The sequence below is a fragment of the Pseudomonas sp. PICF141 genome (genome assembly GCF_002286815.1).
In the GTDB taxonomy this organism is placed as follows: domain Bacteria; phylum Pseudomonadota; class Gammaproteobacteria; order Pseudomonadales; family Pseudomonadaceae; genus Aquipseudomonas.
The window spans coordinates 1-57,671 of sequence record NZ_MUNM01000084.1 but is presented as its reverse complement, the minus strand read 5'-3'; the positions used below and the strand labels follow the sequence as shown (position 1 = coordinate 57,671).

Genomic DNA, 57,671 nt, shown 5'->3' with positions numbered 1-57,671 from the left:
GCCGCAGGGCATGAACCGCGTTCATGCCGGTTTGCTACCGGCCCCGGCACCCACCGCCGAAGACTTGGCGAAGTGGCGTAAACAATGTGCCGAGTTGCTGCTGGAGCCGAGCCGATTTACCAATGCCATGCATTTGACCACATCGGCTCGAGACGCCCTGGTGGCGTGTGGCATGCGGCGGGTAATGATCCTGATGGCTGACCGCACGCACGCCAATCTGCGTGTGCACCAGATTGCCGGGCTGCCCAAGGAAGTGGCCGGACTGAACCTGGCGGTCAGCCAGAGTCCGGTGCTGCAGCGTCTGCTCGCACAACAGGCTCAGGTGCGCCTGACGCCGGCCAACAACGCCCAATTCTCCGCCCTGTTGCCGGCCAGCCTGCGTTCGCTGTTCAGCGGTGAACACCTGCTGCTGCGTTCTCTGGTCAACAATGGTCGGGTGATCATGATCGTGGTGGCGGATCAGGGCGGCGGGCCGTTCTCGGAAATCACCGTGCAAGCGTTCGGCAAAACCGCGCAATGCATTGAAAAAGCCCTGCACAGTTTTAGCCACCGCTAGGGGCTGATGCTAGTCAGTTAAGAAAAGGACGTGCCAAATGCAGTGTTTGTGGCGAGGGGGCTTGCCCCCGTTCGGCTGCGAAGCAGTCGCAAATCCAGTGGATGCAGTATGCCTGGCAGAATGAGGTTGTAGGTTTTAGGACTGCTTCGCAGTCCAACGGGGGCAAGCCCCCTCGCCACAAGCCCGTGCAGAAATAACTGATAACAGGCCTTCGTGACGCTGCGCTACAATCCTCCCCCTTTGTGCTCTGGAGACCTCACATGTCTGACTTCTCTGGCTTGGCGCTAGTGATCGAGCCGAGCGAGCTGCTCCCGCGTCTCGACTCCCGCGAACTGATTCTGGTGGACCTGACCAGCAGCGCCCGCTATGCCGCCGGGCATATCCCCGGGGCACGCTTTGTCGACCCAAAACGTACTCAACTGGGTCAGGCGCCTGCGCCGGGCCTGCTGCCGACCCAAGCCGCGCTTGAAGCATTGTTCGGTGAACTGGGCCATAACCCCGATGCGGTCTATGTCGTCTATGACGACGAAGGCGGCGGCTGGGCCGGGCGCTTTATCTGGCTACTGGACGTCATCGGCCACCGCCATTACCACTATCTCAACGGTGGCCTGACGGCCTGGCTCGCAGAAGGCATGCCCATGTCGATCCAGATCCCGCCAGCGGTCGGCGGCCCGGTTGCCCTGACCCTGCACGACGAACCCATCGCCACCCGCGAATACCTGCAAAGCCGTCTCGGTGCCGCTGACCTGGCAATCTGGGACGCACGCGGACCGCTGGAATACTCTGGCGATAAAGTGCTGGCGGCCAAGGGCGGGCACATTCCGGGCGCGGTCAATTTCGAATGGACAGCTGGCATGGATCAGACGCGCAACCTGCGCATCCGCACCGACATGCCAAAAATCCTGGAACAACTTGGTATCAGCAAAGACAAAGAAGTCATTACCCACTGCCAGACTCACCACCGCTCTGGCTTCACGTATCTAGTAGCCAAGTCGCTCGGTTATCCGCGAGTCAAAGGTTACGCCGGCTCTTGGGGCGAATGGGGCAACCATCCCGACACGCCCGTAGAGATTTAAGTTTTTCAAGGACAGTCAATGAATAAGCGTTTGTTTATCCTCAGCCAATACCTGCTGCCCCATCACTTGCTCTCGCGACTGGCCGGCTGCATTGCCGAATGCCGCGTGCGCTGGTTCAAGAATGCCTTAACTGCCTGGTTCGCCAAGCGTTATCAAGTGGACATGTCCCAGGCACTGGTCGAAGACCTGACGGCTTACGAGCACTTCAATGCGTTCTTCACCCGCGCCTTGAAAGACGATGCCCGTCCGCTGGACCCAACCCCAGGGGCGATCCTCAGCCCGGCCGACGGTGCCGTCAGCCAGCTCGGCCCGATCGAACACGGTCGCGTTTTCCAGGCCAAGGGCCACAGCTTCAGCGTGCTGGAACTGCTCGGTGGTGACGCGGCCAACGCAGCGCCATTCATGGGCGGCGATTTCGCCACCATTTACCTGTCGCCCAAGGATTACCACCGCGTGCATATGCCGCTGGCTGGCACTCTGCGTGAGATGGTCTATATCCCCGGCCGCATCTTCTCGGTCAACCAGACCACTGCTGAAAACGTACCGGAGCTGTTCGCTCGCAACGAGCGTGTGGCGTGCATTTTCGACACCGAACGTGGCCCTATGGCCGTGGTACTGGTAGGCGCAATGATTGTGGCGTCGATCGAAACTGTCTGGGCCGGGCTGATCACGCCGCCCAAGCGCGAGCTGAAAACCTTCCGCTACGACGAAGCGGCTCGTGCGCCGATCCATCTGGAGAAAGGCGCGGAACTGGGTCGCTTCAAACTCGGTTCTACGGCGGTCGTGCTGTTCGGGCCGGATCAAGTGAAATGGGCTGAAGGGCTGGGCGCTCTTTCGCCAGTGCAGATGGGCCAGGGCATCGGCTTGCCAAGCGCCTGATCCCGGACCCGCCGCCCCGAATTTCTTCCGGGCGGCGGGTCCCCTGTAGGAGCTGCCGAAGGCTGCGAACTTTTGATCTTGATCTTCGGCGCGCTCTGAAAAAAAATCGCAGCCTTCGACAGCGCCCACGAAGGCAAGCGTGACGTAAATATCGCGATACTCCCTCCCCGTTCATAGCTGCTACAGTCAAGTCATTCACTGCCCATTTCCCGGTCGGAGTTTGTTTACGGCATGAATGAGACCAATCCCGTCTTGCTGCTGCGCGCACCAATCCCGACACAGTCGCGTTTGTCTTTCTGCGAAGCCACGCCTCGCGACCTCAAGCGCTGGATCGCCAACCTGCCCAAAGCCAACATCGGCGAGACTGCTCGCCAGTTGTATCAAGGCTTGAGCGAACTGAATCAACTGCTCACCCCCAGCGACAATCGCCTGCAATTGCTCGAACTGTTGCGGCCCGAGGTGTATTACGTCTGCAAACACCTGGAGCGGCATTTCCTGCATCAGGCGATTGTGCTCGATGAGCGCTCGCGCAAGGTCGCCAACCTGTGCCAGGCACTGCAGAGCCATTTGGCGATCGGCTACAAGCAAATCGTCATTCGCGTCACGCCGCGCTTGAGCAAAGACCGCGCGCCGCTGCTGACCCAGGCTTTGCAGCGGGCAATCCATTGCCTGAACGGCGCATTGATCCGCGCCACCGAACTCTATTGCCCGGTGCCCGAAAATCTGTGGCTGGAACTGCATCAGCTGTATCGGATTGGCTGTCAGTTCCAACTGCAAAATCTGAATGTGCGCGATGAACTAGCCAGCCAGACGCAAAAGCTGAGCATCGAGCAAACCTACGTCGTCGCCCTTCTGCTAGGGGCTTCACGCTGCAATCAACTGCGCCAGAACCAGATCGCCCGGCTCGCCGAGGTGCTCGAACCCTGGAGCCAGTGGATCAAGCTGCAACCGGCCAAACCCGACAACGGGCTGTTTGCCATCGCCCCGAATCTCGATACCGGGCCGCGCTACCGCTCCAAATTCTCCACCGAACAACAGGAGAATTTGCTGGGGATCGACCCGCACCCCTTGGTCGTGGCTATCGAAAACCATCTGCAGCAGACGGCCGACAAAGTATCGTCGCTGCTCGTGCCTGCGGGGCTGAATCTGGATACGCTGCAACACCTGCATGCCGCCTGGGGCCAGGCTGCCGAGCGCAGTTTCCATCGCACTGTCGGGCATGGCACGTTGACCCTGTGCGTGGGCATGAGCGCTTTGCACTTTTATGTGGGCGGGCGACGCCCCTTCAACGACATCCTGAAAAAACCCGGCGCCCGCCCCGCGCGGTTTTCGGCGAGCAACCCCACAGCTCGCGCCAAAGACCAATGGAGCCAGGCCTTCGACGCCGCGCCTCATGGCACCGCAGATACGTTGCTGCCCTATGAAGAGATTGAATACCCACATTTCCAAAACGATGACAGTCATGAGGCGACTGACCGCCAGCAGCATTTCCCGACCTATGTGCTGCCGGTGATCAATCACAGCCCTGGTGGTTATTGCCTGGCCTGGCCTGGCGCAGTGCCCGCCGAGCTGCAGACCGGTGAGATAGTGGGTCTGGAGGATATTGCCGGCCAAGGCTGGAGCATTGCAACGGTGCGCTGGATCCGCCAGGTACGGGGCGGCGGCACGCAGATGGGTATCGAGCAAGTCGCGCCTTACGCCGAACCCTGCGGCCTGCAACTGATCCGATCCCACGGCGAGCATAGTCAGTACTTGCGCGGGCTATTGCTGCCCGCCATCAGCGCCATTGACCTGCCGGCCACTCTGCTCACGCCGCGCCTGCCGTTCCAGGAAGGCAATAAGGTGTTGATCAATACCAACGGCGAGGAACGCCTGGCCGGGCTGGAGCATCGGTTGGCGAGCACCAACAGTTTCAATCAGTTTGCCTACCGTTCGCTTGAGAAAACCAGAAACGAAAACGCCGCGGGGAGCGGCGTGGTGGGGGTAGCGGAGGAGTTTGATTCGTTGTGGAAGTCGCTGTAACGGGGAGCCCAAAAGCAAAAGATCGCAGCCTTCGGCAGCTCCTACTGGCGTTCACATACCCATGTAGGAGCTGCCGAAGGCTGCGATCTTTTGATCTTCTTAGAGCTGTCCGTCGCGATCCCGGAAGCCCAGCAGATACAGCACGCCATCCAGCCCGAGGGTGGAAATCGCCTGTTTCGCCGATTGCTTGACCAGCGGTTTGGCACGGAATGCCACACCCAGCCCGGCAATCGCCAGCATCGGCAGGTCGTTGGCACCGTCACCGACGGCAATCGTCTGTTCCAGACGCAAGCCTTCCTTATGCGCCAGCTCACGCAGCAGATCCGCCTTGCGCTGCGCATCGACAATCGGCTCGACCGCCACGCCGGTAACTTTGCCATCGACCACCGCCAGTTCGTTGGCGAACACGTAATCGATGCCCAGCTTGGCCTGCAGTTGCTTGGCGAAGTAGCTGAAGCCGCCCGACAGAATTGCCGTCTTGTAACCAAGGCGCTTAAGTTCGGCAAACAGGGTTTCGGCGCCTTCGGTCAAACGCAGTGAGGCGCCGATGGATTCCAGCACACTGATATCCAGACCTTGCAACAAGGCCAGACGCTCCTTGAAACTGGCGCGAAAATCCAGCTCACCGGCCATCGCTCGCTCGGTGATTGCGGACACCTGGTCACCCACACCGGCGATCTTGGCCAGTTCATCGATGACTTCGGCTTCGATCAGCGTCGAATCCATGTCGAACACCGCCAGACGGCGGTTACGGCGGAACAGCGAATCTTCCTGGAAGGCGATGTCGACGTTCAACTCTTGAGAGACGCTGAGGAATTCGGCGCGCAGCGCTTGCGGGTCGGCCGCTTCGCCACGTACGGAAAACTCGATGCAGCCCTTGCCCTTGTCCGCCGGGGTGTCTAGCGGCATGCGCCCGGACAGGCGATCGATATGGTCGATGTTCAGGCCATATTTGGCGGTGATCGAGCTCACACGCTGCAGTTGCTCGGCGGTGACCTTGCGGGTCAGCAAAGTGACAATGTGGCGTTTCTTGCCCTGATTGCCGACCCACAACTGGTAATCCTCTTCGGACACCGGCGTGAAACGCACCTGTTGCTCAAGCTCATAGCCTTTGAACAGGATGTCCTTGAGTACCGAATTGCCTTGTTCGGTATCAGGAATCTCAACCAGGATGCCGAACGACAGGGTGTCATGGATCACCGCCTGACCAATGTCGAGAATGTTCACACCACCCTGTGCCAGAACGCCGGTAATGGCCGCAGTCAGACCCGGACGGTCGACTCCCGTGATGTTTATCAGGACGATTTCGCGCAAGGCGCACCCCCGCAGGTGGAAAAAAACCGCATTCTACCCATTTTCAGTGACCATCGGACACCGCGAGCGCTTTGACGGTCTATGGCCTGTCGCTATACTGCGCGTCAACTTCACGGACTAAAGAGCCGAGCTCAAGTGAACCGGCCCACGCCAGTAAAAACCGATAACTTCTTTCTGTTGATCTTTCGTGCACTGCGTCATCGCCGTGTACCGATCGCATTGCGCATTGCCAGCCATAACGTGATCCTGGTCGCCCTGGCCCTGGTCATTTATGCCGGCGTGATGGGTTTGCAGTTCAAGCAAGCCATGCACGAGCAGGCGGATGCCCTGGGTGAAAGCCTGACCACCCAGACCGCGACCTCGGCCACGGAGCTGTTGGTGTCCAATGACATCCTCAGCCTGAACGTGCTGCTCAACAACCTGACCAAGAACAAACTGGTGGCCCACGCGGCCATTTACAGCGTGGATAACCGTATCCTCGCTGAAGCCGGTCAGCGTCCCAAGCACGGCCTGTTGGGCGAAGCAGAAGGCATGTACCAGAGCAAAATCACTTTCCAGGACGTGACTGCCGGGCAACTGCGCATCAGCCTGGACATGGATCAGTTCCAGCAACCGATGACCATCAGCCTGCAAAGCATGGGCATTTTGAGTGCGATTCTGCTGGCGCTGTCTCTGGCCTTGAGCCTGCGCCTGGGGCGCAATATCTCTACGCCGCTGCTGCAATTGCGGGTATGGCTGCGCAATATCGACGAATACACCCCGGCCACCGAGCGTCAGGATGAGGTCGGCGACCTCGCTCGCCAGCTGCACGCCAATTTCGCGCCGGAGCCTGCCGAGCCGGAACCTGCGCCGGAACCTGAATACGACGACGGCGACTACGAAGATGCCGACGATAACGAGCCGGCCTTCGAGGTGCGTAACCTGCGCGATCCAGGCTTCGACGAAACCAGGCCTGTCGCTGGCCTCAAACCTGCGCCGCGACGCACTGTCAGCACCGTCGAAGACGATGAGGATGACGAAGATCCGTTTGCCGATCTGCGTGATGACGCGACAGGCAGTGCACCGAAACCCGTCATCAAGCCGCACGTCTCGAACCTGCCGCAGCACAGCGCGGTACTGGCTGTGCAACTGGGTGCGCAAGATCAACTGCGCCGCCTGCCCCGCGCACGCCTGGAAGAGCTGCTGAAGCGCTATCGCGATTGCCTCGATCAGGCCGCATCGCTTTACCAGAGTGAACTGCACACATTGAATGATGGCAGCACGCTGATGCTGTTCCACAGCGAAGACAGCGGCGACGATTACCTGACCAACGCCATCTGCTGCGGTGAGTTGCTGCGCGCCTTGGGTCATCAGTTGCAGATCGAAGTCGCTGACAGCGGCATCACCCTGCAATTGCAGCTGGGTCTGACGCTGGGTGACGAGTTGTTCGGCTTGAGCCAGATCGACTTGCTGCTGACTGAAACCGCTCAGGATGCATTAGCCTTGTCGCAACACAGCCGCAACCTGCTGCTGGTGGAGCGCAAGATCAATGACGACGCGCTGATTCGCCAGCGTGCGCGAATCCGCCCGATCGCAAGCCCAGAAGGCGCATGCTGCGTAGAGCGCTTGATGGAGCCTTATCCGTCGATGCTGGAGCGGCAACTGGCGCGGATGCACGAACGCCGGGCGTAACGCCAGCCTCGGCTGTAAAGAAGCCCGCAGATGAGTGATCGTCTGCGGGCTTTTTGGTACCCCTAAACTCCTGTAGCAGCTGCCGAGCCTGCGAGGCTGCGTTCGGCTGCGCAGCAGTCGTAAAATCAGACGATGGGTGCGGTCAGGCAAAACGCGTCAACAGGTTCTGCGAGGACTTCGTCCTCGAACGCAGCCTCGCAGGCTCGGCAGCTGCTACGACCAATCTGCAGAAACAACAAAGCCCGCATCAATGGCGGGCTTTGCTTTGGATCAATCCAGGCTTAGAACCTGAACACTTCCATATCCGTGCGAATCGGCGAAGCCATCGGAATTTTCTGCTGCTTCTCTGGCCCTGCTGCCGGTGTCACAGGCTTGGCAGCTGGTTTGCGAGGTGCTTCGGCGATCGGCGGCTGGTTCGCCAGTGGCTTGAGCGCCGTCGACAGCTGCTCGGCCAGACGCTGCAGCAACACACCTTGAGCCTGAACCTGAGCCGCAGTCCCGCCGGTGTGCTGTTCCTGCAGATGAATGATACGGTTATCACGCACCTGACCACGACGATCGATCAGCCGCCATTGCGCATCCAGGATCGCCGGTTGCGATGCACCCGAGTCCAGTCGCGTGATTGTCAGCAGCACCTGAACATCCGGCGTGAAACCTAATGTCGCCGGTGCCAGGACAACGCGCTGACTGTCCAGATGGCCGGCAACCTGACGCAGCAACAGCTGATCGATGTCGGACGACAGGCTGCCGGCCCAACGACCATCAACCGAAGCTTGCAAGCTGCCATCGGGCTGACGCTGCAACAAGGTTTCGCGTTGCAGGTAGTCGGCAACCGTCACCGGGCCAAGCAATACCGCCATGCCGGCGCTTTGCGCAGGCTGAGCCGGACTTCCGCTGTCCAGTTGATACAGCGACACCGGTTGGTGAACGCTGCAACCCGCCAGGCCAAGTACGCCGGCGAGCATCAAAATAAAAGGAAGGCGCAGAGCAGTCATCGTCCCATCCAGGTGGCTGCCACAAGGCTAGCCATAGTGAAAATACTCAAAAAATATGAAGAACGCTCGGCCACGCCGGCGCTTGAAAGGCCATATCATCCGTGAATATGCGTTCCGACTCCAGCGGCAAAGCGTCGATCTACGCGTTAAATCGCAGATCGAGCGCTCTAGGACGCTTAATTGAGGTTTTCGACGAACAGCGCATCCACCCTCTGAAAGCCACGTGGCAGTTTGTTACCACGGCGCCCACGCTCACCTTTGTAGTGTTCGAGGTCGTCCGCCTTTAGCGACAAGGTGCGTTTTCCGGCCTGGAGCACCAACGTGGCACCTTCAGGCAAAACGGCAATGTCGGTGACATATTCTTCGCGACTGGCAACACGCTCACCGGAAATCCCGATGATCTTATTCCCTTTACCTTTACCTAATTGTGGCAGATCGCTGATTTTGAAGATCAGCAGGCGACCTTCGGTGGTCACCGAGGCCAGCCAATTGTGCTCACGATCGGCTACCGGACGCGGCAGAATCACTTTGGCGTTGTTCGGCAAACTCAACAGGGCCTTGCCCGCCTTATTCTTGGCTTGCAGGTCTTCACCCTTGACCACGAATCCGTAACCGGCGTCGGACGCGATCACGTACAGCGAATCATCTTCCGGCATCAGCACGCATTCGAAACTCGCCCCTGGCGGCGGCGTCAGGCGACCGGTCAGCGGTTCGCCCTGGCCACGGGCCGAGGGCAAGGTGTGGGCGGCGACCGAATAACTGCGACCGGTGGAGTCGATAAACACCGCAAACTGGTTGGAACGCCCGGCCGCCGAGGTCTTGAAGCCATCCCCAGCCTTGTAGGAAAGCCCGGTGGCATCGATCTCGTGGCCTTTGGCGGAGCGAACCCAGCCTTTTTCCGACAGCACGACGGTCACTTTCTCGTTCGGCAACAGATCGTGTTCGGTCATTGCCTTGGCTTCGGCACGCTCGATGATGGGCGAACGACGGTCGTCGCCATATGTTTCGGCGTCCTTGATCAGTTCACTGCGTACCAGTTTTTTCAATTTGGCTTCGCTGCCCAGCAGGGCTTGCAGCTTGGCCTGCTCCTTGAGCAATTCATCCTGCTCGGCACGCAGCTTCATTTCTTCCAGTCGCGCCAATTGACGCAAACGGGTATCGAGAATGTAGTCGGCCTGGATTTCGCTCAGGGCGAAGCGCTCGATCAGGCTGGCCTTGGGGTGCTCCTCGGTGCGGATGATGTGGATCACTTCATCCAGGTTGAGGTAGGCAATCAGCAAACCGTCCAACAGGTGCAAGCGACGCTCGACCTTGTCCAGGCGGAATTGCAGACGTCGACGCACGGTCTGTACGCGGAATTCCAGCCATTCCACCAGCAACGCTCGCAGGTTCTTGAGCTGCGGCTTGCCGTCGAGGCCGATGATGTTGATGTTGACCCGGTAGCTGGATTCCAGCTCGGTGGTCGCGAACAGGTGCTGCATCAGCGCGTCATGATCGACCCGGCTGTTGACCGGGATGATCACGATGCGGCATGGGTTCTCGTGGTCCGACTCGTCGCGCAAATCCGCGACTTGCGGCGCTTTCGACGGTTTGGCTTGCATCATCGCGGCGATCTGCTCGAGCACTTTCGCGCCAGAGACCTGATGCGGCAGCGCCGTCACGACAATATCGCCGTCTTCGATGTGGTACACGGCGCGCATGCGCACCGACCCGCGACCGGTTTCGTAGATTTTCAGCAGGTCGGCGCGGGGCGTGATGATTTCCGCTTCGGTCGGGTAATCCGGGCCCTGGATGTGTTCGCAGAGTTGCTCGACGGTGGCTTTGGGCTCATCGAGCAAGCGCACGCAAGCGGTCGCGACTTCGCGCAGGTTATGCGGCGGTACGTCGGTGGCCATGCCCACGGCGATACCCGTGGTGCCGTTGAGCAGGATATTCGGCAAACGGGCCGGTAACACCAACGGCTCTTCCAGCGTGCCATCGAAGTTAGGGCCCCAGTTGGCGGTGCCTTGGCCCAACTCGCTGAGCAGCACTTCGGAATAACGCGACAGCCGTGCTTCGGTGTAACGCATGGCGGCGAAGGACTTCGGATCGTCCGGCGCACCCCAGTTGCCCTGGCCGTCGACCAGCGTGTAGCGATAGCTGAATGGCTGGGCCATCAGGACCATGGCTTCGTAGCAGGCCGAATCGCCGTGCGGGTGGAACTTGCCGAGCACGTCACCAACGGTACGCGCCGATTTCTTGTGCTTGGAATCGGCGTCCAGCCCCAGCTCGCTCATGGCATAGACAATACGCCGCTGTACCGGTTTCAGACCGTCGCCGATATGCGGCAGGGCACGGTCCATGATCACGTACATGGAGTAGTTGAGGTAGGCATTTTCGGTGAAGTCAGCCAGCGAGCGGCGTTCTACACCGTCCAGGCTGAGATCAAGGGAGTCGCTCATGCGGGCCTCATCGGTTCGTTGTCTGGCGCAGCAGCATGGTGCCACCGCGCTGGGTAAATTCAAGTTTGTTCAGGGCGCTCATGCCGAGCAGCACCTGATTGCCGTGCAAACCGGGCGCCACCAGCGCGCGAACGTCACGCAGCACGATGTCGCCCAGTTGCAGGCGGTCGAGCCGGGTTCGATAACCCTCGCTCAAGCCATTGGCCGTGCTCAGGGTTACCGCGAAGCCTTTTTCCAGTTTCAGTCGCTCGGCCAATTCGGCCGGGATCGCCACGTCGGTCGCGCCGGTGTCGAGCATGAAATCCACCGGCTGGCCGTTGATCTGGCCAGTGGCGACAAAATGCCCCTGACTGTTGCTGATCAGCTTCACTTCGATAAAGCCTTCGCCCTGCTCGGAGCTGACCACCCCATTCGGGTTTTGCTGGCGCTCCTCCCATTGACCGAAAAACCGTGTTGCCAGAAACAACGCCGCGCACCAGGCCAGTACCATCAATACTCGACCGGCGCGTTTGCCTGGCGGTTGCTGGCTCATGGCTTGGCACTCCAGCCACCTTCAGGCGCAGCAAAGCGCCAGACAATCGGGCGTTTCTCGCCGTCGACGCGCGCGCCATTATTGTTGTCGATACCAATCCAGGCACCATCGGCGTCCACGATCAACGCTTCCGTCAGCCCAAAGGGCTGTGAATAACGACGATTTTCCTGCAAGGCTTCGGCGGCAAACGACCAGCAGCGCTCGACCTCGCCCGTGGCAGCATCGCGACGGCAAACCTCAAAGGCATTGCGTTCCAGGGTAAACAATTTGCCGTCAAACAACGACAGATCGGCAAAATCCCGGGAGCGCGCTCTGGCCTTGGGAAATTGCGCGGGTTGCATTTCCACCCCAGCCTCACTCAGCAGCACACATCTACCGTTGCAGTCCCAGACCGTTTGCTGGCGCTTGATCATCAACAAACCGCGACGCTCACGTTCGGCGGCCAGCCACAGCGTGTCACCGGCCGGATTGATCGCCAACCCTTCAAACACCCCATTGAAGTGCAGCAACATACCGCTGGCCCGTGCTTCGCGTACCAGCATCGGCGAGATTTTCAGCCAGGACGCAGGCCCGAATGGCGGTACTTGAAGCACCGCGGCACGGGCTTCGCTGACGATGTAACGATTACCGGCGCTGTCGCAGGCAATACCTTCGAAATCCAGGTACCCGCCCCGCACGAACGATGCCGCCCAGGTCCGCGAACGCAAGCCCCAGGGCAAACCGCTGTCAGGTGCCACGGGTATGTCAATGCGCACGCTTTCGGCTTGCCAGGTAGGGCTGCGAGTATCCAGGCGATAGATTTGATCATCGTCCCGATCCGAAACAGTCCACAGATCCTTACCACATTGGGCCAGACCCGACAGATTGCCGCCGCGCATGCCGTCGACGGCATGCTCGGACAACAGGCGCAATTGGGGTGCAGGCTCCGCCGAAACCGTTACCGAGGTCAGCAGCAACACACACGTCAGGGCCCAGCCCAATCGCATCAGCCCAGAACCTCGGCCAGGTTGCCCTTGGACTCCAGCCAGGATTTGCGATCACCCGCGCGTTTTTTCGCCAGCAGCATGTCCATCATTTCCGAGGTGGCATCGAAATCTTCCAGCGTCAACTGCACCAGGCGCCGCGTGTTCGGGTCCATGGTGGTTTCGCGCAATTGCGGCGGGTTCATTTCACCCAGACCTTTGAATCGGGTGACCTGTGGCTTGCCGCGCTTCTTCTCGGCGACCAGACGATCGAGGATGCCATCGCGCTCGGCTTCGTCCAGGGCATAGTAAATTTCTTTGCCCAGGTCGATACGGTACAGCGGCGGCATGGCGACGTAGACGTGGCCGGCATCCACCAGTGGACGGAAATGCTGGACGAACAAGGCGCACAACAACGTGGCAATGTGCAGACCGTCGGAGTCGGCGTCGGCGAGGATGCAGATTTTGCCGTAACGCAGCTGGGCGATGTCCACCGAGCCCGGATCGACCCCGATGGCCACGGCGATGTTGTGCACTTCCTGGCTGGCCAGCACTTCGCCGCCGTCGACTTCCCAGGTGTTCAGAATCTTGCCGCGCAACGGCAGGATCGCTTGAAATTCCTTGTCCCGCGCCTGCTTGGCCGAACCGCCAGCGGAATCACCTTCCACCAGGAACAGCTCGGAACGCATCGGATCCTGCCCGGCGCAGTCGGCGAGCTTGCCCGGCAGCGCCGGCCCTTGGGTAATGCGCTTGCGCTCGACCTTCTTGCTGGCCTTCAGACGACGGCCGGCGTTGTTGATCGCCAATTCCGCCAGCAGCAGGCCCATTTCCGGGTGAGCGTTGAGCCACAGACTGAAAGCGTCCTTGACCACACCGGAAACAAATGCCGCTGCTTCACGGGATGACAGGCGTTCCTTGGTCTGGCCGGAGAATTGCGGCTCCTGCATCTTCATCGACAGGACAAACGCAATGCGCTCCCAGACATCTTCCGGCGCCAGCTTCACACCGCGCGGCAACAGGCTGCGAAATTCGCAGAATTCGCGCATCGCATCGAGCAAACCCTGCCGCAGACCATTGACGTGCGTACCGCCCTGGGCCGTCGGGATCAGGTTGACGTAGCTTTCCTGGACGCTGTCGCCGCCTTCAGGCAGCCACAGCAACGCCCAATCGACTGCTTCCTTATTACCGGCCAGGCTGCCGCAGAACGGCTCGTTCGGCAGCCGTTCGAATTCGCTGACCGCGTCTACCAGGTAGGAGCGCAGCCCGTCTTCGTAATGCCATTCGACTTTCTCGCCGGTGGCCTTGTCTTCAAAACTGACCAGCAGCCCCGGGCACAGAACGGCCTTGGCCTTGAGCACGTGCTTGAGGCGGCTGATGGAGAATTTCGGCGAATCGAAGTACTTCGGGTCCGGCGCGAAAAATACGCTGGTGCCTGTGTTGCGCTTGCCGACAGTGCCGATCACTTCCAGGTCGGTTTTCTTGTACCCATCGGCGAACGTCATCTGGTATTCGTTGCCGTCACGTTTTACACGCACCCGGACTTCGGTCGACAAGGCATTGACCACGGAAATACCCACCCCGTGCAGACCGCCGGAGAACTGGTAGTTCTTGTTGGAAAACTTGCCGCCCGCATGAAGCTTGGTGAGGATCAGCTCGACACCCGAGACACCTTCTTCGGGGTGAATATCCACCGGCATGCCACGGCCGTCATCGCTGACTTCCAGAGAGTGATCGGCATGCAGGATGACCTGCACCGATGTCGCATGCCCGGCCAAGGCTTCGTCGACGCTGTTGTCGATGACTTCCTGGGCGAGGTGGTTCGGCCGACTGGTGTCGGTGTACATGCCGGGGCGTTTGCGCACCGGGTCGAGGCCCGAGAGGACTTCGATGGCGTCTGCGTTATAAGAGCTAGCGCTGGGAGTGGCCATGGGGTCTCGTCGTCCGCCTGTAAAAAGTATTCTGTGAAAAAGAGTGTTCTGTGAACAAGAGGCGAAATCACAGTGCAGTGAAATCAATCGCCTGATACAAATCTGCGCCGATGCCGGCGAAACCCAGCATTGCCGGCAATCGCTCGGCAAAACCCTGGAAACTATGGTCGCCGCCCGCCTGGATGCGCAAGGCACAGGCTCGGTAATACTGCTGGGCGAGGCGATAATCCAGCGTTTCGTCGCCGGTCTGCAACCATACTTGAAACCGCTGCGGATCCTTGGGCGCCGGCACTTCCAGCTCGGCCAGGGCCGTTACGTGGTCGTGGGTCAATTCCCAAGTCTCATCGGTATACAGATTTTTCTGCGTCCCCAGGAACCCGTCGAACATCCGGTGCGGGCTGACGGCAGGGTTGATCAACAGGGCTTTCAAGCCATGGCGCTCGGCCAGGTGAGTCGCATAGTAGCCGCCGAGTGAGCTGCCGACCAGCAGTGGCCGCCCCAGCTCGGCAATCGCCTGCTCCAGCTGACCGATGGCCTGGCGGGGATGATGATGCAAGGCAGGCACAAGCAATTGGTCACTCAAGCCCAGCCGATCCATCACATTGATCAACTGACAGGCCTTTTTTGAGGCAGGTGCGCTGTTGAAACCGTGGATATAAAGGATCGAACCAGACATTTGAGCGCCCTGTGCGTCGGGTAAAGAGGCGCAGTTTACAGGGTGTCGGGAAAATCGGGGATATGCGTGAAAATCAGGTTGCCTTGGCGGACGCCATCGCGAGCAGGCTCGCTCCCACAGGGGTATGCATTCCAATGTGGGAGCGAGCCTGCTCGCGATGGCCACGCCGCGGTCTTTCTGTATGTTCAGTAGCCGTTGGAGCCGTAATCAACCTGGAAATCGAAACCGGTGATGCGCTCAACACCTGTTTCGAGCTGGCCATCCGGCAAAAGTCGCAACCACCGATACCCCGGTGCCTGCTGGCTCACCTTGAAATCATCACTGCCCGGCTCGAACTGAATGCAGGTCGAGGGCGATGCGAGCAGGCGTACACCGTTGCGCACCTGGTCGATTTCCTGATGCACATGCCCCCACAGCACTGCACGCACTTGTGGAAAGCGATCCAGCACCGCAAACAACGCCTCTGGATTGCGCAAGCCAATAGGCTCCATCCATGCACACCCGATCGATACCGGATGATGATGGAAACACACCAGATGATACCGCTCCGGCGCCTCACTCAATGAGCGAGCGAGTAACTGCAACTGCTCATCCTGTAAATACCCCGGCACCGACCCCGGAACCGCCGAATCGAGCAGCGTGACCCGCCATTTGCCGATGTCCACCACCGGCTCCAGCAGCGCACTCTGCATCGCCGCCTCGGCCATGATCATCGGCTCGTCATGATTCCCGGGAATCCAGCGCGCGGGGGCGTCGATCTGCCGGGTCAGGTCACGAAACAACTGATATGACTCCAGCGTCCCATCCTGTGAAAGATCGCCGCTGGCAATCATCAGATCGATCTGCGGCTGCTGCTTCAACACCAGTTCAATGACCTGTTGCAGGCTGTCGCGGGTATTCATGCCCAGCAACGTCCCGTCCGCCTCGGCAAACAAATGGCTGTCGGTGAGTTGCACCAGCAACGCCGGATCGGCGGTGGTTAATATGGATACGCTCGGCAAGGCGTTCTCCCAGGGCGTGATCACGGAATGGGTCAGTGCCGCGATTATGCTGGGGGACGAGCAAAAGAGGAAACCCGTGAACCGGACGCAGTTCACACTCAACGCCCTGTTTCCCGAAAGACAGGGCGCTAACGAACGACTGCGTACTCGTGCCCACAGGCCAGACAATGGCTCAGCCATTCCCCCAGGAACAGATTGAGCTGAGCTTTTTCATCCGGCTGATGCATCGCGGCGTTCGGGTAAGGATAGATGCCCCGGAAGCGTCGCGCATGTTCGGCGCTGACCACTTCGGCCATGCACGCGTCGTGATACACCTGAACTTCCAGTTGCGGCACCGGCAGCCATGGCAGGCTGTGTTCCTGGCGGACTTGCAGGGTGGTGGTATACGGACAAACCTGCAGCACCTCGAGGGCCAGCACGCCCAGCATCTGGTCGCCGTGGGTCACGGCAATGCGCCGTGCCTCCGGTTCGCTACGCATATCCGGTAGCAGTCGCATCAGGCGCGCGTAGTTGGCCTCGCAGGAGGCTTGCAGCCCCACGAGGTCGATCCGGTAGCGATCGCGCAGCTTGTTTACGACCATAACCCCCTCACTTCAACGCGGTTCAAAGCCAGCCATTGCAAGGCAATGATGCTTGGCGCGTTGGCAATACGTCCGTCGCGTACGGCTTGCAGGGCATCCTCGAACGCCCAGACCGTGACACGAATATCTTCTGCCTCTTCCTCCAGCCCATGCAGGCCGCCAACCCCGGTTGTCTGGCAACGCCCCAGGTACAAGTGCACGAATTCGTTACTGCCACCCGGCGATGGAAAATATTGGGTGATCGGCCAGAGTGCCCCGAATACAAGCCCAGCTTCCTCCTGCGCTTCGCGGTGAGCAACTTCTTCCGGTACTTCATCCTTGTCGATCAGACCGGCGACCAGTTCGATCAGCCACGGATTGTCAGTCTTGCCCATGGCGCCAACGCGAAACTGCTCGATCAGCACCACTTCATCGCGCTGCGGATCGTAAGGCAGCACGCACACCGCATCGTGGCGCACGAACAGTTCACGATTGATTTCCCGACTCATGCCGCCGGCGAACAATTCGTGGCGCAAGTGCACGCGGTCGAGCGTGTAGAAACCCTCGTAGCACTTTTCGCGCCGAACGATATCGACGGCGGTCGGAATGGCGTTGGCAAAATCAGTCATGACAATCCTCGTTTACTGCAAATCCGATCCGAGGCTCCTTTTTGTTACTTGCAACCTCGACTTCGCGCCATCCTAACGCGCCCGCGATGTTTGATGCAGCCCCTTTCCAGTCAGCGAGATAGACGGTGAGGATGAAACCAACTCTAATTAGCTTAGTGGCGAACTGACTGCTTCGTTAAGAGTCGAAGCGGGTAACTTTTCGCCTTCCCCCTGTTTCGTAAAGGACGCCCATGTCGCTTTTCAAGATCGCCTCCGTGGCCGCCATTGCCCTGACCCTGGGTGCGTGCCAGAGTCTGTTCCAGCCCAATTACCGGGCGCCGCTGGAAACCACCCGCGACGCATCGGAACAATTGAAACCAGGCTGCGCCAACCCTGAATGCCCGCTGGTGAATATCGATACGCTGCATTTTCCCGATGAGCCCGCACTTGACGGCATCATCGAAAAACGTCTGCTGCAAATGACCCGCACCTCACCCCAAGCCCCCGTGGCACCAACGCTGGCGGCGTATCGCGAGCAGTTTTTGAGCAGTGCTGGTCCGCGCTACAGCAGTTACCTGCAAGCCAAGGTACGTGAGCAGCATGACGGCTTGGTGATCATTGAATTGTCCAGTTACCTGGACACCGGCGGCGCCCATGGCACGCCGGGCCGCGGTTTCATCAACTATTCGCGGCAGCAGCATAAAGTGCTGACGCTCTCGGACATGTTGATCCCGGGACAGGAAGAGGCGTTCTGGAAAGCGGCCCAAGTGGCGCACAACAGCTGGCTGATCAGCACCAAGCTCGATCAGGAACCGGAGTTCGTGAAGAGCTGGCCCTTCGTGAAAACCCAGAACGTGGCGTTGACCTATGGCGGGGTGATCCTCAAGTACGAAGTGAGCACCCTTGCGCCTTACGCACTGGGCCACGTCGAACTGAAGATCCCCTACCCGCGGTTGAACGGTATTCTCAAGCCCGAACTGTTTCCCGGCCGTAGCTGAAGAGACAAGCGTTGTGATCGTTCCCACGCTCCGCGTGGGAATGCCTCCAGGGACGCTCCGCGTCCAATGACGCGGAGCGTCACGGGCTGCGTTCCCACGCAGAGCGTGGGAACGATCGGTACGCTTGTGGCTAGACTTTCTTGTACAACTGACTGCCTTCCTGCTTGAACCGCTCGGCCTGTTCAGCCAGACCTTGCGCAACTTCCGCATCGACGGTTTCGATCCGCTGGTTGGCCGCGTATTCACGGACTTCCTGGGTGATCTTCATCGAGCAGAATTTCGGCCCGCACATGGAGCAGAAGTGTGCGACCTTGGCCGAATCCTTCGGCAATGTTTCGTCGTGGTACGAACGTGCGGTGTCCGGATCCAGGCCCAGGTTGAACTGGTCCTCCCAACGGAATTCGAAACGCGCCTTGCTCAAGGCATTGTCGCGAATTTGCGCCCCCGGATGCCCCTTCGCAAGGTCGGCGGCGTGGGCCGCGATCTTGTAGGTGATGATCCCGGTCTTCACGTCATCCTTGTTCGGCAAGCCCAAGTGTTCCTTCGGCGTCACGTAGCAAAGCATCGCACAACCGAACCAGCCGATCATCGCCGCACCGATACCGGAGGTGATGTGGTCGTAACCTGGGGCAATATCGGTAGTCAGAGGGCCGAGGGTGTAGAACGGCGCCTCGTCGCAGCACTCCAGCTGCTTGTCCATGTTCTCTTTGATCAACTGCATCGGCACGTGGCCCGGGCCTTCGATCATGCACTGCACGTCGTGCTTCCAGGCGATTTTGGTCAGCTCGCCGAGGGTTTCCAGCTCACCGAATTGAGCGGCATCGTTGGCGTCGGCAATCGAGCCCGGACGCAGGCCATCGCCCAGCGAGAAGCTGACGTCGTAGGCCTTCATGATTTCGCAGATGTCTTCGAAATGAGTGTAGAGGAAGTTTTCCTTGTGGTGCGCCAGACACCACTTGGCCATGATCGAACCGCCACGGGAAACAATACCGGTCACGCGTTTGGCGGTCAGCGGCACGTAGCGCAGCAACACACCCGCGTGGATGGTGAAGTAGTCGACGCCCTGCTCGGCCTGCTCGATCAGCGTGTCGCGGAACAGCTCCCAGGTCAGGTCTTCGGCGACGCCATTGACCTTCTCCAGGGCTTGATAGATCGGCACGGTACCGATCGGCACCGGCGAGTTACGGATGATCCATTCGCGGGTTTCGTGAATGTGCTTGCCGGTGGACAAGTCCATGACCGTGTCCGAACCCCAGCGAATGCCCCACGTCAGTTTCGCCACTTCTTCTTCGATGGACGAACCCAAGGCGCTGTTGCCGATGTTGCCGTTGATCTTCACCAGGAAGTTACGGCCGATGATCATCGGTTCCAGTTCGGTATGGTTGATGTTGGCCGGAATGATCGCGCGACCGCGGGCGATCTCTTCACGGACAAATTCCGGCGTGATGATTTTCGGCACGCTGGCGCCAAAGCTGTAGCCGGCGTGTTGCTGATCCAGCAAGCCCGCCGCACGAGCCACTTCAAGCTTCATGTTTTCGCGGATGGCGACGTATTCCATCTCGGCGGTGATGATGCCCTTGCGGGCGTAGTGCATCTGGCTGACGTTGGCCCCGGCCTTGGCGCGGCGCGGGTTGTTCACATGGGCGAAACGCAGCTTGGTCAGCTCGGCATCGGCCAGGCGTTCCTGGCCGAAGTTGGAGCTCAGACCCGGCAGACGCTCGGTGTCGCCACGGGACTCGATCCAGGGTGAACGCACATCGGCCAGACCTTTGCGCACGTCGATGATGACATTGGGATCGGTGTACGGACCCGAGGTGTCATAAACCACCACCGGGGCGTTGATTTCGCCGCCGAAGTCGGTCGGGGTCACGTCCAGGCTGATTTCGCGCATCGGCACGAGGATGTCGGGGCGAGTGCCCTGGACATAGATTTTTTGCGAGCGGGTAAACGGCTGAACCGATTGCTGATCGACCTTGGCCGAGTCACTCAGGTTGGTTTCGATTTTTGATTTTGTAGTCATCACGGGCTCTCCAGACACACATCCAGGCAGTGGATTTTTGTCGGAGCGAACCTGTAAACGAATGGACGCACGGGTGCTGGAAAACCAGCTGTGCTGTGCTCGGTGCTCAAGGGTGTTCGATTGTCGAACAACATCCCGGACGAAGCACAAGAGGACTCGCCGGGTGACGAGAAATCTTGTTCCCTACGCAGGCGCTAACCTGATCAGGTTCAACGGGATCCGAAATTATTCGATCTCAGCCTCATAGCAAGGCACCCCGACAAGAACCCGGCCAGTCTAGACACAACTGGCAAAGAACGCCAACTCCGCAGCAAACACCATGATGAATGGCGCAAATGCAGGATTGTTGCCGTGCCTGCGTGCAACTACACTCGCTACGCCATGCCGCGCCTTGACGCTGCAGGGCACCGCGCCGTAGCCTTGGCGCTCAAATTATCAGCGTAATTTTTAGGGATGGCCTCATGCTGCGCAAACTCTCACTGGCCCTCGCCGTGTCTTGTGCGTCCAATGGAATGGCTTGGGGAGCTGAGGCGCCCTTATCAACCAAAACAGATCTGGTCAGCGTCTATCAGGAAGCGGTGGACAACAACGCCGACCTCGCTGCCGCCCGTGCCCAATATGGCGCCCAGAAGGAAGTCGTGCCCCAGGCCCGCGCCGGACTGTTGCCCAACCTGTCCGCCGGTGCCGACCTGAACAACACCCGCACTTCGCTCGATCAGCCATCGCTGACCACGACCCGCAGCGGCACGGTATATCAGGCGACCCTCGCGCAACCGATTTTCCGCGCCGATCGTTGGTTCCAGTTGCAAGCTGCCAAAGACGTCAACGAACAGGCAGCGCTGCAACTCTCGGCCACTGAACAGAACCTGATTCTGCAAAGCGCGGAAAGCTACTTCAACGTGTTGCGCAGCCAGGACACCCTGGCCTCGACCAAAGCTGAAGAAGCGGCATTCAAGCGTCAGCTCGACCAGTCCAACGAGCGCTTCGACGTCGGTCTGTCGGACAAGACTGACGTGCTGCAATCCCAGGCCAGTTACGACACCGCGCGGGCCAACCGGATTCTCGCTCAGCGTCAGGTGGACGACGCGTTCGAAGCGCTGATTACCCTGACCAACCGTCAGTACAACTCGATCCAGGGCATCGTTCATACCTTGCCGATCCTGCCTCCGGCACCGAACGACGCCAAGGCCTGGGTCGACACCGCCGCAAAACAGAACCTGAATTTGCTGGCCAGCAACTACGCGGTGAGCGCCGCCGAGGAAACCCTCAAGCAGCGCAAGGCCGGACATGCGCCCACCCTGGATGCGGTCGCGCAATACCAGAAAGGCGACAACGACGCCCTCGGCTTTACCAACCCCAACCCGAACGGCGTGCGTTACGGCGGCGATGTCGAGCAGCGCACGGTTGGCCTGCAATTGAGCATCCCGCTCTACAGCGGTGGGTTGACCAGTTCGCAGGTGCGTGAGTCCTACTCTCGGCTGACTCAGTCCGAGCAGCAACGCGAAGCGCTGCGTCGTCAGGTCGTGGAAAACACCCGCAACCTGCACCGTGCCGTCAACACCGACGTCGAGCAAGTGCAGGCACGTCGACAGTCAATCATTTCCAACCAGAGCGCGGTGGAAGCGACGGAGATCGGTTATCAGGTGGGAACACGCAACATCGTCGACGTACTTGATGCCCAGCGTCAGCTGTACACTTCGGTGCGTAATTACAACAACACCCGCTACGACTACATCCTCGACAACCTACGCTTGAAACAGGCCGCCGGCACCTTGAACCCGGGGGACTTGCAGGACCTGACGCGTTACCTCAAACCCGACTACAACCCGGATAAAGACTTCCTGCCACCGGATCTGGCCAAGGCGGCGGCGGAGCAGTTGAAAGCGAGGCCATAAAAAGCAAAAGATCGCAGCCTTCGGCAGCTCCTTACATTGGGATTGATGTACACCCTGTAGGAGCTGCCGAAGGCTGCGATCTTTTTTTTCAGGCGACTCGGTCTAACGCTCGATCAACCGCCCCAACCCATCCAGCAACCGCTGCAACGCGCCCTGATTGGTGCGCATCACTTTCAGCCCCGCCTCTGCCATCCGCCGTGCATCGCTCGGCAATTCGAACAGCCGCTGCACCGCCAGCGCCAGACCTTGGGCATCATCGACCTCGGCCAGCGCCCCCGCGCTGCGCAACTGCGCGGCGATCTCGAGGAAGTTGAACAGGTGCGGCCCGCTGAGCACCGGTTTGGCCAGGGCCGCCGGCTCCAACAGGTTATGACCGCCGTTGGGCACCAGGCTGCCGCCGACGAAGGCGCTGTCGGCCAACGCATAGAGAAACAGCAACTCGCCCATGGTGTCGCCCAGCAGCACCGAAGTACTGGCAGTCACCGGCTCGCCCGTCGAACGCCGCACCGTGGCGAATCCCTGTTGCTGGCACAACTCGAACACCGGGTTGAAACGCTCCGGATGGCGCGGCACCAGAATCAGCAAGGCATCGGGATGATTGGCCAGCAGCCGACGATGGGCAGCCAGCACCACCTCGTCTTCGCCTTCATGGGTACTCGCGGCGATCCATATCGGGCGTTCCTGCGCCTGCCATTGCGCCCGCAACTCGGCGGCACGCTGCAGCAGTTGCGGGTCGATGGTCAGGTCGAACTTGATCGAACCGGTCACCTCGACGGTTTCCGGGCGCGCGCCCAAATCCCGGAAGCGCTGGGCCTCGGCTTCGGTCTGCACGGCGAACAGGCTCATCTCGGCGAGCATCGGCCCGGTCAGTTTATGGAAGCGGCCATAGCCTTTTGCCGAGCGCTCGGACAGTCGCGCATTGGCCAGCGCCACGGGAATCCCGCGTTTGGCGCATTGGTGGATATGGTTGGGCCAGAGTTCGGTTTCCATGATAACCGCCAGTTTCGGTCGGGCCCGATCAAGGAATCGCCTGGCTGCGCAAGGCAAGTCATAAGGCAAATAACAGTGCTGAATGCGTGGCTCGTTGGCGAACAGCGCCTGGATCCTCTCTGAACCGGTCGGCGTCATGCAGGTAACAGTGATCGGCAGCGACGGATAACGCTGCAGCAAGGCGCGAATCATCGGCGCGGCGGCAATGCTTTCGCCCACCGACACGGCGTGTACCCAGATACCGCCCGGCTTCATCGCCGGTAGCGCAAGGGAGAACCGTTCGCCAATGCGCTTGGCGTACGCCGGTGCTTTGCGCGCCCGTAGCCAAAGCCGAATCGCTACCAATGGCAGCCCCAGGTAAAACAGCGCGGTGTAGAGAGTTCTATTCATGGCGGCGGAGTTTATCGGTTTTTTAGCCGATCGCCTGCAAGTGCACGGCAAAACGTTCAGCCAGCCAACGGGCCGCCGGGCCCAGGGGGTCGTCGCGACGCCAGACCAGTTCGACAATCAAGGCTGGCGGCGTCCATTCGCTGGCCAATTCGACCATCTGATTCTGATACGCCGGGTACTGCACCACATGGCGCGGCAACCACGCCCAGCCAAGCCCGCGCATCACCCATTCGGCCATCACATAGAAACTGTCGGCGCGCCAGACCTGCGGACTGGCCGGCTCACTGCCGGGGTAGACGCTGGATTGCGTGGACATCAGCAGCTGTCGATGCTGCGCCATTTGCTGGCAATCGACCTGCGCCTGCTTCGCCATGGGATGCCCCACGCCGCACACCGTAACCATTTCGACGCTACCCAGCACCCGCCGCTCGAGGGCTTCGGGAATTTGCTCATGATAAAACAGCAAGCCCAGATCGGCCCGGCGCTCCACCAATTTGCGCGCGACATCACCTTGGGCGGCGCTGGTCAGTTGCACTTCCAGGCTGGGAAATTTTTCTGCCAGCGCCTCGAAGCTTTCAACCACTGCCTGATAGGGCATCGCCTCGTCCTGAGCCACCCGCAGACTCGCTTCCTGGCCACGCATCATCGCCAGCGCCCGGCCATTGAGACGCTCGCATTGACGCAGCACTTCCCGCGCCTCTTCAAGCAGGGCGGTGCCGGCTTCGGTGAGTTTCGGCTGACGACCACTGCTGCGATCGAACAGGCTGACGCCCAGATCCTCTTCCAGCAGCGCAATCGAACTGCTGACCGCCGATTGTGCCTTGCGCTGGTCGCGCGCCACTGCGGAGAACGAACGCTGTTCCGCGACGCTGACAAACAAGCGCAGCTGTTCCAGATTCCATTGCATGTTCATGGCTCAACCCATCTTCAAAACAGATAGGTAATGACTTTACCGCATCTGGCGACACTCTAGAATACCGAGCTCAGAGAGCAACGCTTCACACGAGGATCGACCCATGACCGCTTACTACTACCTGGCCATCGCCATCTGCGCCGAAGTGATCGCTACCGTTTCGATGAAAGCGGTCAAGGGTTTCAGTACGCCACTGCCGCTGCTGTTGGTAATCGTTGGTTACGGCATTGCTTTCTGGATGCTGACCCTGGTGGTGCGCAGCGTTCCGGTGGGCGTGGCCTACGCGGTATGGGCCGGCATGGGGATCGTGATGGTCAGCGTCGCGGCGCTGTTTATCTACGGGCAGAAGCTGGATGTGCCAGCGATGTTGGGGATGGCGCTGATAGTGCTGGGGGTTGTGGTTATTCAGCTGTTCTCCAAAACCGCGGGGCATTAACTGACGCAACCAATCCCTTATGGTGAAGGAGACCCTGTGGCGAGGGGGCTTGCCCCCGTTGGGGCGCGAAGCGGCCCTAATCCCTTCACCGCACTTTCACTGAATTATCGCGGCGGCAGACTGACGACTGCTTCGCAGCCGAACGGGGGCAAACCCCCTCGCCACAGTGGGTTCTGTTGATCGCCAGCAAAACCTCCCATCTAGGAGTCTGTATACTGCGCCCTCGTCTTGAACACTGAGGTCGCTGCATGCCATCCGTTATTTCCACCGACGTTCTGATTGTCGGCGCTGGTGTCGCCGGCCTTTGGCTGAATGCGCGCCTGCGCCGCCAGGGTTTTTCGACCGTGCTGGTGGAAAGCGCCAGCCTCGGTGGCGGGCAGAGCCTGAAGTCTCAAGGGATCATCCACGGCGGCGCCAAATACGCATTGCACGGCGCCCTGACCGGCGCTTCGGAAGCCATTGCCGACATGCCGCGTCGCTGGCGTGAAGCGCTGGCCGGCGACGGCGAGCTGGACTTGTCCGGCGTACGTCTGCTGTCCGACGCCCATTACCTCTGGTCTCCCGGCACCCTCGCCGGCAACCTCACCAGTTTCTTTGCCAGTAAAGCCGTGCGCGGGCGGGTCGATCAGGTCAAGGGCGACCAACTGCCGCCAGCCCTGCAAGACAAGCGTTTCAAGGGCAAGGTCTATCGCTTGGCGGAGCTGGTGGTTGACGTGCCAAGCCTGATCCAGCGCCTGGCCGATTTGGCCGGTGACGGTCTACTGGCCGGCCAGCACATTGAACCGCTGCTGGAAAACGGCGAACTGGTTGGCTTGAAAGTCGACGAACGCGAGATCCGCGCCCAGCGTATCGTTCTCAGCGCCGGTGCCGGCACCGCCGACCTGCTCACAGCACTGGGCCTGAACCAACCGGCGATGCAGCGCCGCTCCCTGCACATGATCATTGTCAAAGGCCCGGGTCTCAAACCGCTGTATGCCCATTGCCTGGGCGGCGGACCGAAGCCGCGCATCACTGTGACCACTCATCCGGCGGCCGATGGCCAATGGATCTGGTACCTGGGAGGCGACATCGCCGAAGCTGAAGGCGTGGCCCGCGATCCTGCGGCGCAAATCGCCACCGCGCAAAAAGAACTCGGCAACCTGCTGCCGTGGATCGACTTGAGTACCGCGCAGTGGGCAACCTTGCGAGTGGAACGCGCCGAGCCACTGCAATCAGGCCTGACTCGTCCGGATAATGCCTTCCTCGCCGAGCAGGACCGTCTGCTGGTGGGCTGGCCGACCAAACTGGCCCTGGCGCCGGACTTCGCGGACCGCGTCCTCGCGGCACTGCAACGCGACGGCATCCAGCCGAGCCATCCGGCGCCGCTGCCGGAACTGCCGAAACCGCCAATGGGCGTCTCTGCCTGGGAGCAACTGCTGCCATGAGCCAACCGACCTTGCACGATCTGCATCGCCCTCTGGGCAGCACCGGCCTGTGGGTATCGCCCCTGGGCCTGGGCACGGTGAAACTGGGCCGCGATCAAGGGGTGAAGTACCCCAACGGCTTTCAGATCCCCGGCGATGACGAAGCGCGCATGCTGCTCAAACTCGCCCGTGACTTGGGCATCAACCTGATCGACACTGCGCCGGCCTATGGCCGCAGCGAAGAGCGCCTAGGCCCGCTGTTGCGAGGCCAACGTCAGGACTGGGTGATCGTCAGCAAGGTGGGCGAAGAGTTTGTCGACGGCCAGTCGCGTCACGACTTCAGCGCCGCCCATACGCGCCTCTCGGTAGAACGCAGCCTGCAACGACTGGAAACGGACGTTATAGATCTTGTATTGGTGCATTCCGACGGCAACGACCTGGCAATCCTCAATGACAGCGAGGTCTACCCGACCCTCGCCGAGCTCAAGCGCGAAGGCAAGATTCGCGGTTTCGGTTTTTCCGGCAAAACCGTCGAAGGCGGCTTGAAGGCTCTGGAACAAGGTGATTGCGCGATGGTCACCTACAATCTGAACGAACAGAACGAGAAACCCGTCATTGACTATGCTGCTGCTCACGGCAAAGCGATCCTGGTCAAAAAAGCCCTGGCCAGCGGCCACGTTTGCCTGAGCCCGGGCGTGGACCCGGTGCGTGCCAGTTTCGAGTTGTTGTTTCAACACCCCGGGGTGGCCAGCGCTATTGTCGGGACCATTAATCCGCTGCACCTCGCCCACAACGTCGCGACCGTTGCCCAGGTCCTTCGCAGGGCCTGTTGACGTTTGGTGGCGATTGCGACGCCGGCCCTTCGGGTTGCGCGCCTAACGTCAACAGACCCTAGCCATTGATGCCGCCCACGCGGCCTTAAGCAGGAGCCGACATGCCGCGTACGCTGATAAGAAAGAACCCGAGCAACTTCAAAACCCTGCCGTTATTCGTCGAAGCGAGCCCCGAAGGCCTGAGCTACCAAAGCGTCGGGATGCCGTTGAATTTCTCCCAGACATTGCAGCGTCGCCGCCCGGTGTCGGTAGCCGACAGCGAGCGGTTCGCCCTGGAGCTGGCAAATCTGGGGGTTTCGGTGCGCCTGACGCTGCATTGGCAGAATCGCGATTATTGGGTATTGGTGCGTCAGCGTCGGCAGGACCGAGGCGATGTGGTGCTCAAGCTGATCTCCGGTTATGTGCCGGCCCATGAACTGAGCCTGCCGCTGCACACGGCCACTCAGGAAATTGCCGAGGAGTGCCTGCTGGAAACCCCGGAAGGCTGGCTCAGCGGGCGATTCAACGATACCTGGCTACCAGCACCTTACTCAGCCGCCCTGCATTATCGCGAAGCCCTGCCGTTTCGCCTGACACCACTGTCCGGCTCGGCGCGGCCGGTGCGCTGCGCCAACATGCCGCTGATCGAGCGTCCGCGGGCTTACGTGCATTTACCGACCGCATCGCTGCAATTGATCTATGACTTGCGCCTGGATGTGCCCAAGGAAGCCAAATCCCTGAGCCTGTTTCACGTCGACGAGCGACTGGAAGGTGATCAACTGGTGGCCCGGCTCGATCGCAAACGTCCCGATTTGTACCTGATGCCATTGCAGGACGGCCAGCCGATGGCCGAGTTGTACACCTTGAAAAAAGATCGGTTGTATCCGGCGAGTACCCGCGGGCTATATCTGGCCGAGAGTTTTGCCCGGCAGGAAGGCTGGCTGGTGAAGGATGAGCGGATTCGCTGGAAAGACTGGATGAGACAACAGGGTTTGACCCCGCCGGGGAAGGATTCCGGTTTGGCCCGCTTGCATGGAAAAGCAAAGCAACTGCTGAAAAAAATCGTGCCGCGCAAGGCAGCGCGCCCTTGATCGTTCCCACGCAGAGCGTCACTAGTGTCCGGTAAAAACTGAAGGGGGAGCTTGCTCCCCCTTGCTGTGCCTGCTTCGTAAGCAATAATCAGGTTTTTCAGACTCGATTTTCGCCTATGTTCAGCAGCACTCGATTTGCACATATGCTCCAGGCCCTTCCTCATCAGCTCTTCAAAGCAGCCGTCAAACGCTGTGGCGCTGATCGTTATGCCAAGCAGTTCACTTCATGGGATCTACTTATCACGCTGATTTACGGTCAGCTTGTCCAAGCTAAAAGCTTGCGCACGTTGGCGACAGCTTCACAGTCGCTGGAACCCCATCGTCACCACCTCAACGCCAAGAACATGGTGCGCTCGACCCTTTGTGACGCGCTGAACAAGCGCAGCTCAGAGCCGTTCCGACTGGCCTGCGAGCACTTGCTTCAAGGCATCGGCCGCAAACAGCGCAAGTCGCTCGAGGCGATGATCACCTTGATCGATTCGACCTCGATTAGCCTGCGTGGACCCGGTTTTGACGAATGGACCACCGCGACGAAAACCCGCATAACCCAAGGCATGAAGGTGCATGTGGCAATCGATCCACGGCAAACAGCCCCGACTTATGTAAACATCACCGCCGCCAACGTCAACGATCTGAGCGATGCCCTGACCATGCCGCTTGAAGCGGGTATGACGTACGTTTTCGACAAGGGTTACTGCGACTACAACTGGTGGCATCAGATTGATCAGCTGGGCTCTTTCTTCGTCACCCGGCTTAAGAAAAACGCCAATCTGAAGCACGTAGAAAATTTGAGGAAAGAGGATGCACCGGAATTCATTGAGGCGGACGAATCGGTGTTGTTCGGTAAGAAATACCTGAACACTCGAAGTCCGAATCACTACCAGGATCAGGCTGTACGCCGGATTCAGGTTCGCCGAGACGGCCACGAAACGCCGCTGGTGCTGGTTACCAACGACTTCTCTCGCTCAGGCGAGGAGGTCGCCGATCTGTACAAACAACGTTGGCAGATCGAGTTGTTTTTCAAGTGGATCAAGCAAAACCTCAAGCTCAAACGGTATTTCGGCTTCTCCGAAAATGCCGTCCGTCTGCAGATCTACAGCGCCTTGATTACCTACCTTTTGCTGCACCTTTATCAGCACCGCTCAGGTTGTTCAGGGTCTATTTCAGACTTTTCCATTCGGCTGACCCACAGCTTGTTCGAACGCCCATTAAGCATCGAACACCTTGAATACCGAAGGCAAAAGCGAACAGAGCTGAAGGCTGCCCAAGGCAGCCTTCAGCTTTGAAAAAGTTTTACCGGACACTAGTGACGCAGAGCGTGGGAACGATCAAGCACGCTCACTGCTATCAGTGATTGCGGATCTTATCGACTATCGCCGTGGTCGAGCTGTTTTCTACCAACCCCAGTACTTTCACAGTCCCGCCGTAAGCGGTGACGATGTCTGCGCCAACCACTTGCTCGATCCCGTAGTCGCCGCCCTTGACCAACACATCCGGCTTGACCTCGCGCAGCAGGTTTTCCGGAGTGCCTTCGGCGAAGCTGATGACCCAGTCCACGGCGCCGAGACCGGCCAATACAGCCATGCGACGGTCGACGCTGTTGATCGGCCGACCCGGCCCTTTCAAGCGGCTCACCGACGCATCGTCGTTGACCGCCACGATCAGGCGATCGCCTTGGGCACGCGCTTGCTCGAGGTAGGTCACGTGGCCGGCATGCAGGATGTCGAAGCAGCCATTGGTGAACACAATCTTCTCGTTGTGCGCACGTGCATCGTCGACCGCCAGCAACAGTTGCTCCAGCCCCAACACACCGCGCTCGGAACCTTCTTCACGCTGGATCGCACGACGCAATTCCGGGGCGCTGATGGCGGCCGTACCGAGCTTGCCGACCACGATGCCCGCCGCCAGGTTGGCCAGGGCCACCGCGTGGGGCAGTTCTTCGCCAGCGGCGATCGCCGCCGCCAGGGTAGAAATCACGGTGTCACCGGCACCGGTCACGTCGAACACCTCGCGGGCACGGGCCGGCAGGTGCAGCGCCGGATGATCCGGGCGCAGCAAGGTCATGCCGTGCTCGCCACGGGTCACCAGCAAGGCACCGAGGTCGAGGTCGTGCATCAGCTGCGCGCCCTTGCTCACCAGCTCGTGTTCATCGGCGCAACCACCCACGATGGTTTCAAACTCGCTGAGATTCGGAGTGATCAGGCTCGCGCCGCGGTAGATCGAGAAGTCCTTGCCCTTGGGATCGGCCAGCACCGGAATGCCGCGGGCACGAGCAGCCTGGATCAGTATCTGATGGTTTTTCAGCGCGCCTTTGCCATAGTCGGACAGCACCAGCACTTTGATGCCTTCGAGCATTTCGTCGACTTGTTCGCCCAACGCCAAGGCGTCGGTGGTGAAAGGCTCTTCGAAGTCGATACGCAGCAATTGCTGGTGCCGGCTCATGACCCGCAACTTGACGATGGTCGGCTGATGCGCAATACGCTGGAACAACGCCCGCACACCGGCACCCTTGAGGCTATTGACGAGGCTGTCGGCCGCTTCGTCATCACCGGTCACACCAACCAGCGAGGCCGGCGCACCGAGTGCGGCAATGTTCAGGGCAACGTTGGCGGCACCGCCCGGGCGGTCCTCAATGTGTTCGACCTTGACTACCGGTACCGGCGCCTCAGGGGAAATCCGTGAGGTACCACCATGCCAGTAACGGTCGAGCATGACATCGCCGACCACCAGGACAGGGGCCTGATCGAATCGTGGCATGGATAACTTCATGGAAACTCCAGGGGCAATAAAAGCGTCGCGGATAATAACATAGCGAAAGGTTGCGGCCGCACGCGAGCACACAGGCTCAGCGGCGGTCACTCTGTGGAGGGGCATCCAGTGGACGCACCCAGAAAATTTCATGTCGGCGCACCGCTTTGCGGAAGAACTCGTCTTCACCGGTGCGGGGCCAGCAACGCCCGGCCAACAACCGCTGAATCACCCGGCGCAGACGTTTTTTGAACGGCGGACGACCCTGCAAGTCATGCTGCATGCCCAAGGCCATGGCTTTGTCCATGCGGGTTGGCGCGTCCAGCAACGGGCTCCATAGCCCATCAGCCGGCAACGGTTCTATGGTCGGCGGCAGGGCAATGCCATAACCCGCCGGCCCCATCGGCCAGCGGTCGTTGTCGTGCAGGTGATTGGCATAAAGCAGCAAGGTACGCGGGCGCCAGGTACTGAGTTCAATCGCGTCCATCAAGGCGCGTGTGCTGGCCAGATGATCGCTGTGGGGATCCAGCTCGGGATGGGGCGTCAGCACCGCCTCGGGCCGGAAATGCTCAAGCAGACGCGCCAGATCAGCCACCAGGTTGCGCCAATGGGGCTGACCATCGACATCCCCCGGCAGGCTCAGGGCATTGTGCCGACGCACGTCACGTATATCGCTCTCTCCCGACTCCCGAGAACCGAAGCTTTGCTCCGGTTGCTGCGCCATCGCACTCAGTTGTAAGCAGTAATAACCCAATTGCACACATTGTTGTTGCGCAACCCCGCCCCACAGCGGCACTGCCAGGCTATCCCAACTGCGCAGGCGCCCCTTCAGACGGGCGGCCTGAGCGGCGTCGAGGCCCATATCGCGATAGTTTTCGGCCTCGATCTCGCCTTGGGTCAGTGTGACGATAGCCACCTCGGACGCCCGGCTGTAGAGGCCAAAAGCCGCCAGTTCAGCATCATCGGCATGGGGGGCGATGATGAGCAGGCGCTGCTGGCCAAAATCCGGATGACTCAGGGCGTGCAAAGTCGCCTGGGGTGCCAGGCTGCAAAAGCGTCCACGCAACGTCAGGGTCCCGGCAGCCAGCGCCGAACCTTGCCCGGACAGATTGAGAAAACGCTCTCCCGCAACACCGCGCTCCAGGTCCTGACGGTCGTCACCGATCCATACCTGCGGGTCAAGAAAGCGACCCAGCCAATGGCTCTTGACCCGCACCTGCAAAACCAGGGTTTGCGCCACGCCAAAGTCGCCCGTCACCTGCAAGACTCCATTGGCCAGGGTGGCGGGAAATTGCGGCGTACCCGCGGGGAAGTCATAGCGATAATCATCGCCCGGGGCATAGAAAAGATGGTCGGCGAACCAGGCTTCATGGGCGATCCAGCCCAGCAGCAGGAACAGCGGCAACGGCCACCACGCGATAAAGACGCCAAATAGCAATGCAGCCAACAACGCACCGATCAGCACCACACGTTTGCGTTGGCGATGGCGTTTAAGCAATTGTTGCTTGCGTGCGCTCATGACTGCCTGTCCTCGCTCAAACCTGATAGACCGGAACCCGGTGACACCAGCGATCCTTGTATTCGCGATCGGCGCGGCCGAACGAGTAACGCAGCGGCTTACCCACGGCGCGGGCTTGTTCCCAAGCAGCTTGGGTGTTGACGAAACTGAGTACGCTGCCAGGGCTGAACTCGCGGTTTTGCGGGTCGACACCGCCGTTAATGTATTCCAGGCTGACCCACTTGGGCGCCTCGACCCGGTACAGAATCTGGATCGCCACCGGTTCGTCGTTCAGGTAGATCAAGGACCCCGTCATGAACTCACGTAACAGGCTAAACACTTCAGTAAGACGCGCCTTGCCCGGTGCTTCAAAGTTCCAGCGGCGCTGGAACAGGTCGGCGTAGATGCTCGCCTGTTCGCTGGCGCTCAGCTCCAGCATCGGTCGGATAATGCCACCCGCCTCTTCAAGCAAACGCTGGTCACGACGCTGGTTGTAGCGAAACTTCTTGCTGTAGTCCTCTGGTTCACGAGCCAGCGCCAGGCCTTCCGGTTGCTCAGCGAGACCGGTGATGTTTGGGGCATTGAGTTCAGACACATAACGAGCGCGGTGCCGCACACGTATCTGGGCATCTTCAGCCACCGGCAGGATGATCTCGGCATTGCCCAGATCAAGCAGCCCGCGCTTGCCTTCACGCTTGAGCACTTCCTTGGACAAGGCCACATGACGACCCCAGGTCGGCATCGCGGCGCACAATTGACCATCGACGAACCAGCCCAGATAACGCACCGGGATGCCTACCAGCCCCGCCAGACGCTCAACCACATCGGGATGAGTCGCCACGCTGCCGCCAAACTGTTGCCAGGCCTGGGTATAAGCCATTGCATCGATGGGCGCCCAGCCGCTTTCTCTCCAGGCTCGCCAGTAACTCAAAATCAAACGTGGGACTCCGTCATTGCCTCGTCAGTGCTTTCGACGAAATCCTTCTCGTGCAGGCGTGCATAAAGACCGTTCAACGCCAACAACTCGGCGTGAGTGCCGCGTTCGACGATGCGGCCCTGGTCCATCAGCAGGATCAGGTCAGCTTTCTCGATGGTCGACAAGCGGTGAGCGATCACCAGCGTAGTACGACCTTTCATTACTTGTTCCAGAGCCGCCTGAATATGGCGCTCGGATTCGGTGTCGAGGGCCGAGGTGGCCTCATCGAGTATCAGCAAGGGCGCATTCTTGAGCAGTGCCCGGGCGATCGCCAGACGCTGGCGTTGACCGCCGGAAAGCAGCACGCCATTTTCGCCTACCAAGGTGTCGTAGCCCTGTGGCATTTGCTCGATGAACTCGGCGGCATAGGCATCTTCGGCGGCCTTGCGCACGTCTTCGAACGGTGCGCCGGCGAGGTCGCCATAAGCGATGTTGTTGGTGACGCTGTCGTTGAACAGGGTGACTTGCTGGGTCACCAGGGCAATGTGCCGACGCAGATTGGTCAGCTTGTATTCCTCGACATCCACACCGTCGAGCAGGATCTGACCCTTGTCATGGTGATAGAAACGCGGAATCAGGTTGGCCAGGGTCGACTTGCCGCTGCCCGAACGCCCCACCAGAGCGACCATCTGGCCCTCTTCAGCGGTAAAGGAAATATCGTTGAGCACGATTTTGTCGGTGCCCGGGTACTGGAAGCTCAGGTTACGTACTTCCAGGCGACCACTGACGCGCGCCATCTCCTTGGTGCCCGTATCGACTTCCGGAACTTCGTCGAGCTGCTCGAAAATGCTCTCCGCACCGGCCAGCCCTTTCTGGATCGTGGCGCTGACTTCCGACAACTGACGAATCGGCTTGGGCAATAAACCGGCAGCGGTTATGTAGGCAACCAGTTCGCCGGCAGAGGCATCGCCGCGAAGGTAAAGCACCAGATACATCAACACAGCCATGCCGATGTAAATCACCAGTTGCAGCATTGGGGTATAGATCGATTGGGTGCGGGTCATGCCCAGGCTGCGGTTCATATTGTCGGCGCTGGCCTTGTGGAAACGCTCGATTTCGTAAGTCTCACCGCCAAAGCTGCGAACCACGCGATAGCCCTGGATCGTCTCCGAAGCCACATGGGTCACATCGCCCATCGCCACCTGGATTTTCTTGCTTTGCTTGCGGAATTTTTTGCTGGCGCTGCTCACCAGAATCGCGATGACCGGCAGGATTGCCAGCAATACCAAGGTCATTTTCCAGTTGCTGTACAGCAGGTAACCGAACAGGAACACCACCGTCAGGCCTTCACGGATCACCACTTTGATCGCATCGGTGGCGGCACCGGTAACCATGGTCACGTTATAGGTAATACGGGAAATCAGGTGGCCGGAGTTGTTGCTGTCGAAGTAACGGTTAGGCAGGGTCAACAGGTTGTCGAACAAGGCGCAACGCAGGTCGTGGACCACGCCACGGGCAACCTTGGCCAGGTAATAGTTACCCAGAAATGAGCCAATACCCTGGTAAACGGCGATCAGCACAATCAATAACGGTACGCCGAGCACCAGCGAGACACCCATAAACTTGGTGTCATCGGGCTTTTGCAAGGCGTCGAGAAAATGTTTGAGCATGTCCGCCAGCATCGGCTGGCTGGATGCAAATAGCACGAAGCCGACAATACTGAGAGCGAAAGCCCCCCAGTACGGGAGCACGTATTTCAGCAACCGCAGGTAGATCTTCATGCTTGATTGCTGGTCGGAATTGGCCATTCGGCACGCCTCGTACGTTTGAAAAAGACAGACAACCTGTGGATTGTAACAGCGAACGAATTACAACATCGGCTCAGCCCGGATGAGGGGCCGAAACGCTTTAGCCCTTCGCTACCGGACCACGCGCATCAGGAGATGCAACACTCCAGACGAAATCCTTGTTTGCATTGCTCCCACGAGTGGCCAGCACGATACTCAAGGCAATCGGCAACCAGGTGATCAACCAGTCGGCATTGGGCTTGAGCCAGAGGCCAATGCCATCCGTCATCAGTGACGCCCCGGAAAACACCCAGAGAGCCAGCAATGCCTGCCCCAGTGGCTGCGCGCGCGAAATCCAGCCACGCCAGCCAGCTGTCAGCCACAACCAGCCGAACAGCAGCAGGCCAGGGGCGCCGAGACGCACACCGATATCCAGGAACAGATTGTGCGGATGTTTGAATGCCTGTCCGATTTCGGGGACAGGAATCAGGTACTGATGGAATCCCAACCCCATCGCCCAATGATCCAGCATCAATTGAACGCCGCCGCTCCATAGCTCGGGACGGAAAGAAACGCCGCGCTGCAAGAGAATTTCCGGCTTGAATACAGCAACGGACGCCAACCCCAGAACCACCAGAATAATCAGCCCGGCTCCCAGGCGCGACGGTCGCGCCACTCCCATCACGAAGAGACAGGCCAGCAAGCCGATCCACACTCCACGGGTTTGGCTGAAACCCAGGAATAGCGCATACCCCAGCGCCGGAATCAGCACCAACATCATTACCCGGGGATTGAAGCGCTTGGTTTGCAGCGTGAATACGCCAAGGATCAGCAAGGCACCCACTGCATGCGCAGCCATGATTGCAGTGTCCCACAAGCCGATGGCGATCAGCCTGCCGCTGAAAGGTTGAGCGGACACTTCATAAAAGTAGACCCAGGAAGCCGCCGCAAAGAAACCGCCCATAATCGATGCGTACAACAACATCGACTCCAACCGCCATTTGCGGTTCTGTGCAGCCAGTAGCACGCCCAACAGGGTCAGGGCCACATAGAGCGTCACCTTGCTTTTGCCCAGGATATTATTGCCACCCTCAACCATCAGCACCAGTAACGTCCAGGCCACGAAGAACACAAAAAGGACGCACTCCGGTTGCTTGAGCATCATGCGAAAGTCCCGATGGAACAGCGCCAACAGGGCAGGCAGCCACAGCAGGAAAATCAGCATCTGGTGATACAGCTTGTTGTCCGGCAGTACCCACGCCCCACACAGCAGCACAAGAAAACCGATAGACGCCCACACTTCCAGGACTTCCTTAGCGAACAACTTCTTCATTCCTGTCAGCACTCGGCTTTTCCCAGCATTCGATTGGCGACCCGCTGCAACTGGGCCTTGTCGGCGTTCTTCCAGCCACCCTTGATGCAATAGTGCTCGGAGAGGTAGTGGAGAAAGTTACGCCTCAACCGCTCATCGAGTGGCCATTGCGGGAATGCACGCGCCAGTTCCATCACCTGCTCGGCGTTGTCGGCATGCATTACCAAACCCTCGATATTGAAAAACGCCTGGCCCAGGGTCAGCACGGGCTTACCCAAAAGCAGGCTTTCCAGGCCCACCGTCGAGTTCAGTGTGATCACAAACTGACTGGACTCGATCAACTGCTGAGTGGCGTTACCGTTGGCGAACAAAAGGCGATCGTGAGTACGCTCATGCAACTCAGGATACGTTTCGCGACTGGATGGATGCTCCTTGAACACCACTGTCAATCCAGTCTCTTTGGCCAAGCGCTCGCCCAAGGCGAACATCTCGCGCATGTTCTTGATCCAGGGAGAAAACAGCCGAACCTGGCTATCGCGATCATCCTGGAACGGAATAAAGACGAATTGCTCCGGAAGCACGATCGGGGCCGGGCCGCTGGTGCGAGGCTGACGCGGGATCAGCACCGGCACGGCCTGACTTTCAGGCACGGGATAAGGATAGTTGAGGTAAAAACCGGCCTCGCGCGGAACGGCATTCAGGTAGTTCACGCCCTGCGGATCAACGGTTGTGGTGTTGGGCAGCAAGCCGTTCTCGAAAAAGAAAGTCTTACAACCCGGCGGCGCCAAGGCCGTCAGCAATCGGCAGTAGCGGTGGGAACCATTCCAGAACACCAGCGCATCGGGGTGCTCGCGATCAAGCAATGCCTGAGCGCGGAGTGCCATCCAGATCAGCTCCAGACGTAACAGCAGGCGATACAAGCGACCGTCGTTTTTATTCTTGACGCGTCGCTCTTCGCATTTTTCTTCGATCAGGCTCGGCCAGTCGATTCGCGAAAGCACTCTGGATGCATGCGACAACTTCGGCCAGGGCATCTGTGGCGGGGTAACGACTTTACCTTCTAGCTCGGTCTCATTGATTAACCGATTGAAATAGAGGCCTTGATGTTTGGCCAGGGAAATGAACAGCATTGTCGTCATAGGGTGTCCAAAAAATAGGCCGCATCCACCCGCCAAAGCGCAATATAACCACGTGCGACACGTCCGCAGACATCAACACCCTGTTATTCGCCCGTCCGCGTATAGAAGTATAAAACCAGAAATCAGAAGCAAGCACTCTGTGGTATTGCGCCAGGCAACCCCGTGAACGGGCAACTGCCTCTTAAAAAGTGAGGCGATTGTACCACAGCGGTTTTTTGCAGCATGCGCACTGCGGTAACATAGCCGGCTGTCCACCCCCATCAGGCCAAGCCTTGGAGCCTTGATGCAAACGCTCGACCATACTGCTTATCTCAACATGCGCGAGGGCGCCGACGTTCTCGAGGCCGATGGTAAAGGGGATAAGGTCTTGTGCCTGGCCGATGGCTCGATGCTCAAGCTGTTTCGCCGTAAACGCTTGCTGACCTCTGCGCTTTGGGCGCCTTACGCCCGGCGCTTTGCCGACAACTGCCAAGCACTGCACGAACGCAATATCGAATGCCCGACGGTTCGCCAGGTCTATCGCATCCCCAGCATCGAGCGCGATGCCGTGCATTACGACCCACTGCCCGGTCACACCCTGCGTCAGTTGCTGGGCACCGACAATAACGAATCCCTTCGGGCCCAACTGGGTGAGTTCATTGCACGCCTGCATGAGCACGGCATTTACTTTCGCTCCGCGCACTTGGGCAATGTCGTATTGACGCCTGAAAACACGCTGGGGCTGATTGATATTGCTGACCTGCGCACCTATCGAAAGCCGCTGCGCAAAGGCCTGCGTCTACGTAATTTCAAGCATATGTTGCGCTATCGCCAGGATCGCGAATGGCTACTCAAGGACAACCAGTTTCTTGAGCATTACCTGAATCACCAACGTGTGTGCAGTGGACAGGAACTGAGCCTGGCGCTCACCCCTTAAGCCTTTGAGCCGACCATGTCAGCCAGCGGCAGACAGCCTGAAAGTCTCGAAGTCACGCGCAGGGTCTGTACCTTGCAGCAAGCTATCGACCAGTTGAATGGTCTTTGCCAACCCCTGAGAACCGTATACCAGGTGGTAATCGGCAAAACGCCGGGCCTGGGCCACATGGCCCGGATAATCCTGCTCAAGCGCTTGCAACTGGCGGGAAAACTCGTGCTCATCGCGTACCTGGGGCCCAAAAAACACCGAGTGAGAGAAGATATCCACATCACTGCCCGCATTCACGTGGATGACCGGCCGGCCCGCCAGCCCTGCCTCGATACCGGCATTGGACATGATATTGACCACAACGCTGGCCTGCTCCAGAGCCTGCGCCAGTGAACACTTGCTATCCAGCAAGTCGACGTTGGCTAACTGTGCAGCGGCATCGCTCCAGAATTGCGCCTTGCTGCGCGGATGACGCTTGAACAGCACGCGATAATGCGGATGTTGCTCGGCCCAGGCGCGCAGTAACTGATAGGTGCGCTGATAGCCCGGTTCTTTTTCCCGATCAGGGCCAACACCCAGAATCAACAACGTGTGCAGAGCAGGATCGGCAACCGGTAAATCATAGGTTTCATCGGCGAGGTAAGAGCCAATCAACACCACCGTTGACTCACCGAATCGCAATGTTCTTTCTTGCAAGGCAACCAGCGAACTATGGCCAAAGACGCCGTAATAGTCGTAATCGTTCATCCCCAGTCGCCGTGAAGATTCCAGCGTCGTGGCATGGGCCAGCTGCAGCAATCGGCCACCCCGCGCAGCCAATGCCAAGCGCAGGAACGGCGCATGAAGACTACCGTTGCGTTCGTTGATCAGCACCTTGGGCGAATACGTCATCACCAACCATTGGGCATGGGCGGCGTATACAAGATAACGCAGCGGTACAGGCTGCGGCGGCGCCAGGAGCATGCGCCGGGCGCAGGCGTCCGATGGAGAACGCAGCGCGGCCTCCGTCAAGCGGTGGCCACGCTTGCGCAAACCCTCGATCAGAATATTCTTGCGTTGCAACGCCATGGACTTTGGCGCCGAATGCAATAACAGGACTTCACAAGGTTCAGCCACCACTGAACCACTCAAGCAGGCCTTGGCGCGCATCCCGACCGCCACATCCACCAGCACATCACGAATCAGGCGCAAAAGACTGCCACAGCGACCATGACGCTCGCGTAGCAGCTTCCAGCGATAACGATCCAGTTCACGCGCTTTTTGTGCCCAGCATCCCTCAGCCTGGAGCACACTTGCCTCAGACGGTGGCGTGCTCACTTGAATAACAACCGGATGGCCTTGCGGGTATAGGACCAGCGCGTCAGCGAGCGCAGATTGGCGCGCACGGCGCGGGCGTAAAAAGCCTTGGCGTTGACATAATCGCCGGCACTGTAGCAATCGCGGAACAACGACAGGCAGCGCTGAGCCAGGAAAGCCTGGCGCAGGTCCTGCAATTCTTGAGGCATGCGGGCCGAGGAAAATACTTCATCAACCATCCCCACGCCTGCGGCCAGGCTTTGCTTGAGGTCATGGCGCATGCTGTCGCCATGCTTGTAGATCAGCGCCAGCGGCTGATCGAGCACCGTGCACGGAAACCGCGCCAGCACCTGAGCGAACACCGGAATATCTTCAACGTTGCGCAAGTGCTCAGGATAGTTGCCCGGTGCAAACACTTCACGATGCATCGCGCAGGCGCCATTGGACAGCGATACCGTCTTGTCCAGCAAGTAACCCCGCACACGCTGGCGCGGGGTAGCTGGCAAGGGTTTGACGGCATGCTGGACACGACGACCGTCGTCGAACACCGACCAGTGACCGCCAATGATCAAACGGCTGTCAGGATGGCTGGAGATATGCCGGGTCAACGCAGCCAGCGCACCAGGCGCCATCTCATCATCGGCATCGAGGAAGATCAGGTATTGCCCCCGGGCTTCCTCGATCCCGCGATTACGCACCGAAGACAAACCGCCATTGGGTTTGCGCAGGGCTCTAAAGCTTCCCGCATGCTCAGTCAGCAGCTGCTCCAGAACTTGTGGCGTCGCATCAGTGGAACCGTCATCGATCACCAGCAACTCGGCCTGGGCATCCCCCAACTGCGCCAACACCGAATTCACCGCACGCGGCAGGGTTTTGGCGTAGTTATAAGCAGGAATAACGATACTGATCAGCACGTCAGTCAACCGCATACTCGTTCGCACCTTCTTTGACCACCAGAATGTCTTCCATGATCAGGTACTGCAGGTCGGAACCAAAGAACATGTTCAAGGCATCGGTCGGCGAGCAGATCATCGGCTCGCCACGACGGTTGAGCGACGTATTCAGCGACACGCCGTTACCGGTCAGCACTTCCAGCGCCTTCATCATGTCGTAATAGCGCGGATTGTATTCGCGCTTGAGCACCTGAGCCCGGGATGTGCCATCTTCGTGGACGACTTCCGGCACGCGGGTTTTCCATTCTTCAGCCACTTCGAAAGTGAAGGTCATGAACGGCGCCGGGTGATCGATCTTGATCATCTGTGGCGCAACGGTGTCGAGCATCGACGGGCAGAAAGGCCTCCAGCGCTCGCGGAACTTGATCTGGTGGTTGATGCGGTCAGCCACGCCGGTCGCGCTCGGGCAACCGATGATCGAACGACCGCCCAAGGCGCGCGGACCGAACTCCATGCGACCCTGGAACCAGGCCACCGGGTTGCCGTCGACCATGATCTTGGCGATCTGCTCCGGCATGTTCTCAAGCTTGCGCCATGCAGGCTTGTTCGGGTGACGGGCACAGGCCGCGAGCACGTCTTCGTTGCTGTAGGACGGGCCGAGGTAGACGTGTTCCATCTTCTCGACCGGCACCCCACGGGCATGGGACACGTAAGCCGCCGCGCCGACCGCAGTACCGGCATCGCCGGACGCAGGCTGAACGAACAACTCCTTGATGTCGTCTCGGGCAATGATTTTCTGGTTCAACTTGACGTTCAACGCACAGCCACCGGCGAAAGCCAGTTTGCCGGTTTCCTTGAGCACATCGCCCAGGTAGTGGTCGATCATCTGCAGCGCCAGTTTCTCGAACAGCGCTTGCATGCTCGCGGCGTAGTGGATGTAAGGTTCATCGGCGATGTCGCCTTCGCGCTTGGGACCCAGCCACTCGATCAGCTTCGGCGAAAAATAGAAACCCTTGCCCTTCTCTTTATGGCGACGCAGGCCGATGACGTTGGCGTAATCCGTGTTGATCACCAGTTCGCCATTTTCGAACGAGGCCAGACGGGAGAAATCGTATTTGCTCGCGTCGCCGTACGGCGCCATGCCCATGACCTTGAACTCACCGTCGAGCATCTCGAAACCGAGGAACTCGGTGATCGCGCCGTACAGGCCGCCGAGGGAGTCAGGATCGAAGAATTCCTTGATCTTGTGGATCTTGCCGTTTTCGCCGTAACCGAAGAAGGTCGTGGCGTACTCACCCTTGCCGTCGATCCCCAGGATCGCGGTTTTCTCTTTGAAACCGGAGCAGTGGTAAGCGCTGGAGGCGTGGGCCAGGTGATGTTCGACCGGTTCGATCTTGATTTTCTTCGGATCGAAGCCCAGTTGCTCGAGGCACCAGACGATCTTGTTGCGATAGCGCTTGTAGCGACGATTGCCCATCAGGATTGCGTCGAGGGCGCGGTCCGGGGCGTACCAGTAACGCTTGGCATAGTGCCAGCGAGCCTTGCCGAACAGGCTGATCGGCGCGAATGGAATCGCTACCACATCAACGTCGGACGGCTTGATGCCTGCTTGTTCGAGACAGAACTTCGCCGATTCGTAAGGCATGCGGTTCTTTGCATGTTTATCGCGCACGAAGCGCTCTTCTTCTGCCGCCGCGACCAGCTTGCCGTCGATATACAGGGCTGCGGAAGGATCATGGCTAAGGGCGCCGGACAGGCCAAGAATCGTCAATGCCACAGGGGTCTAGCCTCTTAAGTCTGCGTGCAGGCGCAATGCGCCTCAAAAATTAATGTGCCCTCGCAAGGGGCGAGAGTCAGCTAAAGGGCGGGATTATAGCTTAAAAGCGGTGGCAAGCCTCTAGCGAGAAGTGGCGAGCCGGCGCGTTGACAGATTAAGGACCTCGACATAGACTCCTGCGCAAATGGACTGGGGGATCCCGGTCGGCGTTGTGGCCTCGGTGAGTTTCACCGGGGCTTTTCGCTTTCTCAGAGAGGGAAAATCTTTAAACCCCAGTTCTCGAAACCCTCCCCCACATTGTTACGCCCACCACTGCAGTAGAACTTGCGCTTGAGTACATCAAAGGCACGATTTTCTTGCCCAGACCGCAAAACGCTCATACCAATGGGTCTTGCAACAAGATCCGCTAGTTGTAACCCCGTAGAATTCGCTTGCTTGGTTGCAAAGACAATATCGAACGGCAACTGAATGCCCAATCGATTCGCGCCATCGCACATGCGACGAAACTCCAGTTCAAGCTCGTTATCCTCCCGCTTCCCTCGACGCTCGAAAATCACATGAGTTAATACGCTCTGTTGATTTTTTTCTTGTAAGTACTCATAAAGCGTTTCCAGACAGAAACCGAGTGCGACGTGATAAGGATTGTGGACAGGACCTTGTTTTTCGCGAAGGGCAGCTTTGTCGATAACACAACTGATCAGAACGAAATTGCTGGCTTCAATGATGCCCGTCAACTCGTCAAGAAAGGCATGTTTGTGATGCCTCGACGTGAATAGACTGGAGAATGCTCCCTTTTCTTTTCGAATTTCCAATTCATGCAGACCGATCAGGTCATGCCCCATATGATTAAATTTAAACTTCTGAAGGGCAGGAATAACCTTTTCGCAATAATGCCCTTTATGAAACACACAAAATGCCAGAACAAACATTGGATAGTTTGGATCTAATGTTTGCATCCCATGATCGCCGCTCTCATCTACATAGATTATGAAATCGCTGTACCTTCCGAGCGGAGGTAACAGCTTTTTCGCCTCAACATCAGTTTCAGCGTCGCTTTCGTTTTCGCTTTCAAAAAGAACAAGCTGTTGAGAGTGCAAAATCGAGGTCGACACGAGCTATTCACCCTTTAGGGATGGACTGGCATAGGTTTTTTGTTTTCTGAGGCCACGGGTGGCCTCCTCGTCACTCTGCAGCACTGTGACGGCAGTTCCACAGCCGAATAGCGCCAGTGAGAAAGTACTCGGCAACATAGCCATTTTTTTCGTCAATATCTGCCCCCGAGAACGTCAGGCAAACTAGCATCGCGGCTATTCAGGGCACAATTCACGGGATCTGTAGATCATGTAGGACGGTTCATAAGAACTTGTCCTCTAGATCTCGGCAGACTGATCTGTCGCCATCGCGGGCTTGCCCGCGACGGGTCAAAGACCCGACTCAAGTAGCGCTGGAAATATCTTTGGGCAAACGCTGATCAATCACTTGGTACAGCGCACTGTTTTCAGGCCAATTGCGCATGAACCGCGCCCGATCCCGCGCATACGCCGCAGCAAAGCTACTGAGCGAGTTATGCTGACACATCGAATCCAGGTCGATCAGCGCCCAGCGATCCTGCTGCCAGAACAGGTTATGGCCCTTGAAATCGCCATGGCTGATGCGCTCGCGAATCAGTTCGGCGAACAGGTGATCCAGAGCCTGAAGCTCGGCTTGCGGCGCTTCGCCGCTCTCCACGTATGGCGCAAACCGCTCGATGATGTCCGGTCCAGGCAAATACTCGGTCACCAGATACGCCCGACCGCGCAACCACAGAAAACGCTTCTCCCACAACGCCAGTGGCTTGGGCGTGGCGATGCCCAGGAATGCCAGGCGATTGCCTTCACGCCATGAATGCCAGGCGCGGCTCGGGCGCCAGAAACGTTTGAGCCAATGGGCAAAGCCCTTGATGTTGTAGCGTTTGACCAGCAATGTGCGACCCGCCACTTCGACCTTGCCGACGCTCGCGGCGCCGCCGGTCTTGTACAGATGGCCTTGATCGAGCAAGGCATCGGCCTGCTCCAGCACCGGCAACATCGCCGCCTCTTCTTCACGGCGAATCGCCCGCAAGCCAAACGCCCCGCGCTGGACGCAGAACAGCGTGCATTCGCGGCCGACCTTGATCAGGAAATCCTTCAAACGCCAGCGACGGACCTTGTCGATCTGCTTCTGCAGCGCTTCCATGGGTAAGGCATGCTCGCCGTTTGCCAACAAGTAATACACCAGCAACTCTTCGGTAAAAGGCTCCAGTGACTTGGGCAACTGAGCGAAAAATACCCCGAGATTTTCCAAGACTTTGTGTTGCGACAGTGGCTTGCCAGGCGTCTCGGCACAGATGCCGGCGCCATCGATCAAATACAACTGACCGCCATGGCGCAGCAAGTTGTCCAGATGCAAATCTTCCTGCCACAACCCCTTGCTGTGCAGATGCGCGATCGCCCCCAGCGCCTCGGCCAGCACGGCTGATTGTTCATCCGCCAGCACTGGCAAGTGTTCGACCTGTTTCCAGGCATCCCCCAGGCTCTCGGCGCCCTCAAGGAAATCGAACAGCAGCCAGCCGCCCTCGCCGTGCTTCAGGCCATCAGCCAATAACAATGGCGTGGTCAATCCCTGGCCGGCAAGCAAACGCACGCCGTCCAGTTCACGCTGAAAATGCCGTGCCGCTTTATTGCCGACCAGCAACTTGGCCAGCACCGGCCGGCCGCGCCATATGCCGGCACCCACATAGCGCTGCCCGGGCAACACCCGCAGCAGGCTTAGCAATTGCAACTCTGCAACCCCTGCGGCATCGGCCAGTGGAATGCTTAGAGGCAGGCTCGGGCTGCGGCCCGCGTGTTTCAGTTCGGACAAACGCATCAGCGCGCCTCCTTGTGACTGCGCCGCGCACTCAGGCGCGATACCCAACTGTCCACCAGCGAACTGTTCAAGGGCTGATCCAGATAAGCCGCCAACAACTCGCGCAGCTGACTTTCGCTCCATTCCGACGCCCGACGCAGCAACGGCTCCAGGTCCTTGACCCGATCACGTTGGCCAAACAGCAATGGCCGGGTTTTTTCCAGGTCGATCAACTGAGCCTGGTAACCGTCACCGGTGGCCTGGAGAAAAATATGCTTGGGATAGAAGCATCCATGCAGTTGACGCATCTCATGCAGGCGACGCGCCAGTTGCCCACAGGCTTTCAGAATTGCCGTGCGCTGTGCCGCGCTCAGGTCGGACCAGCGCTGCAACAGTGAATCCAGATCATCCCAACCGTCCAGCGCACGGGTCAGCAGAATCGCCCGGACTTCGCCGCCGACTTTGCGCTCACCGAAGAACGCCGCCTGCAACGCCGGAATACCCAGTTTCTGATAACGCCTGATGGTGCGAAACTCACGGGCAAAACTTGGCTCGCCAAAGGGAGAATGCAATGTACGCGTCAGGTAATTGCACTGGCGCTTGAGGTAGTAACCATGACCTTCCAGCTCTAGCCGAAATACACTGCTCCAGCCACCACCGACGGTATTGGGCTCATCCACCGCCTCGAGCTGTTTGGCCCAGAGTGCGTCGAAGGTGCCAAGGCCATGACGCTCAAGCAGCGCACGGTCTTCAGCAGCCAGGAAATCAGTCATTCGCGTCCCTCGAAAAATCTCACCACGTGCCTGATCCGTTGTTTGTCGGCGGCATCGAGCCGGGTGCTTTGGCGGTATTGCAGATAGAAGCGCAGACGCTGGGTGGCGGACAGATGATATTTGGCCACCTTGTCCAGACACGCCAGGTCTTTGGTGATCCGGTACTTGAGCCAGAAGCCGCGCCAGAAGTCACCGTTGGGGCAATCGATCAGAAACAGCCGCGCCTCATCGTCGATCAGCAGGTTGCGCCATTTCAAATCATTGTGGGTGAAACGATGATGGTGCATGGTCCGGGTATAGCCCGCCAGCTGCCGGCTGATGCTATCCACCCAGGCGCGGTCCGCCAGTTTCGGGTCATGTCGGTCAGCCAGGGCCGATAGAGCTTCGGTATTTGGCAGTTCGCGGGTGATCATCGCCCCACGGTTGTATGCCACGCCGCGTCGCTCCAGCCCCCAGGCCACTACTTCGGCGGTGGGAATACCCCATTTGGCAAAACGCTTGAGGTTCTGCCACTCGGCCTTCACCCGTGGTTTACCCAGGTAACGGCGCAGGCCTTTGCCAGCGCCGACGTAACGCTTGACGTAATAGTTGACGCCATTGCGCTGGACGCGAATGACCTCGGACAGCGGATCGCGGGTCAGTCGCTCGCCCTTGAGCGCGAACACCGCGTCAAGATTGCCGAAGTCTTCTGCCAGATCGCTGTAAGCAGGTTCCAGGGTCCAACCCGACATCAGAGCGCATCCCCATACCGCTGTTTACGCTCATAGAGCTTACCGGCCTTGCCCTCGAGCCATGCCAGCAATTGTGCTTCTTCAGCCAGGATCTGGCGTAATGGCTGCTGGAAGTAACCCTTGAGGAAACGCAGTTTGTCGCGACGGGTCAGGCCAATGTCGAGCGCCGAAAAATACAGCGCCGCCAGGTCCTTGTCACGCCAGCGTCGGGTAATCGTCGGACGCGTCTGGGCACGGTGCAGATCGATCACCGACAGCTTGAAGTCATCGGCTGTCACGGGTTTATCGGTGTGCAGCAGGAAGTGACAGATGTAGCAGTCGCGGTGGTTAACCCCGGCGCGGTGCATCATGCCGGTCATGCGCGCGACTTCGGCGATCAAGGCGCGCTTGAGTTTTGGCTCGGGTGGTTGCTTGACCCAGTCGATGCTGAAATCTTCGAGGCTGACAGTGGGCGCCAGCTCTTGCGTGACGATGAACGAATGCTGGTCTGCCGGATTGCTGCCTTTTTCGCCGTAAGCGACAGCGGTCATGGTCGGCACGCCGACTTCTTGCAGGCGCTGAATGGCCTTCCATTCCTGGCCTGCACCAAGCACTGGAAGTTTGGCGGTCAGCAGGTTTTTGAAAATCTCGCCCCAGCCGATGCCACGGTGGATTTTCACGAAGAACCCGTGACCGTCCACTTCGGTACGCAGTGTCCGGCGCGCTTCAAGCTCGCGGTACACCTCGCCCTTGAGGCCCTCGACTTCGGCGAACGGATCGCGTCCGGCCCAGAGGCTCTTGAACGGTTCAGCCAGCATCAACTTCATTAAGCGTGCTCCGCCAGAATCACATCGGCCGCGTGCTGCGGCATGCTGTAGAGGTCGGCCGTCTCGGCGAAAGCCAGACCGTTGCGGCTCCAGGCCGCCCGTGCATTTGCGTCATTCAACATGCCGGTCAGATATTGGGTCAGTTGTGCTTGCTCGAAGGGTTCGTCCAGCACCAGGCCGGCATCGGCCTCGGCGATGTAATGGGCATAGCCGCACACCGCGCTCACCAGCACCGGCAAGCCGGCGACCACCGCTTCAAGCAGCACCGTCCCGGTGTTTTCGTTGTACGCCGGATGGATCAACAGATCGGCACCGAGCAGGAAACGCGGGATATCGCTGCGGCCCTTGAGGAACTGCACGTTGTCGCCGAGCCCCAGTGTGGTGCTCTGCAACTGGAATACTTTGGGGTCGTCCTGGCCGATTACAAACAGTCGGGTACGCTTTTTCAGCTCGACGGGCAAGGCGGCCAGCGCCTTGAGGCTGCGGTCCACGCCTTTGGTCTTGAACCCGGAGCCGATTTGCACCAGCAGCAGTTCATCCTCTTTCAGGTTGAACTCGCGACGAAACCCCGCACGGATCTCGGCGGCATTGGCCGGTGCGCGACGGTCCAGAGCAATACCCGGCGGCAGTAAATGGAAACGCGCAAGCGGCGTGTCGTAATGCTTGACGAACAGCGGCTGCTGGACTTCGGAAATCATCAGCACTTCGGTTTTGGCGTCCTTGGCGAACACCGCGCGCTCATACTCGGCGAAGTGCCGGTAGCGGCCCCAGCGACGGTACAGCGAATTGCGCAGGTTTTGCGCTTTGTCCTCGAAGCAGCCGTCGGCGGCGTAGTAGACATCCAGGCCCGGCATTTTGTTGAAACCGATCAGGCGGTCCACCGGACGCCTGGCCAGATCGGCCTCCATCCACTCGGTGAGTTTTTCGTTGCGCCGATGATTGAAGAACGCCTTGACCGGCGCCACCAGCACTTCGAAACCAGGAGGAATGTCGCCCTCCCAGATCAGCGTATAGACACGAATCTGATGGCCACGTTGCTGACACTCCAGGGCGATGCGCATGAAGTCGCGCTGCAAGCCCCCGAACGGAAAATATTTGTACAAGACAAATGCCAATTGCATCAGCGCAGCTCCTCAGCCAGTAACAACGTGCTCAGTCGGCTCGCGACACGCTCGGGATTCAGACGCGTGAAGCACAGGGGCCATTCGCGTTTCAGGTCGAACCGACGGGCATCGTCGGCCGTCGGTTGATAGGTGCATTTCTTTTGCAGGCACGGTGCGCAGGGGAAGTCGCTGGCGATGTGAATCTGCGCCTTGCCGTACGCGCCGGTCAGGCCCGGATTGGTCGGGCCGAACAGCGACAGGGTTGGCACGTCCAGCGCCGCCGCGAGGTGACCCAGACCGGTGTCCACCGCGACGCAGGCTTGCGCTCCGGCCAAAACTTTGCCCACCCCCGCCAGGTTCAGTTTGGGCAGTACTTCGACGTGCCGCATGTCTTTGGCGATGCGCTCGGCGCGGGCCTTTTCGACCGGATTACCCCACGGCAGCTTGACCGCTACGCCAAGGTAACCCACCCGCTCGGCCAACTCGCGCCAATAGGCTTCGGGCCAGTGCTTGGTGTCCCAGGTGGTGCCATGGAGAAACACCACGTACGGATTCTTGCGCGGCAATTCCACCAGTCGTTCGACGTTCAGGCCATAGTCGCCCAGTCCCTTAGGCAGATCGTAACCAAGTGCCACCGCGAACAGCTGGCGCACTCGTTCTACCGCATGCTGCCCACGGGCCACGGCCAGACGTCGGGAATAGAAGCGCGCGGCGATCGGTTCGCGGGCCGAGTTTTTGTCCAGCCCGGCCACTGGCGCTTTGGCGTAGCGAGTCAGCAACGCGCTTTTCAACAAGCCCTGGGCATCGATCACCAAGTCATATTGGGTCGCGCGAATGCTTTGCTTGAAGCGCTTCCACTCGCCACTCTTGATGGTCTGCCAGATGTTCTTGCGCCAGCGACGGATCGCCACGGGAATCACCTTGCCCACAGCCGGGTGCCAGGTCGGAATCTCGGCAAAGCCTTCTTCCACCACCCAGTCGAACGTGATGCCGGGGATCGCCCGCGCCGCGTCGGTCAACGCTGGCAACGCGTGAATCACATCGCCCAGCGAAGAAGTCTTGATCAACAGTACCCGCAAACTATTTGACCTCGACCACAGTGCCCAGCAACCGCTGCAAGGCTTCGTTCACCGCTTTGGGCATGAGTTGGCGCAAGCAATTGTAATGACCGAAACGGCAGGTGCGATCGAAGCACGGACTGCATTCGATGCCCAGGCGCACGATCTCGACGTGCTCGGCCAACGGTGGCGTGAAACCCGGCGAAGTCGAGCCGTACACCGCCACCAAAGGGCGGTTCAGCGCGGCAGCCACGTGCATCAGGCCGGAGTCGTTGGAGACCACCGCATCAGCGCAAGACAACAGATCGATGGCCTCGGCCAAAGACGTGCCACCACTGAGGTTCACCGATTCTTCACGAAGACCGGGAATCAGCCGCGCGCGGATGTCTTCGCCCACCGCGTGATCGTTTTTCGAACCGAACAGCCAGACCTGCCAGCCTTCCCGGATCTTCGCTTCGGCGACCTTGGCATAGTGCTCGGACGGCCAGCGCTTGGACTCGCCAAACTCGGCACCGGGACACAGCGCCAACACCGGACGGTCGAGGGCCAGACCGAACTTGGCCAGTGCACCGTCGCGGGTCACCGGGTCGATCCGCAGGCTCGGCCGTGGATACGGTTTCGGCAACTCGACACCAGGCTCGAAGGCCAGGGCCATGAAGCGCTCGATCATCAGCGGATAATGTTCTTTGTCGAGCGTGCGCACGTCATTGAGCAGGCCGTAGCGCAACTCGCCACGCCAGCCGGTGCGTTTCGGGATACCGGCGAAAAATGGCACCAGCGCCGACTTCAGGGAGTTGGGTAGCAGGATGGCCTGGTCGTACTGGCCGGCCAGGGATTTACCAATGCGCCGACGCGTCGCCAGTTCCAGCACGCCGTGGCCGAGCGGGAAGCTCAAGGCCTGGCGTACTTCAGGCATACGTTCGAGAATCGGTCGGCTCCACTCGGGGGCCAGCACGTCGATTTCGCATTGCGGGTGGCGTTGTTTGAGACACTGAAAAAGTGTCTGCGCCATCACCATGTCACCGACCCAACTGGGCCCAACGATCAGAATTTTCATGTGGTTTCCAAAAACGAGCCGGGGAGGCATACGCCTCCCCGCCTCGAGAATCCAGCACCTTCGGGGGTGAACCGTCAGGTCATTTGGACGAGCCGATTGGGGCTCGTCGGATCAATTTTGTGCACATCCAGTGCGGTACAGCTTAGCCAGCAAATCTTTCGGGCTGACTGTTAATGTGGCGAGGGGGCTTGCCCCCGTTGGAGTGCGGAGCACTCCCAAAATCTTCGACCACTTACACCTACTATCGAGTGTACCGCTCTGCGACTGCTCCGCAGTCGAACGGGGGCAAGCCCCCTCGCCACAGAAGCTCCCACAGCAAGCTCCCTTGCCACAAAAGCCCGCATCCACAATTTCGTTGCTCAGCTTAACCCGAGCTCGCGCCAGATTCGCATGACCTGGCGTCGTTCATCCACGAACTGATCGCCGGGTATGACGCCGGAGTCCTTCTGCAAGGCTTCCCGGTGAGCGGCGGAGCGGTAGGCCTTATAGGCTTCACGCAACAGGCTGGCGTCTTCGGCGGGCATCAGCCCGACCTCCTCCAACCCTTCCAGAATGCGGATATTGTCGGTATAGCGCAGCAATGACGGATGCGTCTCAGACCATGCCAGAGCCGCGTATTGCACCATAAATTCAATATCGACGATACCTCCGGCATCCTGCTTGAGATCGAACGGCGCCGTGGCCTCGAAGGCATTTGCCGCCATACCCGCCGCCGTGCTCTTGCTGCCAAGGTTATCGCGCATCTTGGCGCGCATCTCGCTGACCTCCTGGCGCAAGGTCGGCAAGTCACGCGGCTTGGCCAATACCGCCGCGCGAACCTTCTCGAATGCCTGGCCAACATCCTGACTGCCCACCAGCACCCGCGCCCGTACCAGCGCCTGGTGCTCCCAGGTCCAGGCTTCGTTCTCCTGATACCGGGCAAACGCCCCCAGGGAACTTACCAGCAAACCGGAGGCACCGGACGGCCGCAGGCGCATGTCCACTTCATACAGCTGACCGGAGTTGGTCTGCGCCGTCAGCAAATGAATGATGCGCTGCCCGAGCCGGGTAAAAAACTGTGCGCCATCGATAGGCTTCGGCCCATCGGTTTCGGCCTGCGGATCGCCGTCGTGGATGAACACCAGATCCAGGTCCGAACTATGCCCCAGCTCCAGACCGCCGACTTTCCCGTAACCGACAATAATGAAACCAGGGTCGCACAAGCTGCCGTCTGTGCGCAGCGGCGTACCGTACTTGGCCACGGTCTGGCGCCAGGCCAGGGCCAGCACTTGTTCGAGGATCGCTTCGGCAAGCCAGGTCAGGTAATCACTGACTTTCATCAAGGGCAGGCTGCCGGCGATTTCCGAGGCGGCGACGCGCAAGCGGTGCGCCAGTTTGAAATGTCGCAGGGCTTCCATTTGTTGTTCGAGATCGTCTTCGGGAATCCGCGTCAGACGCTCGCGCAATTCGGCGGCCAATTCCGGCGCCAGTGGCGGCTTGAACAACCGGCCTTCGTTAAGCAATTCGTCGAGCAGCAGCGGGAAGCGCGTGATCTGCTCGGCAATCCACGGACTCGCGGCGCACAGCGTCAGCAAGCGGCGCAGGGCTCCGGGGTTCTCGGTCAACAACACCAGATAGGCGGAACGACGCGCCACGGCCTCCACCAGTGGCAGCACCCGCTCCAGCACCAGATCAGGATTGGCATGTTCCACCGCCTGAGCCAGCAAGCGCGGAATAAAAGCGTCGAGGCGCTCGCGCCCCAGACGCTGCATGGCGCGTAATTGCGGGCTGCCGCGCAGACTGGCCAAGGCTTTCAGCGCCTTGGGGGCATCGGCAAAACCGCCCTCCTCCAGCTGACGGCACGCGGCTTCCTCGTCTTGGGCCTCTTCCCACAGCGGCAGCCATTCGCCGCCGACCACCACTTCACTCTCGGCACCGTGCTCTTCATCAGGATCGGCAATCACCTGAGCAAAGTGCCAGGCCACTCGGCCACGCCAGTACATCAGCTGTTCGTGGAACGCCGTCCAGTTGGCAAACCCGAGCATAAAGGCAATGCGCGCCTTGTCCTGTTCGCTATCCGGGAGCATCTGGGTCTGGCGGTCGGCAATTGCCTGGATCGCATGCTCGGTGTAACGCAGAAATTCGTAGGCTTCGCGCAACTCGCTGACCACCGCTGGCGGCAGGTAACCCTGACCTTCGAGGGTGCTCAGTACTTTTAATAGAGGACGCTGCTGCAGGCTCAGGTCGCGGCCACCGTGAATCAGCTGGAAGGCCTGGGCGATGAATTCGACTTCACGAATGCCGCCGGAACCCAGCTTGATGTTGTCGGCCATGCCCTTGCGCCGAACTTCCTGCTGGATCAACTGCTTCATGGTGCGCAGCGCTTCGATGGCCGAGAAGTCCAGGTAGCGCCGGTAAACGAACGGACGCAGCATCTCTTGCAATTGCGCCCCTGCCACCTGATCGCCGGCCACCACGCGTGATTTGATCATCGCGTAGCGTTCCCAGTCGCGGCCCTGATCCTGGTAATACTGTTCCAGCGCATTGAAGCTCAACACCAAAGCGCCGGACGAACCATACGGCCGCAAACGCATGTCGACGCGGAACACGAAACCGTCGACGGTCATCGGGTCCAGGGCCTTGATCAGACGCTGGCCGAGACGAATGAAAAATTCCTGGTTATCCAGCGACCGCTTCACACCGACGGTTTCACCGCCCTCGGGGTAGGCGAAGATCAGGTCGATGTCCGATGACAGGTTCAGCTCCACGGCGCCGAGCTTGCCCATGCCAAGGATGACCATCTGCTGCGGCTCGCCGCTGCGCCGCCCGGTAGGCGTGCCGAATTGCTGGCAATGGCGCTGATACAACCACTGATAGGCCTGATCGATACTGGCATCGGCCATGTCCGAGAGGTCGCGGCAGGTCTGGATCAGATCAGCCTGGCGGGTGAGGTCGCGCCAGATGATCCGCACTTGCTGGCGTGCGCGTTGGCGACGCAAGGCGCGGCCAAGCTGCTCGTCGGTTTCGGCAGTACTCACCGCCGTCGCAATCTGTGCGCACAACTCGCCGGGCGCAAAGACACGGTCCAGCTCCCCGGACTGCACCAGTTCCAGCAACATCAATGGGTCACGCAGACTCTGCTCGATGACAAAGTCGCTGGCCGCGGTAACGCGGGCGAATTGCACCCAGCGTTCAGGCGTCCAGGCCGACAGGCCATGATCGTCGGGAAAAAGCGCGACGGCCGTACGGAACGACTGCTCGGCACGGGTGACAAAAGGCAGAAGTCCGCCGGGCAGTTCGGCAAGCGAAGGGAGGCTCATGGTCTATCCTTGATCGGCGTGCGAGGGGCTGCATGTAGTGATTCTTGAAAATGCGCTACCTGACTGACTGTCGAACAAAGGTTAGAAATAGCTGAAATTTGTTTATTTTTGGCAGCGATCATCAAGCCTTCACCTTTTTTGGTTGGCAAAAGACCAACCTTAACGATTATTCTCACAACGCAGCCGGAGGCCACAAGCCGATCTTCTGTAGTTTTACTACTCGTCTATACATTCGAAAGGCTGAAATGCCCGATGATTTGTAGTAAAACTACACGCCGCCGGAACAACCTCTCGGCAATCCAAGAATTTATATCGTCTGCCCACAAGGCCAGTCGCAAACTCAGGCAACCGATTCTGGAAGCCTTTCCGCCCTGGAGCAAGCCATGCAAGACCTCGATCCCGTCGAAACCCAGGAATGGCTGGACGCCCTGGAATCGGTTCTCGACAAAGAAGGCGAAGACCGTGCTCACTATCTGATGACCCGTATGGGCGAACTTGCGACCCGTAGCGGCTCGCAACTCCCTTACGCCATCACCACGCCTTACCGCAACACGATCCCCGTCACCCACGAAGCACGCATGCCTGGCGACCTGTTCATGGAACGCCGCATTCGCTCGTTGGTACGCTGGAACGCGATGGCCATGGTAATGCGTACGAACCTGAAAGATTCTGACCTGGGTGGTCACATCTCCAGCTTCGCTTCCAGTGCGACCCTGTATGACATCGGCTTCAACTACTTCTTCCAGGCTCCGAGCGATGAACACGGCGGCGACCTGATCTACTTCCAGGGCCACACCTCGCCAGGCGTTTACGCCCGTGCATTCATGGAAGGCCGCATCACCGAAGACCAGATGAACAACTTCCGCCAGGAAGTCGACGGTCAGGGCCTGTCGTCCTACCCGCACCCTTGGCTGATGCCTGACTTCTGGCAGTTCCCGACCGTCTCCATGGGGCTGGGTCCGATCCAGGCGATCTACCAGGCTCGCTTCATGAAGTACCTGGAACACCGTGGCTTCATTCAGCCGGGCAAACAGAAAGTCTGGTGCTTCCTGGGCGACGGCGAGTGCGACGAGCCGGAATCCCTGGGCGCGATTTCCCTGGCCGGCCGCGAGAAGCTGGACAACCTGATCTTTGTCATCAACTGCAACCTGCAGCGCCTCGACGGCCCGGTTCGCGGCAACGGCAAGATCATCCAGGAACTCGAAGGCGTGTTCCGCGGTGCTCAGTGGAACGTGACCAAAGTCATTTGGGGCCGTTTCTGGGACCCACTGCTGGCCAAAGACGTCGACGGTATCCTGCAACGCCGCATGGACGAAGTCATCGACGGCGAGTACCAGAACTACAAAGCCAAAGACGGCGCCTTCGTGCGTGAACACTTCTTCAACTCGCCAGAACTCAAGGCGATGGTTGCAGACTTGTCCGACGACGAGATCTGGAAACTCAACCGTGGCGGCCACGACCCGTACAAGGTCTACGCGGCGTACCACGAAGCGGTCAACCACAAAGAACAACCGACCGTCATCCTGGCCAAGACCATCAAAGGTTATGGCACCGGTGCCGGCGAAGCGAAAAACACTGCGCACAACACCAAGAAAGTCGATGTCGACAGCCTGAAGTTGTTCCGCGATCGTTTCGATATCCCGGTCAAAGACGACGAACTCGAAAACCTGCCGTTCTTCAAACCGGAAGAAGGCAGCGCCGAAGCCCGTTACCTGAGCGAGCGCCGTTCCGCGCTGGGCGGTTTCGTGCCTCAGCGTCGCGCCAAGAGCTTCAACATTCCGACCCCGCCCCTGGATACCCTCAAGGCAATCCTGGACGGCTCGGGCGACCGTGAAATTTCCACCACCATGGCCTTCGTGCGGATCCTCGCGCAACTGGTCAAGGACAAGGAAATCGGTCCGCGCATCGTCCCGATTATCCCGGACGAAGCCCGTACCTTCGGTATGGAAGGCATGTTCCGTCAGTTGGGCATTTACTCGTCCGTCGGCCAGCTCTACGAGCCAGTCGATAAAGACCAGGTGATGTTCTACAAGGAAGACCAGAAAGGTCAGATCCTTGAAGAAGGCATCAACGAAGCGGGCGCCATGAGCTCCTTCATCGCTGCCGGTACTTCGTACTCCAGCCACAACCAGCCAATGCTGCCGTTCTACATCTTCTACTCGATGTTCGGCTTCCAGCGTATCGGCGACCTGGCCTGGGCCGCTGGCGACAGCCGCACCCGTGGCTTCCTGATCGGCGGCACCGCCGGCCGGACCACGCTGAACGGCGAAGGCCTGCAACACGAAGACGGTCACAGCCACATCCTGGCTGCCACCATCCCGAACTGCCGCACCTACGATCCAACCTACGGCTACGAGCTGGCGGTGATCATCCAGGACGGCATGAAGAAGATGACCGAAGAGCAACAGGACGTCTTCTACTACATCACTGTCATGAACGAATCCTACCAGCAGCCAGCCATGCCGGCCGGTGCCGAAGAAGGCATCAAGAAAGGCATGTACCTGCTTGAGGAAGACACCCGCGAAGCGGCGCACCACGTTCAGCTGATGGGCTCCGGCACCATCCTGCGTGAAGTCCGTGAAGCGGCGAAGATTCTGCGTGAACAGTTCAACGTCGGCGCTGATGTGTGGAGCGTTACCAGCTTCAACGAACTGCGTCGCGATGGCCTGGCCGTCGAGCGCAGCAACCGTCTGCACCCGGGCCAGAAGCCTAAACTGAGCTACGTCGAAGAGTGCCTGAACGGCCGTAAAGGTCCGGTCATTGCCTCTACCGACTACATGAAGCTGTTCGCAGAGCAAATTCGTCAGTGGGTCCCGTCCAAGGAATTCAAAGTCCTGGGCACCGATGGTTTCGGCCGCAGTGACAGCCGCAAGAAGCTGCGTCACTTCTTCGAAGTCGACCGTCATTTCGTGGTGTTGGCAGCCCTGGAAGCCTTGGCTGACCGTGGTGATATCGAGCCTAAAGTGGTGGCTGAAGCCATCGCCAAGTTCGGTATCAACCCGGAAAAACGCAACCCACTGGACTGCTGAGGAGACACTCTGTGAGCGAACTCATTCGCGTACCTGACATCGGCAGCGGTGAAGGTGAAGTAATTGAACTGTTTGTGAAGGTCGGCGACCGTATCGAAGCCGATCAGAGCATCCTGACACTTGAGTCGGACAAGGCGAGCATGGAAGTGCCTGCGCCAAAGGCCGGCATCATCAAGAGCCTGAAAGTGAAACTGGGCGATCGCCTGAAAGAGGGCGACGAACTGCTGGAGCTGGAAGTCGAAGGTGCCGCAGCGCCAGCCCCTGCGCCTGCCGCAGCGCCAGCTGCCAAGGCTGAAGCTGCGCCTGCTGCCGCCAAAGCACCGGCCGCTCCAGCCGCAGCGCCTGCTGCTGCCAGCGTTCAGCAAGTGCACGTGCCGGACATCGGTTCGTCGGGCAAGGCCCAGATCATCGAGATCCAGGTCAAGGTCGGCGACACCGTCGCAGCTGATCAGTCGCTGATCACGCTGGAATCCGACAAGGCGAGCATGGAAATTCCATCGCCTGCCGCGGG

The 57,671-nt window shown here is 59.4% G+C and carries 46 protein-coding genes and 1 riboswitch (1 of these 47 running past the window's edge); of the genes, 15 read left to right on the top strand and 31 right to left on the bottom strand.

What is annotated here, in order from left to right; genetic code table 11:
- From BZL43_RS25105 to BZL43_RS25095, 4 genes are all read left to right on the top strand, one after another.
- Positions 1–556, top strand: partial view of an HDOD domain-containing protein gene (locus BZL43_RS25105; RefSeq protein WP_095634769.1) — the 3' portion only. The gene continues 977 nt to the left of window position 1, outside the view; the window shows 556 of its 1,533 coding nt (coding positions 978–1,533); its start codon lies beyond the left edge, outside the window; the stop codon is at positions 554–556.
- A 260-nt stretch (positions 557–816) separates the two neighbouring features.
- On the top strand, positions 817–1,632 hold the full coding sequence (locus tag BZL43_RS28345; RefSeq protein ID WP_168185147.1) for a rhodanese-like domain-containing protein: 816 nt from the start codon (positions 817–819) through the stop codon (positions 1,630–1,632).
- Between the two features lie 18 nt (positions 1,633–1,650).
- Entirely contained in the window at positions 1,651–2,511 is an 861-nt protein-coding gene (asd, locus tag BZL43_RS28340; RefSeq protein WP_168185146.1) for an archaetidylserine decarboxylase, read from the top strand.
- Positions 2,512–2,742: 231 nt separating this feature from the next.
- A complete protein-coding gene (locus BZL43_RS25095; RefSeq protein ID WP_095634768.1) occupies positions 2,743–4,533 on the top strand; it encodes a molecular chaperone in 1,791 nt (596 codons plus the stop codon).
- A 99-nt stretch (positions 4,534–4,632) separates the two neighbouring features.
- Here BZL43_RS25095 and serB read toward each other — a convergent pair whose 3' ends face one another.
- On the bottom strand, positions 4,633–5,847 hold the full coding sequence (gene serB / locus BZL43_RS25090) for a phosphoserine phosphatase SerB (RefSeq protein WP_095634767.1): 1,215 nt from the start codon (positions 5,845–5,847) through the stop codon (positions 4,633–4,635).
- 135 nt (positions 5,848–5,982) lie between these two features.
- On the opposite strand from serB, the gene BZL43_RS25085 reads away from it, so the two are divergent.
- A complete protein-coding gene (locus tag BZL43_RS25085; RefSeq protein ID WP_095634766.1) occupies positions 5,983–7,518 on the top strand; it encodes an AhpA/YtjB family protein in 1,536 nt (511 codons plus the stop codon).
- A 281-nt stretch (positions 7,519–7,799) separates the two neighbouring features.
- Here the strand turns inward: BZL43_RS25085 and BZL43_RS25080 are convergent, their stop codons facing one another.
- The 9 genes from BZL43_RS25080 to BZL43_RS25040 all read right to left on the bottom strand — a co-directional run bounded on the left by BZL43_RS25080 (position 7,800) and on the right by BZL43_RS25040 (position 17,242).
- Positions 7,800–8,513, bottom strand: a complete 714-nt coding sequence (locus tag BZL43_RS25080) for a membrane integrity-associated transporter subunit PqiC (protein ID WP_095634765.1) — start codon at positions 8,511–8,513, stop codon at positions 7,800–7,802.
- 176 nt (positions 8,514–8,689) lie between these two features.
- Positions 8,690–10,954, bottom strand: a complete 2,265-nt coding sequence (gene parC, locus BZL43_RS25075) for a DNA topoisomerase IV subunit A (protein ID WP_095634764.1) — start codon at positions 10,952–10,954, stop codon at positions 8,690–8,692.
- 7 nt (positions 10,955–10,961) lie between these two features.
- Entirely contained in the window at positions 10,962–11,486 is a 525-nt protein-coding gene (locus tag BZL43_RS25070; RefSeq protein WP_095634763.1) for a TIGR02281 family clan AA aspartic protease, read from the bottom strand.
- Positions 11,483–12,472, bottom strand: coding sequence for an esterase-like activity of phytase family protein (locus BZL43_RS25065; protein WP_095634762.1), 990 nt, complete (start codon positions 12,470–12,472; stop codon positions 11,483–11,485). The genes BZL43_RS25070 and BZL43_RS25065 overlap by 4 nt, the downstream gene beginning before the upstream one ends.
- The gene (gene parE, locus BZL43_RS25060; protein ID WP_095634761.1) at positions 12,472–14,376 is read right to left on the bottom strand and encodes a DNA topoisomerase IV subunit B; all 1,905 of its coding nucleotides are present in this window, start codon (positions 14,374–14,376) and stop codon (positions 12,472–12,474) included. The genes BZL43_RS25065 and parE overlap by 1 nt, the downstream gene beginning before the upstream one ends.
- 67 nt (positions 14,377–14,443) lie before the next feature.
- Positions 14,444–15,052: a YqiA/YcfP family alpha/beta fold hydrolase gene (locus tag BZL43_RS25055; protein ID WP_095634760.1), complete on the bottom strand. Its 609-nt coding sequence runs from the start codon at positions 15,050–15,052 to the stop codon at positions 14,444–14,446.
- 185 nt (positions 15,053–15,237) lie between these two features.
- Positions 15,238–16,053, bottom strand: a complete 816-nt coding sequence (cpdA, locus tag BZL43_RS25050) for a 3',5'-cyclic-AMP phosphodiesterase (protein ID WP_095634787.1) — start codon at positions 16,051–16,053, stop codon at positions 15,238–15,240.
- Between the two features lie 128 nt (positions 16,054–16,181).
- Positions 16,182–16,634: a DUF1249 domain-containing protein gene (locus BZL43_RS25045; protein WP_095634759.1), complete on the bottom strand. Its 453-nt coding sequence runs from the start codon at positions 16,632–16,634 to the stop codon at positions 16,182–16,184.
- On the bottom strand, positions 16,625–17,242 hold the full coding sequence (locus BZL43_RS25040) for an NUDIX domain-containing protein (protein ID WP_095634758.1): 618 nt from the start codon (positions 17,240–17,242) through the stop codon (positions 16,625–16,627). The genes BZL43_RS25045 and BZL43_RS25040 overlap by 10 nt, the downstream gene beginning before the upstream one ends.
- Positions 17,243–17,472: 230 nt before the next feature.
- On the opposite strand from BZL43_RS25040, the gene BZL43_RS25035 reads away from it, so the two are divergent.
- Positions 17,473–18,219, top strand: a complete 747-nt coding sequence (locus tag BZL43_RS25035) for an RsiV family protein (RefSeq protein ID WP_095634757.1) — start codon at positions 17,473–17,475, stop codon at positions 18,217–18,219.
- Positions 18,220–18,349: 130 nt separating this feature from the next.
- Here the strand turns inward: BZL43_RS25035 and thiC are convergent, their stop codons facing one another.
- The gene (gene thiC, locus BZL43_RS25030; RefSeq protein WP_095634756.1) at positions 18,350–20,239 is read right to left on the bottom strand and encodes a phosphomethylpyrimidine synthase ThiC; all 1,890 of its coding nucleotides are present in this window, start codon (positions 20,237–20,239) and stop codon (positions 18,350–18,352) included.
- 163 nt (positions 20,240–20,402) lie between these two features.
- A riboswitch (TPP riboswitch) is annotated at positions 20,403–20,508 on the bottom strand.
- Between the two features lie 192 nt (positions 20,509–20,700).
- Between thiC and BZL43_RS25025 the strand changes: the two genes are divergently transcribed.
- Positions 20,701–22,134 carry a TolC family outer membrane protein gene (locus BZL43_RS25025; RefSeq protein WP_095634755.1) on the top strand — a complete coding sequence of 478 codons (1,434 nt, stop codon included), beginning with the start codon at positions 20,701–20,703 and terminating at the stop codon, positions 22,132–22,134.
- 102 nt (positions 22,135–22,236) lie between these two features.
- On the opposite strand, the gene waaA is transcribed toward BZL43_RS25025, so the two are convergent.
- Together waaA and BZL43_RS25015 are read right to left on the bottom strand one after the other, a co-directional pair.
- Positions 22,237–23,514 carry a lipid IV(A) 3-deoxy-D-manno-octulosonic acid transferase gene (waaA, locus tag BZL43_RS25020; RefSeq protein ID WP_095634754.1) on the bottom strand — a complete coding sequence of 426 codons (1,278 nt, stop codon included), beginning with the start codon at positions 23,512–23,514 and terminating at the stop codon, positions 22,237–22,239.
- Positions 23,515–23,536: 22 nt separating this feature from the next.
- Positions 23,537–24,427, bottom strand: a complete 891-nt coding sequence (locus tag BZL43_RS25015) for a LysR family transcriptional regulator (RefSeq protein WP_095634753.1) — start codon at positions 24,425–24,427, stop codon at positions 23,537–23,539.
- Positions 24,428–24,530: 103 nt separating this feature from the next.
- On the opposite strand from BZL43_RS25015, the gene BZL43_RS25010 reads away from it, so the two are divergent.
- From BZL43_RS25010 to BZL43_RS24985, 5 genes are all read left to right on the top strand, one after another.
- A complete protein-coding gene (locus BZL43_RS25010; RefSeq protein ID WP_008004867.1) occupies positions 24,531–24,863 on the top strand; it encodes a multidrug efflux SMR transporter in 333 nt (110 codons plus the stop codon).
- A 248-nt stretch (positions 24,864–25,111) separates the two neighbouring features.
- On the top strand, positions 25,112–26,287 hold the full coding sequence (locus BZL43_RS25000; protein ID WP_095634752.1) for an FAD-binding oxidoreductase: 1,176 nt from the start codon (positions 25,112–25,114) through the stop codon (positions 26,285–26,287).
- Positions 26,284–27,099: an aldo/keto reductase gene (locus BZL43_RS24995; protein WP_095634751.1), complete on the top strand. Its 816-nt coding sequence runs from the start codon at positions 26,284–26,286 to the stop codon at positions 27,097–27,099. The genes BZL43_RS25000 and BZL43_RS24995 overlap by 4 nt, the downstream gene beginning before the upstream one ends.
- A 101-nt stretch (positions 27,100–27,200) precedes the next feature.
- A complete protein-coding gene (locus tag BZL43_RS24990; RefSeq protein WP_095634750.1) occupies positions 27,201–28,169 on the top strand; it encodes a metal ABC transporter ATPase in 969 nt (322 codons plus the stop codon).
- Positions 28,170–28,285: 116 nt separating this feature from the next.
- A complete protein-coding gene (locus BZL43_RS24985) occupies positions 28,286–29,455 on the top strand; it encodes an IS4 family transposase (protein WP_095634749.1) in 1,170 nt (389 codons plus the stop codon).
- A gap of 61 nt (positions 29,456–29,516) precedes the next feature.
- Here BZL43_RS24985 and hldE read toward each other — a convergent pair whose 3' ends face one another.
- The 6 genes from hldE to BZL43_RS24955 form a co-directional block, all read right to left on the bottom strand.
- Positions 29,517–30,938, bottom strand: a complete 1,422-nt coding sequence (hldE, locus tag BZL43_RS24980; protein WP_095634748.1) for a bifunctional D-glycero-beta-D-manno-heptose-7-phosphate kinase/D-glycero-beta-D-manno-heptose 1-phosphate adenylyltransferase HldE — start codon at positions 30,936–30,938, stop codon at positions 29,517–29,519.
- A 76-nt stretch (positions 30,939–31,014) separates the two neighbouring features.
- Positions 31,015–32,436: a PIG-L deacetylase family protein gene (locus BZL43_RS24975; protein ID WP_095634747.1), complete on the bottom strand. Its 1,422-nt coding sequence runs from the start codon at positions 32,434–32,436 to the stop codon at positions 31,015–31,017.
- A gap of 16 nt (positions 32,437–32,452) precedes the next feature.
- A complete protein-coding gene (locus tag BZL43_RS24970) occupies positions 32,453–33,295 on the bottom strand; it encodes a GNAT family N-acetyltransferase (RefSeq protein ID WP_371916229.1) in 843 nt (280 codons plus the stop codon).
- 53 nt (positions 33,296–33,348) lie between these two features.
- Positions 33,349–35,139, bottom strand: a complete 1,791-nt coding sequence (gene msbA / locus BZL43_RS24965; protein ID WP_095634746.1) for a lipid A export permease/ATP-binding protein MsbA — start codon at positions 35,137–35,139, stop codon at positions 33,349–33,351.
- Between the two features lie 100 nt (positions 35,140–35,239).
- Complete coding sequence (locus tag BZL43_RS24960; RefSeq protein WP_095634745.1) at positions 35,240–36,451, bottom strand: O-antigen ligase; 1,212 nt, start codon at positions 36,449–36,451, stop codon at positions 35,240–35,242.
- A 5-nt stretch (positions 36,452–36,456) separates the two neighbouring features.
- The gene (locus tag BZL43_RS24955; protein ID WP_095634744.1) at positions 36,457–37,569 is read right to left on the bottom strand and encodes a capsular biosynthesis protein; all 1,113 of its coding nucleotides are present in this window, start codon (positions 37,567–37,569) and stop codon (positions 36,457–36,459) included.
- A 283-nt stretch (positions 37,570–37,852) separates the two neighbouring features.
- On the opposite strand from BZL43_RS24955, the gene BZL43_RS24950 reads away from it, so the two are divergent.
- Entirely contained in the window at positions 37,853–38,485 is a 633-nt protein-coding gene (locus BZL43_RS24950; protein WP_095634743.1) for a toluene tolerance protein, read from the top strand.
- 18 nt (positions 38,486–38,503) lie between these two features.
- Here BZL43_RS24950 and BZL43_RS24945 read toward each other — a convergent pair whose 3' ends face one another.
- The 12 genes from BZL43_RS24945 to glnE form a co-directional block, all read right to left on the bottom strand.
- Positions 38,504–39,763, bottom strand: coding sequence for a capsule biosynthesis protein (locus tag BZL43_RS24945; RefSeq protein ID WP_095634742.1), 1,260 nt, complete (start codon positions 39,761–39,763; stop codon positions 38,504–38,506).
- Positions 39,764–39,786: 23 nt separating this feature from the next.
- Positions 39,787–40,698, bottom strand: coding sequence for a glycosyltransferase family 2 protein (locus BZL43_RS24940; RefSeq protein WP_177409354.1), 912 nt, complete (start codon positions 40,696–40,698; stop codon positions 39,787–39,789).
- Positions 40,685–42,439, bottom strand: a complete 1,755-nt coding sequence (locus tag BZL43_RS24935) for a carbamoyltransferase (protein ID WP_095634741.1) — start codon at positions 42,437–42,439, stop codon at positions 40,685–40,687. Before BZL43_RS24935 ends, BZL43_RS24940 begins: the two co-directional genes overlap by 14 nt.
- A gap of 248 nt (positions 42,440–42,687) precedes the next feature.
- Positions 42,688–43,551, bottom strand: a complete 864-nt coding sequence (locus BZL43_RS24930) for a DUF3800 domain-containing protein (RefSeq protein WP_095634740.1) — start codon at positions 43,549–43,551, stop codon at positions 42,688–42,690.
- 322 nt (positions 43,552–43,873) lie between these two features.
- Positions 43,874–45,325: a lipopolysaccharide kinase InaA family protein gene (locus BZL43_RS24920; RefSeq protein WP_095634739.1), complete on the bottom strand. Its 1,452-nt coding sequence runs from the start codon at positions 45,323–45,325 to the stop codon at positions 43,874–43,876.
- Positions 45,325–46,077: a lipopolysaccharide kinase InaA family protein gene (locus tag BZL43_RS24915; RefSeq protein WP_095634738.1), complete on the bottom strand. Its 753-nt coding sequence runs from the start codon at positions 46,075–46,077 to the stop codon at positions 45,325–45,327. The genes BZL43_RS24920 and BZL43_RS24915 overlap by 1 nt, the downstream gene beginning before the upstream one ends.
- The gene (locus BZL43_RS24910; protein WP_095634737.1) at positions 46,074–46,808 is read right to left on the bottom strand and encodes a lipopolysaccharide kinase InaA family protein; all 735 of its coding nucleotides are present in this window, start codon (positions 46,806–46,808) and stop codon (positions 46,074–46,076) included. Before BZL43_RS24910 ends, BZL43_RS24915 begins: the two co-directional genes overlap by 4 nt.
- Entirely contained in the window at positions 46,808–47,614 is an 807-nt protein-coding gene (rfaP, locus tag BZL43_RS24905; RefSeq protein ID WP_095634736.1) for a lipopolysaccharide core heptose(I) kinase RfaP, read from the bottom strand. The genes BZL43_RS24910 and rfaP overlap by 1 nt, the downstream gene beginning before the upstream one ends.
- A complete protein-coding gene (locus BZL43_RS24900; protein ID WP_095634735.1) occupies positions 47,614–48,735 on the bottom strand; it encodes a glycosyltransferase family 4 protein in 1,122 nt (373 codons plus the stop codon). Before BZL43_RS24900 ends, rfaP begins: the two co-directional genes overlap by 1 nt.
- Positions 48,735–49,796: a lipopolysaccharide heptosyltransferase I gene (waaC, locus tag BZL43_RS24895; protein ID WP_095634734.1), complete on the bottom strand. Its 1,062-nt coding sequence runs from the start codon at positions 49,794–49,796 to the stop codon at positions 48,735–48,737. Before waaC ends, BZL43_RS24900 begins: the two co-directional genes overlap by 1 nt.
- 1 nt (position 49,797) lies before the next feature.
- Positions 49,798–50,832, bottom strand: coding sequence for a lipopolysaccharide heptosyltransferase II (gene waaF / locus BZL43_RS24890; protein WP_095634733.1), 1,035 nt, complete (start codon positions 50,830–50,832; stop codon positions 49,798–49,800).
- Positions 50,833–51,191: 359 nt separating this feature from the next.
- Positions 51,192–54,131 (bottom strand): bifunctional [glutamate--ammonia ligase]-adenylyl-L-tyrosine phosphorylase/[glutamate--ammonia-ligase] adenylyltransferase, encoded by a 2,940-nt coding sequence (gene glnE / locus BZL43_RS24885; RefSeq protein ID WP_095634732.1) that lies wholly within the window; start codon positions 54,129–54,131, stop codon positions 51,192–51,194.
- 383 nt (positions 54,132–54,514) lie between these two features.
- Between glnE and aceE the strand changes: the two genes are divergently transcribed.
- The gene (gene aceE / locus BZL43_RS24880) at positions 54,515–57,160 is read left to right on the top strand and encodes a pyruvate dehydrogenase (acetyl-transferring), homodimeric type (protein ID WP_095634731.1); all 2,646 of its coding nucleotides are present in this window, start codon (positions 54,515–54,517) and stop codon (positions 57,158–57,160) included.
- A gap of 11 nt (positions 57,161–57,171) precedes the next feature.
- The coding region (locus tag BZL43_RS24875) for a biotin/lipoyl-containing protein (RefSeq protein ID WP_305884088.1) at positions 57,172–57,671 on the top strand (500 nt) is incomplete at its 3' end.

Coding starts and splice junctions, on each gene's coding strand:
- BZL43_RS24960 (WP_095634745.1), bottom strand. CDS start 36,451: ATGAAGAAGTTGTTCGCTAAGGAAGTCCTGGAAGTGTGGGCGTCTATC.
- msbA (WP_095634746.1), bottom strand. CDS start 35,139: ATGGCCAATTCCGACCAGCAATCAAGCATGAAGATCTACCTGCGGTTG.
- waaF (WP_095634733.1), bottom strand. CDS start 50,832: ATGAAAATTCTGATCGTTGGGCCCAGTTGGGTCGGTGACATGGTGATG.
- parC (WP_095634764.1), bottom strand. CDS start 10,954: ATGAGCGACTCCCTTGATCTCAGCCTGGACGGTGTAGAACGCCGCTCG.
- BZL43_RS25015 (WP_095634753.1), bottom strand. CDS start 24,427: ATGAACATGCAATGGAATCTGGAACAGCTGCGCTTGTTTGTCAGCGTC.
- BZL43_RS28345 (WP_168185147.1), top strand. CDS start 817: ATGTCTGACTTCTCTGGCTTGGCGCTAGTGATCGAGCCGAGCGAGCTG.
- BZL43_RS25000 (WP_095634752.1), top strand. CDS start 25,112: ATGCCATCCGTTATTTCCACCGACGTTCTGATTGTCGGCGCTGGTGTC.
- BZL43_RS24995 (WP_095634751.1), top strand. CDS start 26,284: ATGAGCCAACCGACCTTGCACGATCTGCATCGCCCTCTGGGCAGCACC.
- thiC (WP_095634756.1), bottom strand. CDS start 20,239: ATGACTACAAAATCAAAAATCGAAACCAACCTGAGTGACTCGGCCAAG.
- hldE (WP_095634748.1), bottom strand. CDS start 30,938: ATGAAGTTATCCATGCCACGATTCGATCAGGCCCCTGTCCTGGTGGTC.
- BZL43_RS25045 (WP_095634759.1), bottom strand. CDS start 16,634: ATGGTCGTAAACAAGCTGCGCGATCGCTACCGGATCGACCTCGTGGGG.
- BZL43_RS24975 (WP_095634747.1), bottom strand. CDS start 32,436: ATGAGCGCACGCAAGCAACAATTGCTTAAACGCCATCGCCAACGCAAA.
- BZL43_RS24940 (WP_177409354.1), bottom strand. CDS start 40,698: ATGCGGTTGACTGACGTGCTGATCAGTATCGTTATTCCTGCTTATAAC.
- rfaP (WP_095634736.1), bottom strand. CDS start 47,614: ATGAAGTTGATGCTGGCTGAACCGTTCAAGAGCCTCTGGGCCGGACGC.
- BZL43_RS24910 (WP_095634737.1), bottom strand. CDS start 46,808: ATGTCGGGTTGGACCCTGGAACCTGCTTACAGCGATCTGGCAGAAGAC.
- BZL43_RS25095 (WP_095634768.1), top strand. CDS start 2,743: ATGAATGAGACCAATCCCGTCTTGCTGCTGCGCGCACCAATCCCGACA.
- BZL43_RS24950 (WP_095634743.1), top strand. CDS start 37,853: ATGCAAACGCTCGACCATACTGCTTATCTCAACATGCGCGAGGGCGCC.
- BZL43_RS25080 (WP_095634765.1), bottom strand. CDS start 8,513: ATGACTGCTCTGCGCCTTCCTTTTATTTTGATGCTCGCCGGCGTACTT.
- aceE (WP_095634731.1), top strand. CDS start 54,515: ATGCAAGACCTCGATCCCGTCGAAACCCAGGAATGGCTGGACGCCCTG.
- BZL43_RS24970 (WP_371916229.1), bottom strand. CDS start 33,295: ATGGCTTATACCCAGGCCTGGCAACAGTTTGGCGGCAGCGTGGCGACT.
- waaA (WP_095634754.1), bottom strand. CDS start 23,514: ATGAATAGAACTCTCTACACCGCGCTGTTTTACCTGGGGCTGCCATTG.
- asd (WP_168185146.1), top strand. CDS start 1,651: ATGAATAAGCGTTTGTTTATCCTCAGCCAATACCTGCTGCCCCATCAC.
- BZL43_RS24915 (WP_095634738.1), bottom strand. CDS start 46,077: ATGACTGATTTCCTGGCTGCTGAAGACCGTGCGCTGCTTGAGCGTCAT.
- parE (WP_095634761.1), bottom strand. CDS start 14,376: ATGGCCACTCCCAGCGCTAGCTCTTATAACGCAGACGCCATCGAAGTC.
- BZL43_RS24920 (WP_095634739.1), bottom strand. CDS start 45,325: ATGCGTTTGTCCGAACTGAAACACGCGGGCCGCAGCCCGAGCCTGCCT.
- BZL43_RS25035 (WP_095634757.1), top strand. CDS start 17,473: ATGTCGCTTTTCAAGATCGCCTCCGTGGCCGCCATTGCCCTGACCCTG.
- BZL43_RS25070 (WP_095634763.1), bottom strand. CDS start 11,486: ATGAGCCAGCAACCGCCAGGCAAACGCGCCGGTCGAGTATTGATGGTA.
- BZL43_RS24955 (WP_095634744.1), bottom strand. CDS start 37,569: ATGACGACAATGCTGTTCATTTCCCTGGCCAAACATCAAGGCCTCTAT.
- BZL43_RS24985 (WP_095634749.1), top strand. CDS start 28,286: ATGTTCAGCAGCACTCGATTTGCACATATGCTCCAGGCCCTTCCTCAT.
- BZL43_RS24900 (WP_095634735.1), bottom strand. CDS start 48,735: ATGCAATTGGCATTTGTCTTGTACAAATATTTTCCGTTCGGGGGCTTG.
- BZL43_RS25065 (WP_095634762.1), bottom strand. CDS start 12,472: ATGCGATTGGGCTGGGCCCTGACGTGTGTGTTGCTGCTGACCTCGGTA.
- BZL43_RS24990 (WP_095634750.1), top strand. CDS start 27,201: ATGCCGCGTACGCTGATAAGAAAGAACCCGAGCAACTTCAAAACCCTG.
- glnE (WP_095634732.1), bottom strand. CDS start 54,131: ATGAGCCTCCCTTCGCTTGCCGAACTGCCCGGCGGACTTCTGCCTTTT.
- BZL43_RS25040 (WP_095634758.1), bottom strand. CDS start 17,242: ATGACTGATTTTGCCAACGCCATTCCGACCGCCGTCGATATCGTTCGG.
- BZL43_RS25055 (WP_095634760.1), bottom strand. CDS start 15,052: ATGTCTGGTTCGATCCTTTATATCCACGGTTTCAACAGCGCACCTGCC.
- BZL43_RS25025 (WP_095634755.1), top strand. CDS start 20,701: ATGCTGCGCAAACTCTCACTGGCCCTCGCCGTGTCTTGTGCGTCCAAT.
- BZL43_RS25010 (WP_008004867.1), top strand. CDS start 24,531: ATGACCGCTTACTACTACCTGGCCATCGCCATCTGCGCCGAAGTGATC.